This window comes from Natronobacterium texcoconense, from assembly GCF_900104065.1.
Taxonomy (GTDB): domain Archaea; phylum Halobacteriota; class Halobacteria; order Halobacteriales; family Natrialbaceae; genus Natronobacterium; species Natronobacterium texcoconense.
In genome coordinates, this window is sequence record NZ_FNLC01000002.1 from 274929 (window position 1) to 331840 (window position 56912).

General features: G+C 63.4%; 53 protein-coding genes and 2 pseudogenes (2 of these 55 cut by a window edge). 33 read left to right on the forward strand and 22 right to left on the reverse strand.

Annotated features, from left to right (window positions below; genetic code table 11):
- On the reverse strand, nt 1-87 hold the 5' end (the start) of the coding sequence (locus BLR35_RS08745) for a winged helix-turn-helix domain-containing protein (RefSeq protein ID WP_090380538.1). It extends 246 nt beyond the left edge of the window; the window shows 87 of its 333 coding nt (coding positions 1-87); the start codon lies at nt 85-87; its stop codon lies off the left edge, out of view.
- Nucleotides 88-689: 602 nt separating this feature from the next.
- On the opposite strand from BLR35_RS08745, the gene BLR35_RS20650 reads away from it, so the two are divergent.
- Together BLR35_RS20650 and BLR35_RS08750 are read left to right on the forward strand one after the other, a co-directional pair.
- Complete coding sequence (locus BLR35_RS20650; RefSeq protein ID WP_394328359.1) at nt 690-857, forward strand: DUF7563 family protein; 168 nt, start codon at nt 690-692, stop codon at nt 855-857.
- Between the two features lie 157 nt (nt 858-1014).
- Complete coding sequence (locus tag BLR35_RS08750) at nt 1015-1530, forward strand: DUF7344 domain-containing protein (protein WP_090380541.1); 516 nt, start codon at nt 1015-1017, stop codon at nt 1528-1530.
- Between the two features lie 109 nt (nt 1531-1639).
- On the opposite strand, the gene BLR35_RS08760 is transcribed toward BLR35_RS08750, so the two are convergent.
- From BLR35_RS08760 to BLR35_RS08785, 6 genes are all read right to left on the reverse strand, one after another.
- Nucleotides 1640-3691: a DUF7282 domain-containing protein gene (locus BLR35_RS08760; RefSeq protein ID WP_211704970.1), complete on the reverse strand. Its 2052-nt coding sequence runs from the start codon at nt 3689-3691 to the stop codon at nt 1640-1642.
- 168 nt (nt 3692-3859) lie between these two features.
- Nucleotides 3860-4357 carry a helix-turn-helix transcriptional regulator gene (locus tag BLR35_RS08765; RefSeq protein ID WP_090380544.1) on the reverse strand — a complete coding sequence of 166 codons (498 nt, stop codon included), beginning with the start codon at nt 4355-4357 and terminating at the stop codon, nt 3860-3862.
- A 162-nt stretch (nt 4358-4519) separates the two neighbouring features.
- Complete coding sequence (locus tag BLR35_RS08770; protein ID WP_090380547.1) at nt 4520-4735, reverse strand: hypothetical protein; 216 nt, start codon at nt 4733-4735, stop codon at nt 4520-4522.
- A 142-nt stretch (nt 4736-4877) separates the two neighbouring features.
- Nucleotides 4878-5231 carry a hypothetical protein gene (locus tag BLR35_RS08775; RefSeq protein WP_090380550.1) on the reverse strand — a complete coding sequence of 118 codons (354 nt, stop codon included), beginning with the start codon at nt 5229-5231 and terminating at the stop codon, nt 4878-4880.
- A gap of 228 nt (nt 5232-5459) precedes the next feature.
- On the reverse strand, nt 5460-6776 hold the full coding sequence (locus BLR35_RS08780) for an RNA-guided endonuclease InsQ/TnpB family protein (protein WP_090380553.1): 1317 nt from the start codon (nt 6774-6776) through the stop codon (nt 5460-5462).
- 213 nt (nt 6777-6989) lie between these two features.
- On the reverse strand, nt 6990-7952 hold the full coding sequence (locus tag BLR35_RS08785; RefSeq protein WP_090380556.1) for an NAD-dependent epimerase/dehydratase family protein: 963 nt from the start codon (nt 7950-7952) through the stop codon (nt 6990-6992).
- A 329-nt stretch (nt 7953-8281) separates the two neighbouring features.
- Here BLR35_RS08785 and BLR35_RS08790 point away from each other — a divergent pair, with 329 nt between their 5' ends.
- The 7 genes from BLR35_RS08790 to BLR35_RS08820 all read left to right on the forward strand — a co-directional run bounded on the left by BLR35_RS08790 (nt 8282) and on the right by BLR35_RS08820 (nt 15332).
- A complete protein-coding gene (locus tag BLR35_RS08790; protein WP_090380559.1) occupies nt 8282-9253 on the forward strand; it encodes a substrate-binding domain-containing protein in 972 nt (323 codons plus the stop codon).
- Complete coding sequence (locus BLR35_RS08795) at nt 9253-10041, forward strand: ABC transporter permease (RefSeq protein ID WP_090380562.1); 789 nt, start codon at nt 9253-9255, stop codon at nt 10039-10041. The genes BLR35_RS08790 and BLR35_RS08795 overlap by 1 nt, the downstream gene beginning before the upstream one ends.
- Nucleotides 10025-10792, forward strand: coding sequence for an ABC transporter ATP-binding protein (locus tag BLR35_RS08800; protein WP_090380565.1), 768 nt, complete (start codon nt 10025-10027; stop codon nt 10790-10792). Before BLR35_RS08795 ends, BLR35_RS08800 begins: the two co-directional genes overlap by 17 nt.
- A gap of 65 nt (nt 10793-10857) precedes the next feature.
- Nucleotides 10858-12222, forward strand: a complete 1365-nt coding sequence (gene allB, locus BLR35_RS08805) for an allantoinase AllB (protein WP_090380568.1) — start codon at nt 10858-10860, stop codon at nt 12220-12222.
- Between the two features lie 422 nt (nt 12223-12644).
- The gene (locus BLR35_RS08810; RefSeq protein ID WP_090380571.1) at nt 12645-12830 is read left to right on the forward strand and encodes a hypothetical protein; all 186 of its coding nucleotides are present in this window, start codon (nt 12645-12647) and stop codon (nt 12828-12830) included.
- A gap of 124 nt (nt 12831-12954) precedes the next feature.
- Nucleotides 12955-13722, forward strand: coding sequence for an ABC transporter ATP-binding protein (locus BLR35_RS08815; RefSeq protein WP_090380575.1), 768 nt, complete (start codon nt 12955-12957; stop codon nt 13720-13722).
- Entirely contained in the window at nt 13719-15332 is a 1614-nt protein-coding gene (locus tag BLR35_RS08820; RefSeq protein WP_090380578.1) for a hypothetical protein, read from the forward strand. The genes BLR35_RS08815 and BLR35_RS08820 overlap by 4 nt, the downstream gene beginning before the upstream one ends.
- Before the next feature lie 24 nt (nt 15333-15356).
- Here the strand turns inward: BLR35_RS08820 and BLR35_RS08825 are convergent, their stop codons facing one another.
- Nucleotides 15357-16427: a quinone-dependent dihydroorotate dehydrogenase gene (locus tag BLR35_RS08825; RefSeq protein ID WP_090380581.1), complete on the reverse strand. Its 1071-nt coding sequence runs from the start codon at nt 16425-16427 to the stop codon at nt 15357-15359.
- A 124-nt stretch (nt 16428-16551) separates the two neighbouring features.
- Here BLR35_RS08825 and BLR35_RS08830 point away from each other — a divergent pair, with 124 nt between their 5' ends.
- Nucleotides 16552-16782 (forward strand): Lrp/AsnC ligand binding domain-containing protein, encoded by a 231-nt coding sequence (locus BLR35_RS08830; RefSeq protein WP_090380583.1) that lies wholly within the window; start codon nt 16552-16554, stop codon nt 16780-16782.
- Nucleotides 16783-16803: 21 nt separating this feature from the next.
- Here the strand turns inward: BLR35_RS08830 and BLR35_RS08835 are convergent, their stop codons facing one another.
- Nucleotides 16804-17985, reverse strand: coding sequence for a thiolase family protein (locus BLR35_RS08835; RefSeq protein WP_090380586.1), 1182 nt, complete (start codon nt 17983-17985; stop codon nt 16804-16806).
- A gap of 467 nt (nt 17986-18452) precedes the next feature.
- Between BLR35_RS08835 and BLR35_RS08840 the strand changes: the two genes are divergently transcribed.
- The 10 genes from BLR35_RS08840 to BLR35_RS08885 all read left to right on the forward strand — a co-directional run bounded on the left by BLR35_RS08840 (nt 18453) and on the right by BLR35_RS08885 (nt 27254).
- Nucleotides 18453-19484, forward strand: coding sequence for a monovalent cation/H+ antiporter subunit E (locus BLR35_RS08840; RefSeq protein ID WP_090382877.1), 1032 nt, complete (start codon nt 18453-18455; stop codon nt 19482-19484).
- Nucleotides 19477-19761: a cation:proton antiporter gene (locus BLR35_RS08845; protein WP_090380589.1), complete on the forward strand. Its 285-nt coding sequence runs from the start codon at nt 19477-19479 to the stop codon at nt 19759-19761. Before BLR35_RS08840 ends, BLR35_RS08845 begins: the two co-directional genes overlap by 8 nt.
- Nucleotides 19758-20084, forward strand: a complete 327-nt coding sequence (mnhG, locus tag BLR35_RS08850; RefSeq protein ID WP_090380591.1) for a monovalent cation/H(+) antiporter subunit G — start codon at nt 19758-19760, stop codon at nt 20082-20084. The genes BLR35_RS08845 and mnhG overlap by 4 nt, the downstream gene beginning before the upstream one ends.
- Complete coding sequence (locus BLR35_RS08855; protein WP_090380593.1) at nt 20081-20680, forward strand: DUF4040 domain-containing protein; 600 nt, start codon at nt 20081-20083, stop codon at nt 20678-20680. Before mnhG ends, BLR35_RS08855 begins: the two co-directional genes overlap by 4 nt.
- A complete protein-coding gene (locus BLR35_RS08860; RefSeq protein ID WP_090380596.1) occupies nt 20677-21279 on the forward strand; it encodes an MnhB domain-containing protein in 603 nt (200 codons plus the stop codon). The genes BLR35_RS08855 and BLR35_RS08860 overlap by 4 nt, the downstream gene beginning before the upstream one ends.
- On the forward strand, nt 21276-21665 hold the full coding sequence (locus BLR35_RS08865; RefSeq protein WP_090380599.1) for a sodium:proton antiporter: 390 nt from the start codon (nt 21276-21278) through the stop codon (nt 21663-21665). Before BLR35_RS08860 ends, BLR35_RS08865 begins: the two co-directional genes overlap by 4 nt.
- Nucleotides 21658-23334 (forward strand): cation:proton antiporter, encoded by a 1677-nt coding sequence (locus tag BLR35_RS08870; RefSeq protein ID WP_090380602.1) that lies wholly within the window; start codon nt 21658-21660, stop codon nt 23332-23334. Before BLR35_RS08865 ends, BLR35_RS08870 begins: the two co-directional genes overlap by 8 nt.
- Entirely contained in the window at nt 23334-25166 is a 1833-nt protein-coding gene (locus BLR35_RS08875; protein WP_090380605.1) for a Na(+)/H(+) antiporter subunit D, read from the forward strand. Before BLR35_RS08870 ends, BLR35_RS08875 begins: the two co-directional genes overlap by 1 nt.
- Nucleotides 25167-25284: 118 nt before the next feature.
- Entirely contained in the window at nt 25285-26745 is a 1461-nt protein-coding gene (locus tag BLR35_RS08880) for a monovalent cation/H+ antiporter subunit D family protein (protein ID WP_090380608.1), read from the forward strand.
- 47 nt (nt 26746-26792) lie between these two features.
- Nucleotides 26793-27254, forward strand: a complete 462-nt coding sequence (locus BLR35_RS08885; protein WP_244510211.1) for a hypothetical protein — start codon at nt 26793-26795, stop codon at nt 27252-27254.
- A 65-nt stretch (nt 27255-27319) separates the two neighbouring features.
- Here the strand turns inward: BLR35_RS08885 and BLR35_RS08890 are convergent, their stop codons facing one another.
- The 3 genes from BLR35_RS08890 to BLR35_RS08900 all read right to left on the reverse strand — a co-directional run bounded on the left by BLR35_RS08890 (nt 27320) and on the right by BLR35_RS08900 (nt 30855).
- Complete coding sequence (locus BLR35_RS08890) at nt 27320-28456, reverse strand: tyrosine-type recombinase/integrase (RefSeq protein WP_090380614.1); 1137 nt, start codon at nt 28454-28456, stop codon at nt 27320-27322.
- Nucleotides 28457-28992: 536 nt separating this feature from the next.
- Nucleotides 28993-29163 carry a hypothetical protein gene (locus BLR35_RS20655; RefSeq protein ID WP_170831000.1) on the reverse strand — a complete coding sequence of 57 codons (171 nt, stop codon included), beginning with the start codon at nt 29161-29163 and terminating at the stop codon, nt 28993-28995.
- Nucleotides 29164-29235: 72 nt separating this feature from the next.
- Entirely contained in the window at nt 29236-30855 is a 1620-nt protein-coding gene (locus tag BLR35_RS08900; protein ID WP_090380622.1) for an alkaline phosphatase family protein, read from the reverse strand.
- A gap of 121 nt (nt 30856-30976) precedes the next feature.
- Between BLR35_RS08900 and BLR35_RS08905 the strand changes: the two genes are divergently transcribed.
- The 3 genes from BLR35_RS08905 (at nt 30977) to BLR35_RS08915 (ending at nt 32900) form a co-directional block, all read left to right on the forward strand.
- The gene (locus BLR35_RS08905; RefSeq protein WP_090380625.1) at nt 30977-31417 is read left to right on the forward strand and encodes an RDD family protein; all 441 of its coding nucleotides are present in this window, start codon (nt 30977-30979) and stop codon (nt 31415-31417) included.
- Nucleotides 31418-31593: 176 nt separating this feature from the next.
- Nucleotides 31594-32382: a helix-turn-helix transcriptional regulator gene (locus BLR35_RS08910; RefSeq protein WP_090380628.1), complete on the forward strand. Its 789-nt coding sequence runs from the start codon at nt 31594-31596 to the stop codon at nt 32380-32382.
- 86 nt (nt 32383-32468) lie between these two features.
- Nucleotides 32469-32900: a hypothetical protein gene (locus tag BLR35_RS08915; protein WP_090380630.1), complete on the forward strand. Its 432-nt coding sequence runs from the start codon at nt 32469-32471 to the stop codon at nt 32898-32900.
- Between the two features lie 17 nt (nt 32901-32917).
- On the opposite strand, the gene BLR35_RS08920 is transcribed toward BLR35_RS08915, so the two are convergent.
- Complete coding sequence (locus BLR35_RS08920; RefSeq protein WP_090380634.1) at nt 32918-33928, reverse strand: lipid II:glycine glycyltransferase FemX; 1011 nt, start codon at nt 33926-33928, stop codon at nt 32918-32920.
- 291 nt (nt 33929-34219) lie between these two features.
- Here BLR35_RS08920 and BLR35_RS08925 point away from each other — a divergent pair, with 291 nt between their 5' ends.
- On the forward strand, nt 34220-35245 hold the full coding sequence (locus BLR35_RS08925) for a DUF1616 domain-containing protein (protein WP_090380637.1): 1026 nt from the start codon (nt 34220-34222) through the stop codon (nt 35243-35245).
- 192 nt (nt 35246-35437) lie between these two features.
- Nucleotides 35438-37276, forward strand: coding sequence for a hypothetical protein (locus tag BLR35_RS08930; RefSeq protein ID WP_090380640.1), 1839 nt, complete (start codon nt 35438-35440; stop codon nt 37274-37276).
- A gap of 44 nt (nt 37277-37320) precedes the next feature.
- Here the strand turns inward: BLR35_RS08930 and BLR35_RS08935 are convergent, their stop codons facing one another.
- On the reverse strand, nt 37321-38511 hold the full coding sequence (locus BLR35_RS08935; protein WP_090380643.1) for a glycosyltransferase family 4 protein: 1191 nt from the start codon (nt 38509-38511) through the stop codon (nt 37321-37323).
- Nucleotides 38512-38693: 182 nt separating this feature from the next.
- On the opposite strand from BLR35_RS08935, the gene BLR35_RS08940 reads away from it, so the two are divergent.
- The gene (locus BLR35_RS08940) at nt 38694-40157 is read left to right on the forward strand and encodes a flippase (protein WP_090380646.1); all 1464 of its coding nucleotides are present in this window, start codon (nt 38694-38696) and stop codon (nt 40155-40157) included.
- Nucleotides 40158-40476: 319 nt separating this feature from the next.
- Nucleotides 40477-42465, forward strand: a complete 1989-nt coding sequence (locus tag BLR35_RS08945) for a hypothetical protein (RefSeq protein ID WP_244510212.1) — start codon at nt 40477-40479, stop codon at nt 42463-42465.
- 68 nt (nt 42466-42533) lie between these two features.
- Here BLR35_RS08945 and BLR35_RS08950 read toward each other — a convergent pair whose 3' ends face one another.
- Nucleotides 42534-43775 carry a carboxylate--amine ligase gene (locus BLR35_RS08950; protein WP_090382881.1) on the reverse strand — a complete coding sequence of 414 codons (1242 nt, stop codon included), beginning with the start codon at nt 43773-43775 and terminating at the stop codon, nt 42534-42536.
- Between the two features lie 414 nt (nt 43776-44189).
- On the opposite strand from BLR35_RS08950, the gene BLR35_RS08955 reads away from it, so the two are divergent.
- The 3 genes from BLR35_RS08955 to BLR35_RS08965 all read left to right on the forward strand — a co-directional run bounded on the left by BLR35_RS08955 (nt 44190) and on the right by BLR35_RS08965 (nt 48666).
- Nucleotides 44190-45224 carry a polysaccharide deacetylase family protein gene (locus tag BLR35_RS08955; RefSeq protein ID WP_090380649.1) on the forward strand — a complete coding sequence of 345 codons (1035 nt, stop codon included), beginning with the start codon at nt 44190-44192 and terminating at the stop codon, nt 45222-45224.
- Between the two features lie 253 nt (nt 45225-45477).
- Nucleotides 45478-47085, forward strand: a complete 1608-nt coding sequence (locus BLR35_RS08960; RefSeq protein WP_090380652.1) for an alkaline phosphatase family protein — start codon at nt 45478-45480, stop codon at nt 47083-47085.
- A 93-nt stretch (nt 47086-47178) separates the two neighbouring features.
- Nucleotides 47179-48666 (forward strand): geranylgeranyl reductase family protein, encoded by a 1488-nt coding sequence (locus BLR35_RS08965; protein WP_090380655.1) that lies wholly within the window; start codon nt 47179-47181, stop codon nt 48664-48666.
- 26 nt (nt 48667-48692) lie between these two features.
- Here BLR35_RS08965 and BLR35_RS08970 read toward each other — a convergent pair whose 3' ends face one another.
- Nucleotides 48693-49718, reverse strand: coding sequence for a GNAT family N-acetyltransferase (locus BLR35_RS08970; RefSeq protein WP_090380658.1), 1026 nt, complete (start codon nt 49716-49718; stop codon nt 48693-48695).
- Between the two features lie 152 nt (nt 49719-49870).
- Here BLR35_RS08970 and BLR35_RS08975 point away from each other — a divergent pair, with 152 nt between their 5' ends.
- The gene (locus BLR35_RS08975) at nt 49871-50110 is read left to right on the forward strand and encodes a hypothetical protein (protein WP_090380660.1); all 240 of its coding nucleotides are present in this window, start codon (nt 49871-49873) and stop codon (nt 50108-50110) included.
- A gap of 83 nt (nt 50111-50193) precedes the next feature.
- On the opposite strand, the gene BLR35_RS08980 is transcribed toward BLR35_RS08975, so the two are convergent.
- Together BLR35_RS08980 and BLR35_RS08985 are read right to left on the reverse strand one after the other, a co-directional pair.
- Complete coding sequence (locus tag BLR35_RS08980) at nt 50194-51420, reverse strand: glycosyltransferase family 4 protein (RefSeq protein WP_090380662.1); 1227 nt, start codon at nt 51418-51420, stop codon at nt 50194-50196.
- Nucleotides 51417-52787, reverse strand: a complete 1371-nt coding sequence (locus tag BLR35_RS08985; RefSeq protein WP_090380666.1) for a prenyltransferase/squalene oxidase repeat-containing protein — start codon at nt 52785-52787, stop codon at nt 51417-51419. Before BLR35_RS08985 ends, BLR35_RS08980 begins: the two co-directional genes overlap by 4 nt.
- Nucleotides 52788-52966: 179 nt before the next feature.
- Here BLR35_RS08985 and BLR35_RS08990 point away from each other — a divergent pair, with 179 nt between their 5' ends.
- Complete coding sequence (locus BLR35_RS08990; RefSeq protein ID WP_090380669.1) at nt 52967-54085, forward strand: DUF354 domain-containing protein; 1119 nt, start codon at nt 52967-52969, stop codon at nt 54083-54085.
- A gap of 15 nt (nt 54086-54100) precedes the next feature.
- Here BLR35_RS08990 and BLR35_RS08995 read toward each other — a convergent pair.
- The 3 genes and pseudogenes from BLR35_RS08995 to BLR35_RS09005 all read right to left on the reverse strand — a co-directional run.
- A pseudogene (locus BLR35_RS08995) lies at nt 54101-54574 on the reverse strand (MFS transporter); the annotation flags it as partial.
- A gap of 31 nt (nt 54575-54605) precedes the next feature.
- On the reverse strand, nt 54606-55883 hold the full coding sequence (locus tag BLR35_RS09000; RefSeq protein ID WP_090380673.1) for an RNA-guided endonuclease InsQ/TnpB family protein: 1278 nt from the start codon (nt 55881-55883) through the stop codon (nt 54606-54608).
- Complete coding sequence (locus tag BLR35_RS09005; protein WP_090380676.1) at nt 55880-56035, reverse strand: DUF2080 family transposase-associated protein; 156 nt, start codon at nt 56033-56035, stop codon at nt 55880-55882. Before BLR35_RS09005 ends, BLR35_RS09000 begins: the two co-directional genes overlap by 4 nt.
- Before the next feature lie 53 nt (nt 56036-56088).
- Here BLR35_RS09005 and tnpA point away from each other — a divergent pair.
- Nucleotides 56089-56478 (forward strand): annotated as a pseudogene (gene tnpA / locus BLR35_RS09010) (IS200/IS605 family transposase); the annotation flags it as partial.
- 79 nt (nt 56479-56557) lie between these two features.
- On the opposite strand, the gene BLR35_RS09015 reads toward tnpA, so the two are convergent.
- On the reverse strand, nt 56558-56912 hold the final stretch of the coding sequence (locus BLR35_RS09015) for a hypothetical protein (protein ID WP_090380679.1). It continues 974 nt past the right edge of the window; only the last 355 of its 1329 coding nucleotides appear in the window; its start codon lies off the right edge, out of view; its stop codon occupies nt 56558-56560.

Genomic DNA, 56912 nt, shown 5'->3' on the forward strand with positions numbered 1-56912 from the left:
TCGTGCACATTCGTCGCCGAGGACGTCCAGTTGCGCCGCAGCGTCGGCGGTCGACTCCGATCGTGTGTTACTCGCTCGTGTTGCCATCGTCGTGATCAGTCGCGTCCAGTCGGTCCGTCCGTTCGCTCTCGATCGAGAGAGGGGTCGATACGGGGGTCTCGCAGTCGTCGTGGACTGCTGTCGCGCATACCACCATTACTGTCCAACGATACGAGCGGTAAGCGTTCGGAGTATTTTATAACGATCCTCCTTATTAGGAAAAAGACGATCATTCGCTTCCGAAATATTCTATTTCTATCCGGAAACCCCGCGTTTCTTCCCGCTTAATTGCGGCCAAACTCGGCTCGCGGTGGCCGAAACCGACGCAACCGATCTGAATTCACGTTGAGGTCACGATCGCCACCGGTGGGTCGAACCAACCCACAGTAGCCTGCTCGAGGGGGATCTCGCCCATCAAACACCGAATTTCCCGGGTCCTTGGCCCCTGTTGGAAGTGAACAGTCTCTGCCCTTTATTCGCATCTGCCCCCCTCGGTCGACTGTGTCCGGTGTATCACACAGTCGTTGACCGACCACGTCTGCTGTGTCGGCAGGCGGACCAGCGGCCGACCGCGGTCGCCACCGCGAAACAGGCCGTCTCAACCCACCCCCAATCCAACAATGAATTCGAGACAACACAACTGGAGGCCTATGGAATCGTCGACGGCGGGCGCCCGCTGTCGAAACTGCGGAACCCACGTCACCCAGCAGTTCGCTCGCGTCTTCGGTGACAACGGCGACGTCGTTCACGGCTGTCCGGGGTGTACGACGTATCGAGAGATGCAATCCGGCGGCCATCTCCCGACCGAATCGGAGTGACGAATCCGCCGGTTCGGTACCGAGAACATTAATCCACTCGATTTCTGCGGAAAATAATACCGGAGGTTAAAGTCAGTGGTTCCCAAATAGAGGGACGTGTACGATGGCCGGTGATGGATTGTCCGCAGACGACGCTTTCGCACTCTCTTCTTGATCAATGTCCGTTCAGACGAATCGATCCAGTTCGCTGGCGGAAAGCGAGGTTTTCCACATCCTCGGCAACGATAGACGACGTGCGATCGTACAGTTACTCGCTGAGGAGTCCGGACAGGTCGACGTCTCCGACGTCGCAAACGAGATCGCGGCGACGGAGTCGGAGACCGATACGGACGCCTCGTCAGTTCCGAACAACCTCTACAAGAGCGTCTACGTCTCCCTCCAGCAGACGCATCTCCCCCAGCTCGAGGAAGACGACGTGATCGAGTATGACGCCGACACGAAGACGATCTATCCTGGGCCGAACTTCGAGGACGTCCTCACGTACGTCGACGGACACGACGACGGTGCCCCGGAAATTCTGCAGTTTCACTTCGTCGCCTGTGTCCTCGGACTCGCCGTGATCGCGCTTGCGGGGTTCGACGTCCCGATCCTCTCGTCGGTGGACCCGGTGCTGTGGAGCGTCCTCGTGTTGCTCGTCATCGGCGCGAGCAGCCTGTACCGGATCCTCGAGTGATCGAACGATCCACGGCCCACAGCGTATCGACGGCGTTCTCGAGGACAACAGTTCGACCTGATCGTACGACAGGCGTACGATCAGGCGCGTACTGGCGTTCGGCGGCTATTTAGCTGGCGACTCCGATTGCCGCGACAGGTTCGTCCGCTTCGGTGTCGTCGTCATCGTCGATCGGTTCGTCAGGGTCGTCGATCGGCTCTTCGGGTTCCTCCGGTTCGTCGACCGGTGCGTCCGGCGCATCGACGAGAACGAAGACGGTCGCCTGCTCGATACTGATCTGCAGGGCGTCTTCGATCTGGTCTTCGTCGACGTCGTTCACGGGCGCGTCATCGACGTCCTCGTCCTCGAGTTCTTCGTCTTCGAGTCCGTCATCGTCCATCGGGACGTCAAGGCCCTCAGTCAGGACGAAGACAGTCGCCTGTTCGACGGTCACGCTGAGGGTCGGTTCTTCGACAGTTTCGTCATCGTCGATATCGTTTTCGTCGTCGACAGTTTCGTTATCGTCGATTTCCTCGGCGTCGTCTTCGTTATCTACGTCCCCGATCTCGTCGTCTTCCTCGTCGACACCGTCTTCGTCATCTATCTCCTCGTCGTCCTCGAGTTCGTCCGGCTCTTCCTCGACGGGCTCTTCGAGAGCGTCGTCGAGACCATCGAGGATCACGAAGGCGGTCGCCTGACCGACAGAGATCTCACCGTCGTCAGTCGGCTGAAGGTCCTCGAAAACGACGAAGGCGGTTGCCTCGTCTATGGTGACGTCACGTTCGTCATCGACCTGCTCGTCGATATCTTCGGGTTCGTCCTCGAGTTCGTCCTCATCGTTTTCGACCGGTTCTGCTTCCTCGTCTTCGACTGGCTCCAGCTCATCGTCATCCATCTGGGCCAGGTCCCCGTCACCGAGGTGGACGACGTTTACCTGATCGAGCGACACCTCGAGTCGCTGGTCAGTGAGTTCGATCACTTCGACACCGTCAGCAGGCTCGTCGTCGAGGTCGTTCTCGAGTTCGTCCTCGTTCTCGAGATCGGTTTCGTTCTCAACCGGTAGCTCGCCGTCATCGACCGGCATCTCGTCACCGTCCTCGAGGACAGCGACGACGGTCGCCTGTTCGATGACGATGTTGATCGCCATCTCGTCTATATCTTCGTCGATGGGATCGTCTTCAACCGGGTCTTCGACGGGATCCTCGTCAACCGGATCCTCGACGGGGTCGTCTTCGATCGGATCGACGGGATCTTCCTCAACTGGTTCCTCTACAGGGTCCTCGTCAACTGGAGCCTCCGGGATCTCCTCGGTCGGGATCTCGATTGGGATCTCGATCGGGATTTCAATCGGTTCGATCGTATCGTCGGTCGGGATCTCGATCGGAATCTCGATTGGGATCTCGATCGGGATTTCTATCGGCTCCTCGATGGGGTCATCCTCGACGGGATCGTCAACCGGATCCTCGTCGACTGGGTCCTTCTCTGGGTCTTCATCAACTGGATCCTTCTCTGGGTCTTCATCGACCGGATCCTTCTCTGGGTCTTCATCCACCGGATCCTTCTCTGGGTCTTCATCGACCGGATCCTCGTCTACCGGCTCTTCGTCAGGTTCGACGACAGTGATGACAGCCTCGTCGATTACAGGCTCCCCGTCAGCCGTCAGGTACGGCGGATCCTCCTGGCCCTCGGTCTCGACGAAGTCGAACTCCTGGTTGTCGTTCGTATCCTGATGCGGCATCGCGATCAGCGTCTCGTCGTCCTCGAGTGGTTCCTCGAGCGTCACTTCGACGTTCTCGTGCGTTCCTTCCTCGAGGTACTCCGAGGTGCCGACGATGCTGTCGAAGAGTTCACCGATGTAGAGCGTGCTGTCGTGGATCGCCACGAAGCCACCATCTTCGACGGTGACCTCGTCGACGACGACAGTGTCGCCCTCGGTCTCCTGATCTTCGAACGTTACGAAGGCGGCTTGCTCGTCGACGTCATCGTCCGGTTCGAGTTCGATATCTTCGGTATCGATTTCCTCGTCCTGTGCCGTTGCGTCCGTGTCGTTCTCCTCACCGACGTCGGTATCCTGCTCGTCGACGGTTGCCGACGCTGTAGCAGCGCCTGCAACCATCGCCCCGCTCGAGCAGACCATCATCAATACGGTGAGTAGTACGAGTACCTTGGTGCGTGCGCTCATTATCGTGCCCTACGGGCATCGAAGAATCGTGGGTTACGTCGCATAAACCGACGTAACGATTTCGCCGGGAAACTGGATACTACGGCGGTGTAGCCGCCCAACGCTGGTACTGGTTATCGGTGAAACAGTCCCCTCCAAAAACTGGTAACGTCGAATTGATCACGTGGCTCACTGTTCGTTCTGTGGCTGTTCCGGCGGTTTCGAGGCCGTCGGCTCGTTTCCCGGCAGACAGACGAGATTCTCCCGTCCGAGGCGTAGTTTCGTGATCTGGCCTTCCTCCTCGAGTTCGGTGAGCAATCGACTTACTTTCGCTTTCGACCAGTCGACCGAGTCGACGATCCGGGACTGTTTCATTCGTCCGCCGTTCTCGCGGATGAGTTGGCGAACCGTCTCCCGGTCCGTCATGTATTCGTCGGGCGCCGTTTCCGGTTCGGAGCCGAGCGACCGTCGACCCCGGAACCGGTTTCGAATCGCGAGAATTCCGCCGAGTAACACCAGCCCGATAACGCCAACTAGCGCCGCGAGATGGGGGGCGCCCCCGAGCTGGAGCAACGAGTCTCGCCCTGGCGCCGTGATGATGCTGGAGTCGAGTCCAGCGATCGTCCCGTCGCTCGTCGAAAGAGTGAGCGCGCTGACACTGCACGAATGTCGGAAGTAAGTACTCATGTGATCTCGATTGGGGGGTCGTTCGCTCACTCGTCTCTGTACCGTCGTGACCGTTCCACAAAGTGTTTTTTATAATTCATGTTTTGTTATTTATTCTACTGTATATCATGGGTAACGACAGGTGTGGCTGTCGACAGAGACCGTCCCGCGCGTGCCTGACGATCAGCCCGGATCTGGACCTCCAACGCCCCCGCCACGATCGGCGTCGGTGGCTTCGTTGACGGGCTGGTCGTTCGGGCGGTCATCGTCGACGGGTTCGCCCGGCGGTTGATCGGGCATCTCGTCGTCGTTTTCCTCTTCCGGTGCATCGCCTGGGCCGCCACACCCCGCCAGGAGGGCGACCACTACGAGCGTCGCGACGATGGCCGCCCGCCTCATGCTGGGACGTCAGACGGCCGTTCGCCGAGACGCCGAATAAACTCGGTCGGACGTTCGGAACGATTAGCCCGGATTCGAGCCGCGTTCAGCGAGTAATACTCGTTTTCGATCCACTGTCGGCGTTCGGTACTCACGGCCGATCTCAGACTCCCGGCACGCCGACGGCGTCGAAACCGGTGACGCCGATGACCGCGAGGACGTAGAGAACGACCAGTACCGAGACCCACGCAATGATCGTGATCGCCGCGGCATCGACCCAGCCGCCCGGATACCTGGCGTTGATCACCGCGAGGTACGCGATGAAGACGAGTAGCGGTCCGAGCAGCGGAATCCAACCGAAGAAGAACCCGATGATCGCCCAGACGACCGCTCCGATCAGCGCCGTGATGATCGCGTACGTGTAATCCTCCGCGTCGACGACGACCTTCGCACCGGCGTAAATGCCGAGTGCGCCGATCAGCAGGCTGACTCCGAATACGATGAGGCTGTCGATCATGCATTCGCGTGAGGCTGGCCATACCGATAGTTATCACTCACGTACACGGACCTGAACGAGACGTGAACCGACCCGAAAAACGAGGATAGTCGGATTGCGTCCGATCGCTCTCGCCGAAATACGCCGGTACCTCCCGAACGAATCCCGACTATTTTGACCTCCTCCCCCGCGTTCACGCGGGGGAATCCCACCATGGGATTTCAGGCCCAGCGTTTCGGCCTGTTGGTTTCAAGACGCATACGTTCCACACGTCACCTGCTGGGTTTCAGCATCTGCGTGGCTGTCTTGTGGCCCGGTCAAAGAGTCCCCATCCGTAGCCGAGTCATCGGCACCGGCCTTCTGCCGAGAATCGTCTTCCCGGTCGCTTCGGCGGTGACTCTCTCCACTACGGTAGCGGTCCGCAATGTTTATCGCCCCGTTCACATCGGCTTGGTACTCACCGACCCAGCAGTCGTCGTTCAAGCATTTGAACGTCGCCTGTCGTGGCCGGGAGCCGTGTTCACCGCAGGCGTGGCACGCCTTCGACGTGTTTCGGGGATCCACTGTCTCAACGGGAATCCCCCTCTCGGCGGCTTTGTACCGGATCTGTGCGTGGAGTTTGGCAAACCCCCAGCCGTGTAACCGCCGGTTCATGTACTCACCGTAGTCTATGTTCTCGCGGATGTACGTCAAGTCTTCCAGCACCAACACTGGATTCTCGACTGATTCGGCGTACTCGACGACCTCGTGGGTCACACGGTGGAACACGTCGCCGATCTGGTCCCACAGCGCGTCACCGAACGAGTCTGCAATTCGCTCACTGCCACGCTTCTGAAGACGTTTTGTAGCGGTGAAGTAGGTTTTGCGGAGCCGACGAACGGTTTTACCGTCGTCAGCCCACAATTGGGGGCGAACAGGAGACCCGTTCTCGTCGCGGTGACACACCGTGACGAGACTCGCTTCTCCAATGTCCACGCCGATCGGCGTCCTGTCGAGCCCAGCGAGACAGGGCTCGCCAGACTCCGAGGAGTCTGGCGGCGTCCGCTCGTTGGCGGACGCCTCAGATTGGTCCTCCACGTTGCGAGTGACGGTAACATGAAGATACCACGTTCCGTCTCGCTCGAAGAGCCGACTTTCACCTATCTCGGCGTCGTCTGCGTACAACGCTTCGAGCCACTCGCGATGTTCGGGATTGGCGTGTGCCGGAATCCAGAGGTGGTAATCCTCGTGGTGCGGGATTTTGACGTACCACTCGAGCGCGTTCTGTGGTTGGTGGTCGAGTTGCAGTCCCTCGTTGGTGAACCGCACTGGGTGATCGTCATGTAACTCGTCGGCGTCGTAGCTGTTGTGGAGTTGCGGGACGTACTTCTTGAGAGCGTTTTTTGCGTATCCGCTCAGGTCGTACTCGATAACCACGTCATTGGTTGCTGACTGTGTATCACAGCCAGCGGCGAACGCCTCCTGAAGCGCCTGCTGGTAAGCGTCCCGTGTCTCACGAAGCTTCTGTCGCTTGTGGGCGTTTGGGTCCACGAGCTTCAGTTCAAGTGTCTTCGTGAGCTCACCCATCGTTGCCGTGTGACACCGTTCGATTGTGATCAGTAAATACGTCAGCCAACCAGAGTGGAAGTGAAACTGTGGGGAAATCCAGTCCTGCGATAGAACGGTGGACTGTCACACTCTGGTGTCCGCTCGACCCCCGCCTGTTCGCTCTTCGGTTCCGACAGGGTATCGGAACACTCGTCACTCACGGGAAGACGAGGGTATGCGCTCGTCTCTCTATTAGAGGTCCATCGCGATAGCCGCCGCATCCGTCGGCAACCGTTCACCCTCCGCGACGAGCGAGCGAATCCCCGACTCGAGGCTCACCTGTGGCTCGAACGCGAGGTCGCGACGTGCCTTCGAGACGTCGGCACCGCTGTGGCGAACGTCGCCGGGTCGTGGCTCCTGGTGAACGATCGGCGAGGACGACCCCGTCGCCGACTGGATCGTCTCGGCGAGTTCGAGGATCGACGTGCGCTCGCCCGTCCCGACGTTGTAGGCCTCGCCGACCGCGTCGGTCGTCGCCGCGGCCAGGTTCGCCCGGACGACGTCGGCGACGTGCACGAAGTCCCGGGTCTGCTCTCCGTCACCTTCGACCGTGATCGGTTCGTCCGCGCGGGCCTGCTCGAGAAACGCCGAGATAACGCCGCTGTACGGTCCCTGCTGGCGCGGCCCGTAGACGTTGAAGTACCGCAGTGCGACGGTCGGCAGGTCGTACAGTTCCTCGTACCGGCGGGCGTACTGGTCGAGTGCGAGTTTCTGGATGCCGTACGGCGAGGCCGGTTCCGTGGCTGTCGTTTCCGATACCGGGAGTTCGTCGGGGTGACCGTAGATCGCTGCGCTCGAGGCGACGACGACGCGAGCGTCTTCCTGGCGTGCCTGCTCGAGGACGAGCAGTCCGGCGTCGACGTTCGTCCGGTTGCTCTGTCGCGGGGCATCGACGCTCTCGGTGACGGAGACGACCGCGGCCTGATGAAAGATCAGGTCGACGCCGCGTGCGGCCCGCTGGAGGAGCATCGGGTCGCGAACGTCGCCCTCGTAGACGTCGACGGTCTCGGGGAGGTACTCCCGGTTTCCGCTCGAGAAGTCGTCGAGTACCCGGACCTCGTTGTGTGGTGCCAGGGCCTCAACGAGGTGGCTGCCGATGAAGCCTGCACCGCCGGTTACGAGTATCGTCCTGTCGCGGATCGATGGCGTTCCCATCGGTCGAAGGACGTCGCGCTCGTCGTTTAGTATGGCTCGCTTACCCCAGTGTAGATCGCTCCTACAGCCACGTTGGATCGCGAATCGGTGCCGTCTCCCGCAACGTTGCGTCGCAGGTCGGCGTAAATGATACCGATACCTACCACGCCCGAAAAAACGAGTTCGAACTGCCAGGAAAGCTGTACCGGTGTTGCCCCGCCTCTATCGCCGCTCCGACGCGATGTCAGTGAAATTGGATGCCCAGAAATTACTGTGGGGCATCATAGGGTGTGGTGACTATTTCTCTTACCCATACGGCTTCTTGAACAGGGGTCGAACGACGGGATATCATGAACCGTCGAACGTTCCTCCAGACGACTGGCGGCGTCGCTGCTGGAACACTGGTAGCCGGTTGCATCGGCTCGAGCGGACGAACCGTCACCGTCGATTACGCCTACTACAACCCGGTCAGTCTCGTGATACGCGAACACGGCTGGCTCGAGGAGGCGTTCGCGGACGCCGACGCCGAGGTCGAGTGGGTGTTGAGCCTCGGGAGCAACGAGGCCAACGAGTACTCCCAGAGCGGCGAAGCGGACGTGGCCTCGACCGCCGGCATCGCGGCGCTGATGGCACGATCGAACGGCGTTCCGATCCGCACGCCGTACATCTACTCGGAACCGGAGTGGACTGCACTCGTCACGAACTCCGACTCCGATATCGAGGACGTCGCCGACCTCGAGGACAAATCCGTCGCCGCCACTCGGGGAACCGACCCGTACTTCTTCCTGTTACAGGCGCTCGAGGACGCGGGACTCACCGAGGACGACGTCGAGGTCGTCCACCTCCAGCACCCCGAGGGACAGACCGCGCTGGTTCAGGACGACGTCGACGCCTGGGCGGGGCTCGATCCACACATGGCCGAACTCGAACTCGAGCACGACGTCGACCTGTTCTTCCGCGAACCGGGGTACAACACCTACGGCTTCCTCAACGTCCTCGAATCGTTCCTCGAGGACCACCCGGACGACCTCCAGCGCGTCCTCGAGACCTACGAACGGGGCCGACAGTGGGCGCTCGAGAACCCCGACGAGACCGCCGGCATTCTTGCGTCCGAGTCCGAGATGTCCGAACCGGTCGCGGAACGGGTCTTCGTCGACCGGAACGACCTCGGCCAGCCACGTCCCGGTGACGAACACCGGTCGCTGCTCGAGGATCTCGCGCCGATTCTCACGGGCGAGGGGATGGTAGCCGACGACGCCGATCCAGCCGGGAGTATAGACGAACTGATAGACTCCGAGACTGCGACGACGGTGATCGACTGATGGCGACGGCTCGCGAGAGGGTGTTTCGCTGGCCTGCACTCGATCTGGCCGATTTCCGCTGGCTGCTCGGGCTGATCGTGCCGTCGATTCTGGTCGTCGTCTGGCACGTACTCGTCACCGTCGGCGTCTTCTCGCCACACCAGCTTCCGGAACCGCTGTCGGTCGCGACGACGCTGTACGGGATGGCCGTCGCCGGCGAACTGGGCGGTCACGTCGCGATCACGCTCCAGCGCGTCGCGCTCGGCATCCTCCTCGGGGTGAGCGTCGGCATTGTCTTCGGTGCGGTAACGGGTCTGTACGGTCTCGCTCACGATCTGCTCGATCCGCTGTTCCAGAGCACGAAGAACATCCCGTCGCTGGCGTGGGTGCCCCTCTTCCTGCTGTGGTTCGGCATCGGCGAGGGAGCGAAAGTGACTCTCATCGCGCTCGGCGCCTTCTTCCCCGTCTACCTCAACTTCTCGACTGGGATACGGGAGGTCGACCGGGACCTGCTCGAGGTCGTCGAGGTGTACGACGTCGGCCGACTCGAGTCGCTGCGCCGGGTGGTCGTCCCCGCTGCGTTGCCGAGCCTGCTCGTCGGGATCCGCGGCGGCGTTGGCCTGGCGTGGATGTTCGTCGTCGCCGCTGAGCTCATTGCGGCCAGCCAGGGGATCGGCTTCCTGCTTTCCGACGGCCGGGTGATGTCGCGGCCGGACGTCATCATCGGTTCGATCCTGCTGTTTGCGTTCTTCGGGAACCTGTCCGATCTCGCCGTCAAGGAGGTGCAACGCCGTGTCGTCGACTGGTGAGCACGACGGGCGCGAGTCCGTCGGTCATCCCGACGTTCCTGCGCTGGAAATCTCGGGACTGCGAAAGGCCTACGGGGAGACCGTCGCGCTGACCGACGTCGACCTCACCGTCGACCACGGCGAGTTCGTCACCGTCGTCGGCCCCTCCGGCTGTGGCAAGAGCACGCTGTTGCGCGTGCTCACCGGCCTCGAGGAGTCGTTCGAGGGCTGTGCCGAAGTCAGCGGAACCGACGTCCGTGAGGGTGGCAGCGACGACGTCGGGATGGTGTTTCAGGAACCGCGACTGCTCCCCTGGGCAACCGTCCGAGAGAACGTCGCCGTCGGTCTCGAGGGCGCGGACGACCGTCGCGTCGACGAGCTCGTCTCACAGGTCGGCCTCGACGGGTTCGAGGACGCACGACCCGGCGAACTCTCCGGCGGGATGGCCCAGCGGGTCGCGCTCGCGCGCGGTCTCGCCTACGAACCCGAACTGCTGCTGCTCGACGAGCCCTTCTCCGCGCTCGACGCGCTGACGAAGTACGAACAGCAGGACTTCCTGCTCGAGGTCCGGAAGCGTCTCGAGCCGACGATCGTCCTCGTTACCCACGACGTCGAAGAAGCAGCGTATCTCGCGGATCGCGTGGTCGTCCTCGACGCCCAGCCTGGCTCCGTCGAGCGCGTGATCGACGTCGACGTCCCCCGTCCGCGCGAGCGGACCGACGAAGGGCTCGTTCCTGTACGCGAGGAGATTACTGACGCGCTGGGCGTCTGATCCGGCCGGTCGACCCGAGAGCAGCAACCGAAGCTATATTCCGTCGCCTCGGTAAACGCTCGCCAATGACCGTGGATCTCGTCGTACGCAACTGTACCGTCGTCACTCCCGCGGGTCGAACGCCCGACGCGGGCGTCGCCGTCGAGGACGGGGAGATCGTCGCCGTCGGCCGGAGCGACCGCCTCCCCGACGCCGACCGCGTCGTCGACGCCGAGGGGAACATCCTCGTCCCGGGGATCGTCGACTGTCACATCCACAACCGCGAACCCGGCCTCGAGTACAAGGAAGACTGGGAGTCCGCGACCCGCGCTGCGGCCGCTGGAGGCGTGACGACAGTCGTCGGGATGCCCAACACCGATCCTGTCATCGACCGGCCCGAACACCTCGAGTTGAAGTTCGAACGCGGCGAGGCCTCGGCCCACGTCGACTTCCAGAGTTACGTCGTCGTCACCTCCGAAAACGTCGATCTGATCCCCGACCTCGACGAGGCCGGCGCGCTCGGCTACAAGATCTTCCTCGGATCGACCGTCGGTGACGTCCCGCCGCCGACCGACGGCGAGATCCTCGAGGCGATGGAACGCATTCGGGAGACGGGCAAGCGACTCGGCTTCCACGAGGAGAACGGCGAGATCATCGATTACTACACCGAGAAGTTCCAGGCCGAGGGGAGAAACGACCCGATCGATCACTCTCACTCCCGGCCCGTGATCGCAGAACAGGAGGCCGTCGAACGAATGATCACGTTCGCCGAGGAGACCGGCGTGAAGATCCACATGTTCCACGTCTCGTCAGGGTCGGCTGCGGAAGCGGTCGCCCACGGAAAGGACCAGGGTGTGGACGTGACCGCCGAAACCTGTCCACACTACCTCTGGTTCACCGAGGAAGTCATGCGCGAGAAGGGGAACCCGGCACGGATCCAGCCGCCGATCCGTGACGCCGACGAACACGAGCGACTCTGGGAGGTCGGCATCGACGACGGTGTTATCGACTGTATCGCCACGGATCACGCACCTCACACTCCCGAGGAGAAGAAAGTCGACGACCCGTTCGGCAACACCTGGGACGCGACCTCTGGATTCGTCGGTCTCGAGACCGAGATTCCTGTCATGCTGTCGTTCGTGAACGAGGGTCGACTCACCCTCGAGGAGTGGGTCCGTCGCCACTCCGCTCGCCCGGCCCAGGTCTGGGGCATGTACCCGGAGAAGGGGTCGCTCCAGGTCGGTACCGACGCCGACTTCACGATCGTGGATCCGGAACGGGAGTGGACGCTCGAGGACAGTTCGGAACTGCACTCGAAAAACTGCGTGACGCCGTTCGTCGGCGAGTCCTTCACTGGCAAGGCCGTCACGACCGTGGTTCGTGGTGAGGTGGTGTACGAGGACGGAGACGTAGTCGGTGAGAGCGGGTACGGGACTCGAGTTCGAACGTAAGCCGTCGAAAACGACACGACGAACGTTCTCGAGTTCGTGACGTTCCCAGCAACTGAGAGTAACGAGTGGTTTATATTTTCCAGCGGATCGTCCAGGTTCGGTGAGGGATCGACCCGTGACTGACCTCCTCCCACGACTGAAGTCGTGGGGTTCCCGTCACGGACGGGGGTCCCACAAGTTGGGGAGGTTCGCAAGTCCGTTCGAGTGCTCGAACGACTTGCGTTCTGGGTCGGGTCAGTACGACCCCCGGTCGAGATAGCGGGCTTCATCTACCCCATCGATATATATCCTTACCTCGACCTCGGCACGTGGTAGTATTGTACAAAGTCTGGTTAAAGCTTACGTGCTTCATCCCACGAGTAAACTCGTGGGCTTTCGCGCTGTTACCGTGTAACGCCGAATCTACCCGGAAGACGGAGAAGATGGAACGACTCGAGTCAGTGTACCTCTCGGTCACCGATGGTGACGCCGAACCCCTCGTCGAGCGCCAGCACGAGGATTCGCGCAGCCGAGAGCTTCGAGCGGCCAGAACTGACGAGGCCGTCGGACCGGCGGAACTCCACGGACTCGACGACGCTATCGACGAACCGGATCCGTCGAACGCCTGATTTCGACGATTCGGCAGGGCGGGAACTCGTCGTCTCTGTATGTCGGTCACGTTTCTCCAGCATCTGTATCCACAACGTTGATTAGACGCTCCGACGACAGTTCAATTCAGTAACATAGTATCGCATGTCCTCCACACCACTCGCGATCGAAGCGAACGATCTGACGAAGCGGTTCGGTTCGGCGACCGCCGTCGACGGGGTCGACCTCGCCGTCGAGCCCGGGACTGTCTACGGCTTTCTCGGCCCGAACGGTGCCGGGAAGACGACGACGATGCGCATGCTGGCGACGCTCACCCGGCCGACATCGGGTGAGGCGTACGTCGGCGGCGAGTCCGTCACCGACCGCGACGCCGTCCGCGACTCGATCGGCTACCTCCCCGAAGAGCCACCGGTCTTCGACGAACTCACCGGTCTCGAGCAACTCGAGTACTTCGCGCGCCTGCGAGACGTCCCGGCCGACCGCGCAGGTCAGCGGATCGACGCGTGGCTCTCCCGCTTCGATCTGGCCGACGACGCCGGGAAGCGAATCGACGACTACTCGAAGGGGATGCGCCAGAAGATCGGCCTCGTACAGGCGCTGCTCCACGAACCCGCGGTCGTCTTCCTCGACGAACCGACGAGCGGCCTGGATCCACGGGCTGCCCGGACGGTAATCGACGCTATCGACGAGATGGCCGACGACGGCCACACGGTCTTTCTCTCGACGCACATTCTCTCGGTCGTCGAGGAACTCGCCGACGTCGTCGGCGTCCTCTCGGACGGCCGGATCGTCGCGGAGGGACGCCCCGACGAACTGACCGCCCAGCTCGAGCGCGAGGCGGACTCCTCGCTCGAGGACGTCTTCCTCGCGGTAACGACCGATCACGGGGCCGAACCCGCAGAGCGGCCATGAGCGAGCGCGCTCACGTCAGGGCGATCGCACGAACCGAGTTGCGGCGTCGGTTGCGAGCGATCCAGGAGGAACCGGCGCAACTGATCGCGATTCTCATCGCCGGACTGTTCTTCGTTCCGGTCGCGATGTTCGGACCGATCGGGGCCTACATGTACGGCTCGAGTCTCGCTGCAGGGACGCTCGAGTCACCACTGGAGTCGGGGACGCTCGTCGCCGTGTACGGTTGGGTGTTCGTCGCCGCCTTCGGCGGCTATCGCGCCTACGCGACGGCGCTTCGGCCGGACCGACTCGACGGCTACCTGACGACCGTCTCCCATCGCGAACTGCTCGGCGGACTCCTCCTTGCCGAGGGGGTCCTCTGGGGCGTCCCGATCGTCGCGCTGGGTGGCGCTTCCTCGTTGACGTTCGCCGCAGGGACGGGTTCGATGCTCGCGGCACTCGGGTTCTTCGTCGCAATCTGCTCGACGTTCGCTACGGCACTCGTGGTCGGGTGGGCGCTGGCGCTCGTCGTCATGAACGGTGGCGTTCGGTCGACGCTACTCGCACGCCTGCGGTTCGTCGCGCTCGCAGGAGTTGCTATTGCCTACTTCAGCCTCCTCATGACGGGGAACTTCGGCGCGCTCTTCGACCCGTTGATCCGAGTGCTCGAGCCGACGCCGGTTGCCTGGCTCGGTGATCTGCTGGTCGTCGGCGCGAGCGGTGACGCCTCGCTGATTCGTGCGGGTGGAGCGGTACTCACGAGCGCGTTCGTTCTCCTGGCGAGCCCCGTTGTGCTCTCGAGGCTCGCAGCGTGGCTGTGGTATGCCGACGGTCGATCCGTCGAACGCGAGGTGGCGGTGGCCGACGTCGCTGGGGCCCGGTCGTCCCGTCTCGATCGATTCCTCCCGCGGTCGGTCGTTGGCGTCGTCTCGACGGACTGGAAACGAGCGCGGCGTGAGCCGATCGCGCTCTCGTTCGCCATCTATCCGCTGATCGTGTTGATCAATCCGCTCATCAGGGTTTTCGAGACCGGAACGATCGGCGGGTCGTTCCCGCTGTGGGTGCTCCTCTCGGGAGCGTGGATTACGGGCGCGCTCTTCGCGCTCAACGTCGTCGGAAACGAGGGTGCAGCCCTTCCCGCGACGCTGTTGAGTCGGACGCCCGGACGGGCGCTCGTCGCCGGCCACGTCGTCGCCGGTGTACTCGTCTGCGTTCCGGTGACCGTCGTCGCAACCGTCGGTCTCGGCATCGCGAGTCCACACTCGCCCGCGGCCGTCGTGACGCTCGCGGCAGGCGCGCTGGTGCTTTCCCTCTGTGCCGGACCGATCGCGACCGGCATCGGCGCGATGCTCCCCCGCTTCGAGGCCGTCGACGTCGCCCGCAGTACGAAGGCAATCGTCCCGAGTACGCTGGCGTTTGCCGTGTACTCCGTGGTCGTCGTGATCGTCTCACTTCCGGCGATTCTGGGACACAGCGCGATCGTCGGTCACGCGATTGCCTCGCTGTTGGGCACCGAGCAGATCGTCGTTGCCGTCGGTGGAACCGCGCTGAGTGCCCTCGTCGCCGTCCCGATCGCCGGTCTCTCGGCCCGCTACGCGATTCGGTCAGTCGAAACGTATCACTTCACCTGACGTCGAAGTCGCGCGAAAAGCAGGTTACTCGAGGTCCGCACCGACGGCTTCTTCGACCGACGAGAATCCATCCCGCTCGAGTAACTCGACCACTCCACGATTGATCTGCTTCGCGGTCGAGGGCCCTTCGTAGACGAACCCAGTATACAGTTGTACGAGTGACGCGCCCGCGCGTATCTTCCTGTATGCGCTTTCGGGGGAGTCGACGCCGCCGACGCCGACGATCGGCAGGTCGCCGTCGGTGTGGTCCGCTATCGTCCGGATCACGGCCGTCGAGCGATCCTCGATCGGCTTCCCGCTCAGGCCGCCCCACTCCTCGCGGTCGGGCGACTCGAGGCTTTCACGAGTCGTCGACGTGTTCGTCGCGATGATTCCGTCGACGCCGAGGTCGCGGACGACGTCGACGAGTTCGAGGATCGACTCCTCGGGCGAATCGGGACCGATCTTGACGAGTATCGGTACGTCTCGGTGGTTTTCGGCCTCGAGCGTCTCGAAGATCCGTTCCAGGTGTTCGGGCGAGGTCTCGTCGAACTCCTCGGGCGTGTTCGGACAGGAGACGTTGACGACGACGTAGTCGGCAAACGGCGAGAGCCGATCAAAGACGCGCCGGTAGTCTTCGATGGCCTCGTCCTCGCTCGAGGAGTTCATCTTGCCGACGTTGACGCCGAGGGGAACGTTCGGCGCGCCGTCGACCTGCAGTCGTTCCTTGACGCGTTCCATCCCCTGGCCGTTGAAGCCCATGCGGTTGACCATCGCGTCGTCCTCCCGGAGTCGGAACAGCCGCGGTCGGTCGTTGCCCTCCTGTGGGTAGGGCGTGACGGTTCCGATTTCGACGAAGCCGAAGCCGAGCGCCGCGAGCGCGTGGGTCACTTCGGCGTTCTTGTCGAAGCCGGCGGCCACGCCGACGGGGTTGGAGAAGGTCGAATCGAAGACGTCGACCTCGAGTGCGGGGTGGTCGTACCGGTAGGCGTACGACAGCGCCGCCCGGGACAGCCGGGTCGCCTGGGCCGTCCGGAGCGCCTGCTTGCCGAGGTTGTGGGCCCGCTCTGGCGGGAGTTTGAACGCGAGGGGCCGAACCCGCGAGTACAGCGTCATCGAGCGGTAATCGGGACCGACCGTACGTAAACCTCCCGACACGACGTGTCCGGATCGAAGGGGTCGAAACGGGGCGCTTCCGGCGGCTACGGCTTTTTGATTCCACGCGGTGTGTGACCACTGCATGGTCGAAGCGTACCTGCTGATCACGACCGCCTCGGGAACCGCGAGGGACGTGCTGTCGGACGTCCGCGAAGTCGAAGCGGTCGGTCGGGCGAACGTCATCGCCGGCGAATTCGACCTCATCGCCACCGTCGAAGCCGATGAAACCCAGGAACTGCTGACGCTCGTCACGGACGAGATCCAGTCAATAGAAGCGGTCGGTCGGACGCGTACCTGTATCGTCCTCGGGTAGCGAACCGTAACTCGCCGACGGTCAGGGCGACTCGAGCAGCGCCATGATCGCGCCGCCGCCGCCGACGCTCATGCCGACCATCCCCCTGGTTACGTCGTCGTCGTTCTCGAGTTGGTAGGCGAGACTCGTTGCAAGCATCCCGCCGGAGCCACCGATCGGGTGGCCGAAGGCGACCGCACCGCCGAGGGGATTCACGTTCTCGCGTGGGATACCGAGTCGGTCCATCACGTACACCGACTGTGCGGCGAAGGCCTCGTTGATCCAGAAGGCGTCGACGTCCCCGACCGCGAGATCGTTTTGCTCGAGCAGTTCCTCGACGACGTCGCCGACGGCCTCGTTGAACTCGTCGGGGTCGTGGTAGACGAGGTCGTAGTCGACGAGTTGGGCCATCGGCTCGAGGCCGCGTTCTGCGGCCACGTCCTCGTCGGCGAGCAGGACCGTTCCCGCGCCGTCGCTGAGTTTCGACGCGTTGCCGGGCGTGATGGTCCCGTCCTCGCGGAACGAGGTCGGCAGGTCGGCCAGATCCTCGAGCGTCGAGTTGGGGCGGGGGCCCTCGTCGCGGTCGACCGTTTCTCGGCCGGTTTCGACGGGAACGATCTCTTCGTCGAACGTCCCCGAGTCGATGGCCTCGGCCGCCAGCCGGTGACTCTCGAGGGCGTACTCGTCCTGCTGTTCTCGGGAGATGCCCTCGCGGTCGACCATCCGTTCGGTGATCTCGCCCATGTGGACGTCCATGTTGACGTCCCACAGCGAGTCGAGGATCATCGAGTCCTTGATCTGTACGTCGCCGTGGCGACGTCCCTTGCGGTAGTCCGGCAGAATCCAGGGAGCGTTCGTCATCGACTCGAAGCCGCCAGCGATTGCGAGTTCTGCGCGGCCGGCGTCGATGCGGTCCGCCGCGAGCGTGATCGCGCGGAGGCCGGAGCCGGAGGCCTCGTTGACCGTCGTGACCTGGGTCGCGTTCGGGAGGTCGGACTCGACGACTGCCTGTCGCCCCGGCACCTGGCCGATTCCGGCCTGGATAGCGTTGCCGAGGCTCACCCAGTCGACGTCGTCACCGTCTACCTCGACGCGCTCGAGCAGACCGTCCAGCGCGGTTCGGGCTAACTCGACGGCTTCGACGTCCGCAAGCGAGCCCAGCAACGTACCGTGTGGGGTTCGTGCACCGTCTACCAGGACGACGTTCGTCTCGGATCGTGTCATGAGCGCGCCTACATCGTCAACAAAAATGAACGTTGCCGGTCCGTCGGACGTCCGTCGAGACGTGGTATCGTTCTACGGAATTTACCGCCTCGGCCCAACTGTGGGCTCCGTTCCCTCGATCGCTCGCTCAGAATCGAACGTTTGGGTACTCTTCATGACTCGATTGACAAGCATGGGAAAATATCTTCGGAATGGGGCGATATTTATGGATTGTCAACTCCAACTGGCGGATAACGAAATAGTTTTCCTCCGGGTGACGCTTGACTCGACTAACGAAGAGAGACATGAGTAGCAAACGACGGTCACCAGGAGGGATCCGCGGTGGCGGCTAAACGACTGATCGTACCGCTGTCGGACACGGTGACCGTCCGACAGTCGACTGTCTACAGGTTCGACAGTCGTGTATCCGGGAGGGGAGCGTCCGACGACGCATCGACCGGATCAGCCGCCGATCGGAGGTGGGGAACGTGACTACCGGGAATGGCGTCGCCGTCCCGGTCAGCCCGTCGTCGACGCTCGAAAAGACGGTTTCCTACGCTATCGACGCCGTCCAGAGAGGCGAGGGATCGGGCACGATCCATCTCGTCCTCACGACGCCGGGCCACCACGTCGGCGAACAGGGACTCGAACGCGACAGGCGACTCCTGTCGGAAACCAAAGCCCACGCGTCCAACGTCAGTGACGACGTCTCCGTTCAGACGGCACTGCTCGGGGCGGACGAGTACTTCGCCGATCCGCTCGATCACTTCGAGTTGCTCCTCGAGTACGTCGAGGAACACGACCTCGAGCGCGTGATCATCGATCCGTCCTACTCGGTCGACGCGACGGCACACGCGCTCCAGTCCATCGAAACGGTGCTCGACGACGCGAACGTCCACTACGAACTCGCACCTGTCTCGGGGACTTGGCGTCCCACGCAGGCAGAACTCGTTCGAGGTGGCATCATCGGCGCGGTCGCTTTTGCCTTCTACGTGGCACTTGGCGGCCCGACCTACCCGTTCGCGCTCGCCACAGGTGTCGTCACCGGGCTCATTGCAGCGGTACTGTTGCGAAACGTCGCGTTCGAACGGACGCCACACCTCGTTCCCGCGCTGTCGGTCGTCGCTCGCGGTGTGGTGTTCGTTCCGTACCTGCTGTGGGAGATCACGAAGGCGAACGTCCAGTTCGCCTACGTCGTGTTACATCCTTCGCTGCCGATCGATCCGTGTCTCGACCGGGTCGACGCGGCGGTCGGCGACGGCCTCTCGGTGACGGCCTTCGCCAACAGCATCACGCTGACGCCGGGAACGCTGACCGTCGATACGGTCGGCAACGAACTGCTCGTTCACTCGCTCGCGCCGTCTGCCCGCGACGATCTCGTCGAGGGCGTCCACGAGCGGGCGGTTCGGTACCTCTTCTACGGACGAGAGGGGCTCGAACTGCCCGGTCCGGCAGAGCGGGACGACGTCGAACCGATCGTCGAACCGTCCGAACCGACTGGAGGTGTAAGTGATGACTGACCTGGCAAACGCCGCGCTGGTACTTGCCGCAGCGATCGTCGTTCTGCTCGCTGCTGCCGTTCTCTACCGGGTCGTCGCCGGTCCGACGACTCACGACCGCGTGATCGCGATCAACGTCATTGGTACGAGTATCGTCATCGTCCTGGCGCTCGTCGCCGCTGGACTCGATCGACCGGAGTACCTCGATATCGCGATCGTTTACGCGATCCTCAACTTCGTCCTGAGTCTGGTCGTCGGACGGTTCTCCTACCGTAGCAGGGAGGTGGAGTGGCGATGACGCTCGTCACTGTACTCGTCGTCCTGTTTGCCGCCCTCGGCGTCTTCTTCACGATGGTCGCCGCGGTCGGCGTGCTCCGACTTCCGGACGTCTACACCCGCTCGCACGCAGCGACGAAGGCCGACACGCTCGGGGCCGGGTTCGCGATTCTGGCCGTCGGGATCTACTTCGGCACCGCCGGCGAACTGCTCAGAGTCGGCCTGCTGCTCGTGTTCGTCTACATCACGAACCCGACGGCAGCACACGCAATCACCCGCGCCGCCTACAGTCAGGATATCGAAATCTGGACCACTGACGGAAACGACGAGGAGGGATCACGATGATCTGGCTTGCACTCGAGTTCGCACTGATCGCGTTCGTCGTCGGCGCCGCCGTATTCGTCGCGTTCGCCCGCGACGTCGTTGGCGCAATCGTGACGTACGCCGCGTTCACACTCGGTATCGCGGTGATCTGGGTGTTGCTCGCTGCGCCCGACGTAGCACTGATCGAGGCCGCCGTCGGCGCCGGCGTCACGTCCGTCCTGTTCCTGATCGCCGTGATGAAGACGACGGGTATGTCCGGAGAAAACGAAGACGGCGAGGGAACCGGACCAGACGGTGACGCCAGTCGATTCCGGTCGATCAACCTGCCCGCGCTGACGATGGTGCTCGGGCTGGCGATCCCGCTTGGCTACGTCGTCCTCTCGTTACCGCCGATCGGCGCCCCCGACGCGCCGGCAGTCTCGGCTACCTACACCGGCGGCGATCCGACGCCGTACGGCTACTACATTCAGGAGACGTTGCCGGAGACGGGATTCCCGAACGCGGTCGTCGCCGTCCTGGTCGTCTACCGTGGTCTGGACACGCTCGGTGAACTGATCGTGGCCTTCGCGGCCGCCGTGAGCATCCTCATCGTACTCGAACGGGAGGACATCCTATGAGCGGAGACGACGAAGTTCACGGGTACGTCACCGACGACGACCCCGACGAGAAAGAGGAAATCGTCGAAGGCGACACCCACGGCGACACACAGGACGCAGCCGAAGACGCCACCGCTCGAGAACTCGACGAACTCGAGGGCGACGAGGAAGCCGTTCCGCCGGTCCAGATCCAGAGTCCGGTCGTCAAGACGGTCGCACGGATCGTCACGCCGTTCGTCATCGCCTTCGGGGTCTATCTCACGCTGTTCGGTACCAGTCTCCCCGGCGGCGCGTTCCAGGGTGGCGTCATGATGGCTTCCGCAGTCATCCTGATCGGACTGGCCTTTGGCTTCGAACCGACCCAGCGCTGGCTCGATCCCCGCGGACTGGCCGGACTCTTCGTCCTCGGTGCGTTCCTGTTCGGCGGGATCGCGATCGTTGCGGTCCCCCTCGGCGGAGCGGTCCTCGAGTTGTTCGTCTTCCCGCTGTCGGTCGAGGACATGGTCAAACTCGTCGAAGTGGCCATCGCCGCACTGGTCAGTGGCGTGATCATCGGGCTGGTGATCTGGCTCGCTGCCGGCTACGAGAAAGCCGAAAAAGACGGAGGTGACGACGCGTGATCGACGGAACCTATCACTACTACCTGACGGCGTTCGTGTTGTTCCTAGTCGGAATGTACATGATGATCGACAACCGGAACCTCATCAAGAAGGTCATCGGGCTCAACTTCGCCCAGATCTCGATCTACCTGATGCTGGTAACGATCGGCTACATCGAAGACTCGAACCCGCCGATCGTCGGCGTCGGTCTCGAGGAACCACATTCGAATCCGCTGGTTCACGTGCTCGTGCTGACCGCGATTGTCGTCGGTGTCGCGGTGACGGCGCTTGCGCTCGCGCTCGTTATTCGGCTCTACGCGGAGTTCGGGACGGTCGACGCACGCGAGATCGAGGCGAAGATAGCTGCAAGCGAGGGCGGCGACAAGGGAGGTGGCAGCGATGACTGACGTGATCGTCGCGAGCACGTCCATAGAGCCGTCGATTCGGCCCGCAGCGGTGTTGCTCGTCCCGCTTATCACCGTCGGGCTGATCTTCCTCTCGAAGAACCGGCCGAACCTCCGTGAGGCGTGGTCGATCCTCGCCGCCGTGACGATGTTCGGGATCGTCGCCAGCATGGTCCCGGGCGTCCTCGAGGGTCAGGTCTACGAGACCGATCTCGGGTTCTTCGTCGACGAGATCGAACTCGCCCTGCGTGCCGACGCGCTCGGCATGCTGTTCGCGCTCGTCGCCAGCGGTCTCTACGTCGTTACCGCAATCTACAGCATCGGCTACATGCGCGGCCACCACGAGCCGTTCCAGACGCGCTTCTTCGCGATGCTGTGTGCGAGCGTCGGTGCCGCGCTGGGCGTCGCGTTCGCGTCGAACCTGTTCATGCTGCTGGTCTTCTACGAGGTACTGACGCTCGCAACCTACCCGCTGGTCGCCCACGACGAGTCCGAGGAGGCCCGCGTCTCGGGGTACAAGTACCTCGCGTACGCGCTCTCCGGCGGACTGGCTATCTTCGGCGGGATGATCGCAGTCTTCTGGCTGACCGGCAGTATCACGTTCACTCGAGGCGGCATCGAGGGAATCGCTCAGGTCGCGGCCTCCGATCCGTGGGCCGCACGCGGCGCCTTTGCTCTGCTTGCCGGCGGCTTCTGTGTGAAAGCGGCCGTGATGCCGCTGCACTCCTGGCTGCCGAGTGCGATGGTCGCACCGACGCCAGTCTCGGGACTGCTGCATGCGGTTGCGGTCGTCAAGGCCGGCGCGTTCGGCGTCGCCCGGACCGTGATCGACGTCTTCGGACCGGGGACAGTCGGCGACATCGGCATGGGACTGCCGCTGACGATCGCCGCCGGTGCGACGATCCTCATCGCGAGCCTGTTCGCGCTCCGGCAGGACAACCTGAAGGCGCGGCTGGCGTACTCGACAATCGCCCAGCTATCCTACATCGTGCTCGGGCTCTCCCTGCTGTCCCAGATGGGACTGATGGGCGGATTGCTCCACATCCCGGCACACGCGTTCTCGAAGCTGACGCTGTTCCTCTGTGCCGGTGCGTTGTACGTCCAGCTCGACGTCAAGTACATCAGCGAGATGGCCGGCGTCGGCAAACGGATGCCGATCACGATGAGCGCGTTCGGCCTCGCCAGCTTCAGCATGGCCGGCATCCCGCTGATGGCCGGCTTCGTCAGCAAGTGGCACCTCATCTGGGGTGGCGCCGAAGCGGGCTACCTGCTCGTTACCCCGCTGCTCGTCCTCTCGGGTGCCCTGAACGTCGCGTACTTCTGGCCGATCGTATACACGGCGTTCTTCGAGTCCGAAGACGCCGCCGACCAGAAGCCAGTGCTCGACAACCCCTTCGGCGGCGCGCCCGGCGCACGGGCGTACCGACCGGACGGTGGAACGGAGCCGGACGACGACCACGAGGACCACGACCACCACGGTCATCCCGACCTCCCGCCAGCGGACGGCTGGGACCGCGCCAACTGGCGCGGCGGGGAGACGACACTGCTGATGCTCGTCCCACTGATGACGACCGCGACGCTGATGCTCCTGTTCGGGATGGCTCCGGACTACGTCGTCTTCTTCGACCTCATCGAGGAAATCGTCGAGGGAGCAATGGAGGTGTCTAACTAATGAACGAACTACTCTCGATTCCGCCGGCACTGATCGTCGCCGCTGCAGCCCTGATCGTACCGTTCGCCTCCCGGCGAATCGCCCACGGTGTCAGCGTCGTCTCGCTGCTCGCCGTCGTCGCCTGGGCACTGCTCGTCCCCGACGGCGTGGGTCCGACGTACACGTTCATGGGTCTCGAGATCGTCACCGTCGCGGTCGACGACTTCTCGAGACTGATGGCGATCATCTTCGGCGGGTTCGGTGCCGCCGCGGTCGCGTGGGCGTACTTCGCGGACACGGACAACCGCCACCTGCTGTGGGGACTCGCCTACGTCGCACCGTCGCTGTGGACCGTGATGGTCGGCGACTGGCTCGGACTGGTCGTCGGCTGGGAAGTGATGGCCATCACGAGTACCGTCTTCATCTGGCTCTCCGGCGGCACCGCGGTGCGTGCGGGGTATCGATACGCACTCGCACACGGGATCGGCGGGAGCCTCCTGCTGGCCGGCGTCGTGCTCTACCTCTTCGCGGCCGACCCCAGCCCGACCGCACTGCACTTCGATGGCACGGGAATCAGCGGCGTTCCGATCCCGATCGCCGGGAGCACGGTCTCGCTGGCCGCCGTCCTCGCCGGTGTCGGCATCGGCGTCAACACGGCGATGATCGGCCTGCACAGCTGGCTGCCGGACACCTACCCGCAGCCCCACGTCGCCACGTCGGTCTTCCTCTGTTGTTACACCACGAAGTCGGCCGTCTACGCAGCTTACCGTGCGTTCCCCGACGGGAACGCCGTAATCGCGTTCGTCGGTGCTGGGATGGCAATCTACGGCGCGGCGTTCGCACTGGCCCAGAAGGACATGCGTCGTCTGCTGTCCTACCACATCCAGTCCCAGGTCGGGATCATGCTCGCCGGCATCGGCGTCGGCTCCGCGCTCGGGATCGCTGGCGCGTTCGCCCACCTGTTCAACCACATCCTCTACAAGGGACTGCTGTTCATGGCCGCCGGCATCCTGATCCTTCAGTTGAAGGAGAACCGACTCGACAACTTCGGCGCGATCGGCACCTCCGCGCCGATCGCGCTGGTCGTGTTCCTCGTCGGCGCCATGTCGATTAGCGGCGTCCCCGGCTTCAACGGCTTCATCAGCAAGGGGATGGTGATGGACGCCGCCGACTACGACTTCCCCTCCAACGTCGTCGTCTTCGGCGACTTCTCGATCGACATCCTGTTCTGGATGATCGTGGTCGGCAGCATGGGCACGTTCGCGTCGTTCATCAAGTTCGGCTACTACGCCTTCCTGCAGGGCGATCCGATCGAGACGACCGACGCGAATCTCGGGCACACGATCGTCGCGGGCACGGTCGCTGCCGGCTGTGTCATCTTCGGGGTCTACTACCAGGCCCTGTTCGCCATCCTGCCGGAGATGGGGAACGTCGGGGAACTCGACCCCTACTCGCTGTCGCACCTGCTGAAGGCCGGCTACCTCGCGGCCGGCGGGATCGCAATCTTCGTCCTCGGCAGACCGATCATCGATCGCCTCCACGGTGGCTTCGACGTCGACCAGATCTACGACCCGGCGACGTTCTACGGCGCTCGAGCGATCTCGGGTGGCCTCGGCAACGTCTACAACGCGGTCAACGACCTCGTGGTCGGAACCGGCTGGCGGCTGGTCGGAGCCGTCCACGATCCCAACACCGCCATCCGCGGAGCGATCCCGTCCCAGTGGACGGAGGCGTACGACAGACGATACGAAAGTACTCCCGGGAAGACCGGTGGCAAACTCGGGATCGGCCTGACGATCTACGTCGCGGCCGGCGTGCTCACGCTCGCACTCGCCATCGCACTCTTTATCTAACCATGACGGGGAACGCAACGGAACCGACGAAACGAGGGGGTAGCGACCACGGAACGGTACCGACCTCCGTACAGGGTGGCCAAACCACGACCGCTGCAGCTACGGAGGTGAACTGATCATGGAGTGGATCCTCGCCGCGATCGTCCTCCTGCCGCTGATCTCGGCGGCAGTACCGATCGCCGCGACCGTCCGGTGGAAAGGTGTCGGCTGGTCGTTCGCCAGCCTGATCGTCACCGCCACGCTCGGGCTGTCGGTCGTCCTCGCGTGGATGGTCGCACAGGACGGCCAGCAGAACCACGTACTCGGCGGTATTCCGACGCCGTTCGGTATCGAACTGTTCGCCGACGAGTTCTCGATGGTCGTCATCCTGCTCGTCCTGCTGGTCTGTCTGGGCGTCCTCGTCTACACGCGCGTAGGCGGCCCTCGAGGGAACGCCTTCTACGGCGGCTTCCTCCTGCTGGTCGGCGGGATGCTCGGCATCCTGCTTACCGGCGACCTGTTCAATATGTACGTCTTCCTCGAGATCATGGCGATTTCGTCCTATGCCCTGGTCTCGGCGTCGAAGTACCGGTGGTCGACGTACGCGGCGTTCAAGTACCTGCTCGTCGGGACCGTCGGCGCCGGCTTCTACCTGCTCGGGGTCGCTCTGATCCTCGCGTCGACGGGGACGCTCACTATGCGGCTACTTCCCGAGTTGCTCGCTGAGGTTGGCTACACCGATCCCGTGGTGACCGCTGCGTTCGTCCTGATGGCGGTCGGGCTCGCGATCAAGATCGCGCTGTTCCCGGTCCACACCTGGCTGGCGGACGCCCACGCGTCCGCGCCGGACGGGATCAGTGCCGTCATCTCGGCGCTCGTGCCTGCGGTCGCGATGTACGCGTTCGCTCGCGTGCTGTTTACCGTCTTCACGATGGACTTCCTGGCAGCAAACCCGACGGTCTCGAACCTGCTGCTGGTTGCTGCGCTCTTTAGCCTCTTTGCCGGGAGCTTCTTCGCACTCCTGCAGGATCACATCAAACTCGTGCTGGCGTACTCGACGGTCTCGCAGTTCGGTCTCATCTTCGTCGGGATCGCAATCGCGAACGAGACGGCCGTCTTCGGCTCGATCCTCCAGATCTTCGGCCACGGCGTCGTCAAGGCTTCGCTGTTCGTTCTCGCCGGCATGTTCGCGCTTCGGTTCGGCGGCATCCGGACGCTCGAGGAGTACGCCGGCGTCGCGAAACGCGCACCGGTCATGGCGGGTGCCTTCGCCGTGCTCGGGGTCGCGATGATCGGGCTGCCGCCGACGGTCGGGTTCGTCGGCAAGTGGTACATCGCGCTCGGTGCCTTCGAGGAGGGTATGTGGCTCGTCTCCCTGCTCGTCCTCGGGAGCACGCTCCTGTCGGCAGGGTACATCCTGCCTTTCATCAACCGGATCTACTTCCACCCGTTCGAGGGTGAGGACGTCGATCCGGCCGCGATCACGAAGGGCATGCTGATCGCTATCATCATCGGCGCGACCCTCGGCCTGACGCTCGGCTTCGCCTCCGCCGAGATCCAGGGGGCAGTCAGCGGCGCGGTCGAAGGGCTGGTCGCCTGACGCTACAAAACACCCGCTTTTATTATATTATCATTGAATCTATGAGTGTGTTCTCCTCATCGAACGAGTCGAGTGGCCGTCGGCCGAGAGGCGTCGATACACGACTGTACTTCCTGATCGGGTTGGGAACGATCTTCGGAATCGGGCATCACATCGACCACGTCGTTCGAGGGAATCACGTTGGCTGGCCATTGATCCCGGAAGTTACCGTCTTCACGTACACGCTCATTATTTACCCGATTATTGTGGTTGGGATATACCTGACAGTGACAGAACGGGTCGGGGTACGGTACTGGACGATCGTACTTGGAGGCATACTCTTTGCAGTCGTCATCACACACTTTGGCCCGTGGGCCACGGAACCACCACAGGACGTTATCGAACCCTACGAATCCGTGTACGTTGGATACGTCGCCTTTGGATGGTTACTCACCTTCGTCATCTCGCTGACCGCAGCAACTACCTATTCCATCCATCGATGGATACTCGTTCGAAACACGTCTTCTTGAATCGTCGACCGACACATCGAGAACATTCGTTACCTTCTCGAGACCGGTTTCCAGTAGTCAACGTATTACGTCTCGTCGTCCTCGAGTTCTCGAGCCTCGACGTCGATGATCGAGCCGTCGCCGGCCCGCGATTCGGGTACTGCGATCGCGCGTTCGGGGACGGAGGTTCGTAACGCCGGCGTCGAGGGCGTCGCGTCGCGTCGGTACCGTCCGTCGTCGTCGGTCTCGGCCCGCACGCCGCGTGGCGTCAGGTAGTCGCCGTCGACCTCGACGCCCGCCTCGCGACAGAGCCGTTTGAGCACGGAGCGAGCGCCCTCGGTCGTGATCGCGGGCGGTGCGATCGATCGATCGCGTGCCAGTTCGGTCGCAGTGTTGTCCTCGAGCAGCGTCTCGACTTCTTCCTCGTCGAAGCCGCGCTCACGAAGCTGTTTCCGGACGCGGCTGGCGATCGAAGGGGCGTGTCGTGTCGGGAACAGCGGCCAGTCGTTCGAGGGCGGGTCGAGGACGACACCGTACCGTCGCAGTGGCGTTCTCGCGGGCGCGAGCAACGTCACGTCCTCCTGGCGCTGGGACTTGCCGAGGACGCGAATCGTCCCCGTATAGAAGTCGACGTCGTCCCACGTCGCGCCCGTCCGCCGGTCGTCCTCGGGCACCCGGAACAGTTCGGAGCCACGCACGGCCGAGTGTGCGAGCAGGGCAACCATCGCGTACTCGCGCAGCCGGTTTCGACGCTCGGCGGAATCGACGGGGTCGGCCTCGAGCGCGCGTTCCCGGACGTACCGCTCGAGTCGGCGCCGAGAGTCGGCCGTCCAGCGGTCGTCGTCTCGCTGCGTCGCAGCCGGGAGTTCGGCCTCCGCCTCCCGTTTCGTCGCCGGGTTTTCCGCGAGAATACCGCCGCGAACGCACCACGAGAGAAACGCCCGGACGACCGCGTAGTAGGTGTGGGCGGTCGACGGCGTGTAGGTCCCCTCGTCGGTCCGCGCGCACAGTTCGCGTGCGTACGATCGCATGTGCGTGGCCTCGAGCGCCCGGATCGCGGTCACGCCGTGTTCGTGCTCGATCCACTCGGCGAACCGCCGGAGGATCGATTCGGCGTTTGCCGCGTACGTTCCCGCACCGGAGCCGTCCGGGTCGCCGACGGCTTTCCGCTGGAGGTAGGCGTCGACCGCGTCCGCGATCGCCACGTCGATCGTATCGCTCATCGTCGTCTCACCTCGCCGTCGCTCGAGTCCGGGGTTCGAGTCGGAGACGAAACCGTGATGGGGCCGTCCCGACCCATCACCGTATCGGACTGTCGGAGTGCCAGAAGTCGGTCACCGGAATCGACGCGACGAGTCATTCGTACGGTTGTTACTGTTTCACTCCCGTAAATCTGTGTTTCGTTCTCGGCGACACCGGCCCGACCGCTCGACGGTCTCGAGTCCCGTGAAAACGGCAGTTGTTCGCTCGATTCGGCGGCGTTGAACCCCGAAAAAAGCGGAGACAGTGATAGAGGTCGTAGTAGTCGACGTCCGTTGCAGTGTCGCCGCCGTCGACTGCCGTAAACTCGTATTCTATCGGCGAGCTGATCGAACCGGGGACCGAAAAGACGAATCGGCTCCCACAGTCGGGCATCGTGGACGGTCGAATACTATCGAGAGTGTGCGCATTCGGCTTTCGTACGCTGTTTAGAAGAAGATTCAGTCGCTACGGGTCGACGCTGCTTCTCGAGACGGCGCTCCCTCGACCGGTCGTGTTCTCACACTCGTCCCTCGCCGACGGCGAGGACCGTAAGTGCGACGACCGTTCCGAGCACCACCGCCGCTAGCAAACCACCGAGATCCTGGAGTTCGACCAGTATCACGAACGCGAACACGGCGACGTACGAGAGGAGGATCAACACGAGGTATCGATAGAGTTGTTCGTCCATACGTGACTGTCCGCTAGTCGGACCGAATACGTTTCGATACAGTGACACACGAGGGAGACAGCGCGAAGCCGATCACTCGAGATAGCCCAGATCCGCGAGTCGTTCTTCGACCGCCACGTCGTCCGTCCCGGTCGAGCGGTCGTCGTCCAGTCGGGGATAGCTACGAACGCCGGGCGAGTCGACACAGGGGAGGGGCTGGCCGTCCATCCGGTCGTCAACCGGGACGCCGAGCGTCGCCAGGACGGTCGGTGCGACGTCGAAGAGGTGGGCGTTCCCGACGCCCGCATCGTCGTCGATATCGGGTCCTCTGGCTGCAATGGTCCCCTCGAGTTTGTGATTCCAGGGTTCGGATGGCGGACCGAACTGTTCGTCGCGCAGCGTCGCCGAGAGGAAGTGGTCGAAGTCGGCGGGAACGGTGACCACGTCGACGGCGTCCTCGCTCTCGGGGCCGTGGAAGTACTCCTCACGGGGACGGACTGCCTCGAAGACGGGGTCGCCGTCGGGCGTCTCGACCGATCGGAGCGCGTCGATGATCCGCGTTCGGACGGCCTCGTACTCCTCCTGCGGGACGACGCCGTCGGGCTCTCTGCCCTCGAGGTTGATCCGGACGCCGAGTTCGATCCGCGAACGGACGAACGCTCTCGAGGACGCGAAGTCGACCTGGGTCGCGCCCGCGTTGACGACGCTCGTCGGGGCGTAGTTCGCGACGGTTTCCTCGAGGCCGAATCGCTCGAGGACGGCGCCGATCCGCTGGCTGGTCAGCCCCAGGGTCGCGGCCGTCGCCATCGCCCGTTCGCCGAGGCCGGGTTCGCGGTCGGTGCTCGCGGTGCCGGCCTTGAGCGCGTCGTCGCGAACCGTCGCCCAGGTCGGCATCCCGCTGCCGCCGCGTTCGGTCTCGACGAGTCCCTCCGCACGGAGGTACTCGTTGATCCGGAACTCCCGGCCGTCGTACGGGCCCATCCCGTGGTCGCTGGCGAGGATCACGTTGTCCGGATCGCAGACCTCTATCGTCTCGGCGAGCTGGCGGTCGACCTCGCGGTAGGTCGCACGGATCGCCTCCTCGTTGTCGGGTTCCTTGTGGAAGATCGAGTCGGTCACCTGGAACTCGAGGAAACCGAACTCGGGGTCGACCCGGTCGGCGAGGTAGCGAAACGCCTCGCCGCGCATGCGCGCACAGTCGCTGTAGCTCTCGGCGCGGTCGTCGATCGTTTCGTCGGGGTAGACGCGATAATCACCGATCTCTTCTCGAACGTCTTCGAGCAAGCCTTCGGGATGACAGTCGGGGTTCTCGGGCGCGGTGTAGCCCGGAATCAACGCGCCATCGAACTCCCGCGGCGGGTGGGTGACGGGAACGTTGACGACGACGCTCGAGTAGCCCCGGTCCGAAAGCAGGTCCCACAGCGCCCGCTCGCGGACGTCGGTCGCGTTGACCACGTCCCAGTCGTAGCCGTCGAAGGAGAGGAAGCCGTAGACCCCGTGCTTGCCGGGATTCTTCCCCGTGTACATCGAGGGCCACGCGCTCGCCGTCCACGGCGGGATCTGGGACTCGAGCGGCCCACTCGCCGCGGTCTCGTCCTCGTAGAACGACTCGAGCGTCGGTACCTCGCCGTCGTCGAACAGCGGCTCGAGCACCCGTTCGCAGGCCGCGTCGATACCGACGAGCAGCGTTCGAAGCGAAGATCGATCCTCCATTGGCGGGTGCTCCACGGGAAAGGGACTTGGTTATGGTCGCTGTTACGCGTCGAATTCGTTGCCTTCGGCCGGTCGGTACGAACCACGTGAATTTTTGGTGTAACGATCTATTGGACGCAGTATGGTTGGTCCCCAACGTTCACGGTTACGACACGCAGGATTACTCGAGCGAGGCGCAGCGTGGTTCGTCGACGGCATCGCATCGTTCATCGCCATCTTCGTGCTCATGTTCCCGATAATATTCCTGTTCTCGGCAGGAGGATCGGCCGACGCCGCGGAAGGGATGGGTATGCTCGTCGGACTCGTCGGTCTGATCGCCTACTACGTGGGCTCCGAAGCGAAGTGGGGACAGACGCCGGGCAAGATGCTGCTCGGAATTCGCGTCGTCTACACTGACGGCCGGGAGTGTTCCGGTGCCGGTGCCGTAATCCGTAATATCACGAAATTGATCGGCGGCGCGGCACTGCTCCCGATTATCGTCGCGATCGTCCTCATTCTGGTGACCGACGACAACCAGCGACTCGGCGACATCTTCGGTGATACGACGGTCGTCAAGGTCTAAGCGATACGTTCGACGTGATCTAGCTCTCGGAGCGTGATTCGTGCGAGATCGCTCCCGTCTACGTACGACATGCAGGTGTTGCGTTGCCACGACTCCCGCTATAGTCGGCGTTACGGGCTTCGCTGGGCCCGACGGGACGCTTATGCGATCGGCCTTCGAACGTGTCAAACAGTACGATGAACCGTGAGAAAAACGGGGACGGATTCGAGACGCTCGCCACCCTGACGCGTTCGCCCGTCCGCCTTCGCGTCCTCGAGTACCTGCTCGAACGCGGCCCGGCGACCGCCTCCGACGTCGCTCCCCACGTCGACGCCTCCCGACGAACCGTCTCTCGAGCGCTTTCTGCCCTCGCGGAGCAACGGCTGGCGTCGAGCGAGGGACGAACGTACCGCGCGACGACCTACGCGGAACTGGTCGCCGACGACGTCTTTTCCTTGCTCGAGCGCCTGGAGCAAGGACGTGAGTTCGCGGCGTTTCTCGAGTCCTTCCCGACGGGAGAAACCGACCTCACGGCGGCCGATCTCGCGGACGCGAACGGGACGACGACCTGCCGGCGGTCTGCGGATCCACACGCGCCCGTGTCGCACGTGATCGACGCCCTCGACGGGGCCGGCCAGGTCAGGGTTCTCGCTCCGGTCGCGTCGCCGCTGTACGTTCGGCCACTGGTCGCCTGCGTTCGCGACGGCGCGACGGTCGAGGCTGTCGTCGACGGTGACGCCTACGACTCCTTCTGCTCGAAACTCCGCGGGGGAGTCCGGGTCGCCGCGACGCTGGGGGACGTCTCGCTCGCGGTTCACGACGAGGTTCCGTTCGGACTGCTCGAGTGCGACGAACGGGTCGTTCTCGGAGCCTACGACGACGGCGTCCTGCAGGCGACGTTCGAAACCGACGACGAGCGCGTTCAGGACACGACACAGGACATCTACGACCGATACCGAACGGCCGCGAATCACGTCGTCGACTGACCGGAAGTCGGACGGCGACAGGGAGTGACCACTTTCGCGAAACGGACGGGCGCTGTCATTACGTTCGTGGCCGTTCGAGTTCTGCTATGGTCACCGCTGACAACCTCGGATCCACCAGTCCGAGTGTCCTCCTCGACGTCGGTCGCGGCGTCCGACGCGTCGCCATCAACCGGATCGTTCTCGCGGTCGTCGCCGTCCTCTGGACGCTCGCGCTCGGAACGTGGACTCTCGGATACGTCTTCACCGCCACTGGTATCGACGGCGGAACCGTCTTCGAGGTCGTCCGCACGATCTGGTTCGCCGTCGTCTACCTGCCAGCGTCGCTGTTCTCGATTCTCGTCCTCGATCCGCTGTTCGGAATGGCGTTCTACCAGGTAGTGGAACCGCTTGGCTTCGTCGGGACGGCCGCCGTGTTCGTCGTCTCGCTCACGACGATGTACTACCTGGTCGGACTGGTCGTCTCGGCGCTCGTCGCCGCCGCGCGGACACTCCGGGCCGGAATCGGAGGCCGACCGTAGAACCCGGCCTGGCGAAACTACTTCACCGAATCGTAGATCGACGCAGCCTGGCGCATCCCCCAGCTCCCGTACTCGAGGCTGTAGTAGGTCCGCAGTTCGGGGTTGAACTTCGCCTTGTACCGATTGATGCGGCGGTTGTCCGCCCCGACGAGGTCGTAGCCGGCAAGCCCGCGATCGAGGCCATCCTCCATGATCGTCCAGTCGAGCAGGTCGTTCGTCGGCAGGTCAACCTCCGTATCCGTTCGGACGCCGCCGAGCCACCGACCCGTGGTGTCGCCGTACTCGACCGCCAGGATGCCGCCGACGAACTCGTCGTCGACCCGCAGCGTGTAGGGTCGAATCTCGCCGCCGACGGCCCGTTCGTGGAGGTCGAGGACGAACTCGTCGGGGACACGGAAGTCGACGCCCTGTGATTCGTAGCGATTCCTGACCTGTTCCATGATCAGTTCGATCTCCTTGCGGCCGCCGACCGTGATCTCGTAGGCGTCGTCGTCCGCGTTCCTGACGTTGCTCCGGGCGTCGCTGCTAAAGGACAGCAGGAGATCCTCGCGGTCGCGCTCGAGGTCGACGACGTAGGTGTACTCCGGCGAGGCCTCGTACTCGTTCCACTCGAGCGGCCGTGCGTCCGCGAACCCGGTCGCGGTCCGGACGTGGCTGTACTTCGGCCCCAGTTCCGATCGGATCCACTCCATGCAGTCGTCGACGAACGCCAGCCGGCGTCGCTCGCGCTTGCGCTGTTTCAGCTTCCCCATGTTCAGGAAGGCGGGCCCGAGGTACGGCACCCGCAGGTGTGGCGGCGGCGAGAAGACGGTCGTGACGAACCGCTTGTCGATCTCGAAGACGGGGAAGAGCCCGACCGCTTCCTGGCCCTTGAACCCGATCAGCGGGTGCAGGGTCGCATCGGCGTGGTCTGCCTGTACCTCCAGGGCCTCGCGTTCGTGCCACAGCCGTCCCTGTGGCGATCGTTCGACGTAACCGTTCCAGCGCTCGAGGTCGTCTGCCGTGGCGACGCGAACATCGACGCTCATCGGCGACCACCCTTCGATTTTCGCGGGACCGATCGCTCGCTCCCGTCGCTCGCTCGTCGGTTCATACGGGAAGCGTCGCCGCGAACGGTCTTTGTAAGCGCCCTGTTTCGGGACTCGTCGTCGCGGCGAGGGGTGTTTCGTCGAGTATAGGCCGGCGCTACTCGCGTCCGGTCTCCCTCGAGTCGTTCCTTTCGCATTGCTCGGCAGTATCTCCGATGCGAACGGTCATCGACCCCTGACCGTCGGTTATCCGACTAGTAACAATGGCCGGATCGGTCGAGTCGTCGGTCGATGAAGGAACGTTTGATCCGCCCGTTCGCGACCGGCTCCGGGCAGGAAATGGGAGTATTCGCCCGGATACCGACCGATCTGACCGGTCTCACCGTGTTCGTCCTCGGTGCGGCCACACTGCTTGCAGTCGTCGACGTCACGTCGCCAGTGATCCGCGCTTTCGTCGGCTTTCCGCTCCTGTTTCTCGCACCGGGCTACGCGATCGTTTCGATCCTGTTCCCGCGAGGCGTCCGGGCCGACCGAGACGAGACGCTGCCAGTGGTCGGCCGGACGGAGACCGTGACGGAGACCGAACGCGTGGCGCTGTCCTTCGGGTTGAGTTTCGCCGTCCTGCCGCTGCTCGGCCTGGGAATCGCCGCTACCTCCTGGCAGTACACGACGTCGGTCGTCGTCTGGACCGTCAGCGGTTTCGTCCTGGCCGCGATACTGCTCGCCGCCGTCAGACGGGCACGCGTCTCCCCCGCCGACCGGTACCGGTTCGAACTGCTGCGAAAGCTCGGTGCGCTCCGTGCTGCGATTTTCGACACCCGGTCGTCGACCACGACGGCGATCAACCTGCTACTGGTCGTCAGTATGGTGATCGCGCTTACGAGCGTCGGCTACGCTCTCGCCGCTCCCCAGGACGACGAACAGTACACCGACCTGCGATTGCTTACCGAGACCGACGACGGCGAGTACGTCGCCGGCGACCTCCCCGACAGCGTCGAGTCCGGCGAGTCGATCCCGCTTATCGTCACCGTCGAGAACCAGGAAGGCGAACACCAGGAGTACACAGCCGTCGTTCAGGAGCAGTGGGTCGACGACGGTGAGGTCCTCGAGCGCACCGAGTTACGCCAGATCGACTACACACTCGGCGACGGGACGACGGGCCACGGGGATCGCACGGTCACGCCCGACGCGGACGCCGGCGAGGTCCGGATCGCCGTCATGCTGTTCGACGACGAGGTGCCGGAGACGCCGACGACCGACGACGCCTACCGCTACACTCACTTCTGGATCGAAATCGAGGACGACGACCTCGAGTAGACCGATCTCTTTCTCGCCATTGACGTTTCGGTTTCTCACGTAGCGACGCCCTCGAGTCGCTCGCCTCCGCGCTCTCGAATACGCTGTCTTACGGGTCCGAGGGACCGAATTTTGACGACAGTATTCCGGCGCTTACGGTCATCAGCCGGAGAATAACAAGGACGACTACGGGAAAACGACGGAGCAATCCGAATGTCCGCTCACTCAGCCTCCGCCGCCGAACCGCTCCGAAAGGTCGCCCTCGCGATCGGATTCCTCGCGCTCGCCGGCAGCGTCCTCCTGGCTCACTCGCAGCCGGCGACGGGATACGAACTGTCGCTGTTCACCTCGATCTCGCCGCTCTTCTGGGTGGGACTCCTGCTCGCGGTGGGGATCGCGCTGGCCGTCGCGTTCGTTCCGCCGTCCGGTATCGACGGCCACAGTCGAACGCGCCCCGTCGCCCTCCTGCTAGGTGGGCTCTCGATGGCCGTCTTCGCCGGACTCCCGATCGTGCGCGGCTATCGGTTCTACGGCCAGCACGATGCGCTGACCCACCTCGGCTGGGCGCGAGCGATCAGCGAAGGGACGATGCTCCCGTTCGAACTGTACTATCCAGGGATTCACACCGCGACGACGCTCGTTCACTCGACGCTCGGCACGCCGCTGGAGCAGTCGATGCTGTACGTGGTGTTGCTCGCCGTGCTCGTCTTCTGCGTGTTCGTTCCGCTCGCCGTCGGAGCGATCGTCGAGGATCGACGCGCGATGGTGATCGCGACGTTCGCCGCGTTTCTGCTCCTGCCGATCACGACCATCTCGATGTACATGTCCGCTCACGCGATGTCCCAGGCGGTCATGTTCTCGGCACTGCTGGTCTACCTGCTGGCGAGATACCTCCGGACCGACGGCTCGGCGTCGACGTTCTCGGCGATCGGCGTCGCGCTCTCGGTCGTAGCGATCGCGACCGTCGTCTACCACCCACAGCTGGTTGCCCACCTGATCGTCGTCTTCCTCGCGATCGTCGTCGTCCAGCACCTCGCGAGACGCGTCGCGAGCGACGGACAGATCGCCGGCCAGACGGCGGTGTACGGCCACACACTCCTGCTGGTCGCGGTCTTTCTGGTCTGGACCTCGAACCACGGCTTCTTCGGCGGCATGATCCAGTACTTCCTCAGTTCGGCCATCGAGTTCATCCTCGAGGGGCGAGGCGGCGCTGACACCGTCGCAGCGCAAGGGGCCTCGCTCGCCGCGATTGGCGGCAGCCTGACCGAAATCTTCCTCAAGCTGTTTCTCGTCCAACTGATCTTCACGCTGCTGGCTGTCGCGCTCGCGTTCGGACTCGTCGGGTCACGGTCCACGTTACTCCGGCGCGTTCGCCCCGAAACGACGTACTTCACCGTCTCGCTCGTCGCTCTCGGCCCGATATTCGTGATCTACTTCCTCGCACCGGGGTCGACGATGCACTTCCGCGTGTTCGGCCTGATGATGGTCTTCATTACGATCCTCGGCTCGATCGCAGCGTACGGCGTCTTCGCGTGGCTCTCCGATTCCGACGAGCCACGCTCGAGGGCGCGGCTCCCCGGTAGTCAGCCGCTTTTCGCCGTCGGCTTCGCCTGCTTGCTCGTGCTCTCGCTCGCGGCTGTCTTCCCCTCGCCGTACACCTACCACGCCTCGCCACACGTCAGCGACACGCAGATGGAGGGGTACGAAACGGCGTTCGACGGCCAACTCGAGGACGTCCAGTTCGTCGGGCTGCGAAACGGACCTAACCGGTACGACGACGCCGTGAACGGCAACGCCGAACGGATGGGACTGCACGAGGGGCCACCCGACGAAGGGGTCGGCGTGGGACTCGCCGACTACTACGACGAGGACCGGTACTTCGTCCTCACACAGACCGACTACGAGCGAGAGACGGTCGCCTATCAGGAGCTACGGTACACGGAAGGCGAACTCGAGTCGGTCTCGGACCAGCCTGGCGTCGACCGCATCCAGTCCAATGGCGAGTTCGAACTCTACTACGTGAACGCCGAACCGGAGTTCGCGGAAGCCTGACGGCGGTCACTTCCCGATTCGAGTTTCTGTTTTCGTAAGAGGAATTACCTCGAGAGCGGCTGATCGGGCCCGTCCGACCGAGAACCGCGGTCGTCGCGAACCGCCGACGACGTCCCACTTCGTTCTTCCTCGAGGACCGTCCGACAGAACTCCACGAGCCGTTCGGCCTGTGCCTCCCAGGAGTACTGTCGTGCCGTCCGGCGACCGGCGTCGGAGAGTTCGTCGCGGAGCGTCGGCGACTCGAGCACGCCCTCGAGTGTGCCCGCGAGTTCGTCGACGTCTTTCGGGGGAACGAGCAGGGCGTTTTCCTCGTGGGTGGCGTACTCCCTGATCCCGGGCAGATCGGTTGTGACGACCGGCAGTCCACAGGCCATCGCCTCGAGGTTCACCATTCCGAATCCTTCGTACCGCGTCGGGTTACAGAAGACGTCACAGGCGGCGTAGTAGCCGGGAAGCGCCTCGTGGGGAACCTCGCCGACCAGCGCGACGGAGTCGGTGACACCGAGTCGTTCGGCTCGTTCGCGAACGGCCGTGCAGTCGCCGTCGCCGACGACGTACAGGTCGACGTCTCGCGGGAGGCGAGCGACGGCCTCGAGCAGTTCGTGAACGCCTTTCCCTTCCCGGACGCGACCGACGAAGAGGATCGACGGGCCGTCGGAAGTCAGTTTCGGCGTCGCCTGCGGTGTGAACCGCTCGAGGTCCAGTCCCGGAGAGACGATACCGTCGACCGACCGATCGAGTTTTTCCGAGACCTCGCGGACGATCTGCTCCGAGTTCGCCAGGTGGACGCTCGTCGCACTGTATCGCTCCCGGATCCGTGCGCCGAGTCCGACGCTTGCGACGTTGTGATACTGGTAGACGGTCGGGACGTCGACCAGGTTCGAGAGCACTGTATCCTCGAGAAATCGGTGCGTGAGCAGGACGTCGACGTTCTCGTCGACGTGCGAGCACAGTCCCGACCGGAGCCCGCTCACGAGCGGGAGCACGTCGGTGGCCCCGAGCGGAGTTCGCTGGTGGACGAACCGGCGCACGCGGTCGCTTTCGACTGGCGGAATACGGTAGAGCGAGACGTTCGACTCGAGCAGTGAGTCGGCGACGTCTTCGCGTCGCTCGAACCTCGTGTAGAGGAAGACGTCGTGATCTGCCGCCAGCTTGCGGGCGATCTGTCGGACGAACACCGCCTTTCCGCCGGCGCTTTTCGTCCCCGCGTGAGCGTGGTAGAGCCCGAGTCGCATCGGTACGACCCACCGTTTGCCCGTGGTTTGTTATGCCCCTGCTGTCGCGGGTAGCTGGCTCGTAACAATGCCCTGACTCGTCCAACGGCGTGGCAGTGACGACGAGACCGGCGACCTGCGCTCGAGTAGCGGCTGTATCGATCGAACCCGTTCGAACTGAACCGCGAGGCTGACGCCAGTTAATGTCGACGAAACGAATAATAGAGGGTTTCAAGGCGACGTTCGGAGCACGACTCCTCAACACAGTCTCCAACGGGCTGTTGATCTTCCTGCTTGCCGGCGTCCTGCTGACGCCGGACGAGTACGGCCTGCTCTTTCTGGTGATCTCTATCGTCACGGTCGCCCAGCTCGGGTCGGATCTCGGGCTCGCTCGCTCGGCCGCACGGTACGTCTCCGACCGGAAAGAGACCGATCCCGGGACGGTGCGGTTCGTCCTCCGGACGTCGATCCGGTACCGACTCCTCCTGCTCGGAATCGTCGCCGGAGCACTCCTCGTCGGTCGGGATCTCATCGCGGCGATACTCGAGACGCCGGCACTGACGACGTTACTCGTGGTGGGGGCACTCTATCTGTGTGCGCTGTCGCTGTACTCGTACCACCAGACGCTGTTCCAGGGATTCAACCGGGTCGAACTGAGCGCCCGGATCGAGGTGATCAACTCGGTTGGACGCGTGATCTTCGTCGTCGCGTTTACTGCGCTCGGATTCGGCGTCGTGGGTGCACTGTTCGGCTACGTACTCGGGGCCGGGATCGCGACGGTGATCGGAGCAGTTCTGCTCTATCGGCAGTTCTACACGGCTTACCCCGACGGCAGCGGAAGTCGGTCGCTTCGAAACCGAATCCTCGAGTACAGCGTTCCGCTGACGGCCTCCCAGGGCGCGAACGTCCTCGACCGCCAGATCGACACCGTCCTCGTGGGCTATTTCCTCACGCCCGTCGCGGTTAGCTACTATGTGCTCGGGAAACAGATTTCGGAGTTCGTCACCGTCATCTCCGGCTCGTTGGGGTTCTCGATATCGCCTTCCTTCGGCGAGCAGAAAGCGACGGAATCGCTCGAGCGTGCCGCCCGGATCTACGAGACGTCGCTCCAGTACGTCCTCTTGCTGTACATGCCTGCTGCGGTCGGCATCTTCCTCGTCGCTGATCCCGCCGTCACGCTCGTCTTCGGCAGCGAGTACGCCGGTGCTGCCCCAGTCTTGCAGGTGCTTGGCATCTATATCGTGTTCCAGTCGATCACCGACATCACGACGAACAGCCTCGACTACCTCGGGCGGGCGAAAGCGCGCGCGATCGCGAAAGGTGTGACCTCCGTCGCGAACGTCGGTTTGAACGTCGTTTTGATTCCGATCTACGGCGTGGTCGGTGCCGCCGTCGCCACCGTCGTCACCTTCGGGATCTACACGCTCGTGAACGTCTACGTGATGCACCTCGAGCTCTCGCTGGATCTCCGCCGGATCGTGCGAGCGTTCGGGGCCGCGGGCGGTATCGCGGCTGCGATGGGCGTCGCCGTCCTCTCACTGATGCCGTACGCGTCGACGCTGCCGACGCTCGTCGGCGTAATCGCCGCCGGCGTCGTCGTCTGGGCCGGGTTGGTCGTCCTGAGCGGACTCGTCGATCCTCGAGAAACGGTTGCCCAGTTGACCTGATCGGTGCAATCGATCTGCCGAAAACGGGTATCGACGACCACCGGTCTGGGACCCGGATCGTCACTATTCCGTGCTCTTTCCGGCCTGAAAGTCCGAATCCGGGACTCGTCCGTTTGCCGACGGTAGTACGCTCTTACCGGTAGGATTTCCGAGGTAATCCGTTTTTACCACCGTCACGTACGACGATTCTGCGTTCGTGACTACTGCATGAATGTATAAAAATTCGTGGCTTAATACCCATCACTTTTTGATATTCAGGATATTTTACTTCATTTGTACGAGAAGGTTTATATCGATAGAATTTCGTTAGTCGCAATGCATGGCACGCGATCCAAAGAAGCTGGATGACGGTAGACATGACGATAGAGGAGCCGAGAGCGACGATACTCCCGGTAATAACACGTTAATCGACCGCCGATCGTACCTGAAAGCGGCCGGCGTAACGTCGATGGTCGGTGCGGGACTCGCTGCGGGTGCCGGATCCGCAGCTGCGTCCGAAGACTACGACGTGATCGAGGTCGGGCCAGGAGAGTTCTGGCAGCACCGACTCAGCGAAGGAGAAACGTTCGAGAACGTCCTGATCGACATCACGGCACGTGGTGCCCAGGCGAAAATTTGGGCGACCGGGATCAGCGACTTCGAGATCCGGAACGTCGGCTGGCTCGGCCGGTGGGATACGCGAGAACGCCACGCGTTCATCCACGCCGCCTGCAGCGGCCACGGCGTGATCGAGAACGTCTACATGGGCGACGGTGCGGCCTCGACGAACTACCCGAACAGTCCGACTGGTGTCTTCGTGAACCGACGCCACTCCGGGCACATCGACATCAACAACCTCCACGTTCAACACGTGGCCGACAACGCGGTGTACGCCTCCGAACCCACGCGGACGGGTGGCGGTACCGTCGACATTCGCAACTCCTACGCCCGCGATATGCAACCCGCAGCGTGGCGCGTTCCCGGCGGCTCGACCGTCGAGAACTGTGTCGCGATCAACTGTCACCGCGGCGTCTGGGTCCGTTACGGCGAGATCGACGTGATCGACTGTGACCTCCAGGGCAACCGCGTCGGCGACATGGTCGCTCACGCGAGCGGAATCGGCGGTCACGCCCCACCAGTCATCAACGCCCAGAATACGGCGTGGCGAACCGACGTCGTCCAGTCCAACGGCGCTATCAACGGCTCTTCCGTCGGGTCCGCCCGACGCACCCAACCCGAAGAAGTCGAGGGCGTCCCACTGAGTGCGGAAGAAGCGGCATCCGGACAGTCCGGGGACTCCGACCCAAATCCGCCTTCTGACCCGGGAAACGGTGACGACGGAGACGACGACGGCCAGGACGACCCCGACATCGAGGACGTCTGGAACGACGACGAATCCAACCACCTCGTCCTCGAGGATCGTTCCAGCGGCGTCTCCGAGTACCAGCTGACGGGTCACGGCAACGCAGAGACGGGCGACGACGCCGACACCGGGTCGGACGACCCCTATCGGGACACGGTGACGACCGACGGCGACGAGTTCGTCGTCGAAGGCTACCTCGGCGGCTACCGCGACGACTTCCACGTCGAGGGTCGCATCGACTCGGTATCCGCCGATTCGGACGTCGTCGCAGTCGTCAACGGTGAAACGTTCGACGTCGCCGAGCTCGAGGGCGTCGGCTCGTGGGACAGCGACGACGATGACGAAGACGACTCGGGTATCGAGGACGTCTGGAACGACGACGAACCCAACCACCTCGTCTTCGAGGACGACTCTAGCGGCGTTTCCGAGTACCAGTTGACGGGACAGGGCAACGCAGAGACGGGCGACGACGCCGATACAGGCTCGGACGATCCCTACCGAGACACCGTCTCGACCGACGGCGACGAGTTCGTCATCGAGGGCTACCTCGGCGGCTACCGCGACGACTTCTACGTCGAGGGCCGCATCGACTCCGTGACGGCCGACTCGGACGTCACTGCCGTCGTCAACGGCGAACCGTTCGATCCCGCCGAGCTCGAGGGCGTCGGCTCGTGGGACGGCGACGACGATGACGACGAAGACGACGCGCCAGCGGAACTACCCCACGTGCTCGAGTTCGACGGATCGGAGACGAGCGAACCGACCTCGTACTCGTTCACCGTCGAGGGTGACGTCGCCAGAGCCGCCAGTGACGATTCGGTCCACGACGACGACGTCATCGACGGCTCGACCGTCCGCGGCGTCGTCGGGGACGGCCGCGACACGTACCGCTTCAGCGGCGACATCACCGACTTCCGACTCGTCGGCAAAGCAGCCGTTAACCTCGAGTACAACGTCGCCGAGTAGACGGTGGCGTCTCGAGGCCGATCGACGGCTCTTGACTGCGGCACTGACGAGTAACGACGTTTTTGCGATCAGACGCGTCCGTTGTAGTGATTGTACGCTTCTCGCATGTCCCACAGGAACGGACGGACGTCGTCGACGCTTGCACAGTCGAACCGGGGGTGCTCGACCATCGATGTGACGATCTCCGACACTGCCGTCGTGAACGACGGTTTCTCGGCGAGATCGACGTCCTCGAACAGGATCGAACGGAGATAGAGCAGTTCTCCCCGGATCAGGTGTCCCGCGAGTCCTGCTTCGTACTCGTGGTCGATCCGATCCTTCCGGCCGTTCGCAAGCTGCCAGTAGTAGTAGGGGAAGTCGGCACCAGCCTGAACCGAAAACGGCAGCGACGACCAGAACCGGGGGTTGATCTCCATGAGTTTGAACTCGCCTGTCTCGTCGTCCCGCAGGAACTCGACCATCGCCAGGCCGTGCCACTCGAGGTGATCGAGCAGGTCCCGGCCTGCTTCCTCGAGGGCTGGAATCCGGACCGATTCGCGGAACGAACTCGCGCCGCCGGCGTAGCTGTAGCCGCGACGTTGTCGGTGCTGGAAGGTCGCGACCGGTTCGCCGTGGTCGTACAGCGCGAAGAAGCCGTACTCCTCGGTGGTTGGGACGTACTCCTGTAACAGGGGGTCGTGGTCCATCTCCCGCCGGAATCGGTCGACGTCGGGCTCGGCACCCGGTCGGAGATACTCCGTCTTGGGCGGGTCGAGAAACTCCGCGGGCGAGTAGCGGTCGACGTACTCGTCGACGAGAATCGAGTACCGTGCCTTGACGATCCACTGGCGATCCCAGTCGTCGTTCGAATCGCCGAGCAACCTCGTCTCGGGGACGGCGACGCCGGCCGATTCCGCGGCGTCGAACAGCCGTACCCGGTCCTGGACGGATCGAAGCGTCTCGATGTCGGGCCACGGCGTGCTCACGTACTCGTCGAACTCGTCTCTGTACTTCGCGAGCACGTAGACGTCGACGTCCCGGACGGGGATGATCGTCCGTACGTCGGGGCGCATCGCGATCGACAGTAGAGCGTCCTTGTACGCGACCAGATCCTCGTGTGGGGACGGCACCGGAACCGACTCGTCGCAGTACTTCGACCGGGTCGCCGGAACACCGTCGCGATCCGCGAGCGCGATGGTTCGGATTCGCTCTCCGTTCCGGCGGCCGAGCGATCTGAAACACGCGAGCGTACTCGGTGCCGTGATCGCGGGAACGGCGACCGAGCCGTCCGTCCAGGCGGCGTCTTCGGCCGTAGTCCCGCCACTACCCATCGATACCACCTTCGGAAAGCGATTGCTCGAGCCGATCGATCCCGAAGCGGTTTCGACCGGTCGACGGCCGACCGGCTCGCCGTCCGATACGGGAAACCCCGTGTACTCGAGGGTGGTTCGGCCCCACTTCGACGTCAGCCATGCCATCCAGTATCGGATTCCGAACGTTAGTTAAGAACGAAATAACGCGTCCTCTCGGCGTGATAACAGGACGCCGTCCGGGATCGACGCCCACAGGTCCTCGTTACTGTCCCGGGGTAGACGCCGCCTACCGATACCGCTCGAGATAACAGTGCCCATACTTAATAATTCAATTTAGATAACATAGTGTGTGGCAATCGGGGGCCAGCCCCCGTGCCCGATCGAACGCATGAGCAGGAGCACGAACCACCGAGCGGGACACCGAAGGTACCGATGGGACGCGTAGTCGTTTCGATCGACGCCGAGCTCGCGTGGGGATTCCACGACCTCGAGCAGCCCCCTGAACGTCGAATCCGACGGGCTCGCCGGGGGTGGCGACGGCTGGTCGAGTGGCTGGACGCCTACGAAATTCCGGCGACGTGGGCGATCGTCGGCCACCTCTTCCTGGAGGAGTGTGACGGGCGACACGCGTCCCATCCTGCGGCCGACGCCGACTGGTTCGAACGCGATCCGGGCGGTCGTGCCAGCGAGAACGACCGCTGGTTCGGCCCCGACCTGATCGAACGGGTCCAGGAGGCCGACGTCGACCACGAGATCGGCTGTCACTCGTTCTCACATGCCCTGTTCGATCCGGCGACCACCGACCGCGAGGTCGTCGAGGCCGAACTCGAGGCCTGTCGCGCGGCCGCACGCGAGTGGGGGATCTCCCTCGAGTCGTTCGTCTTCCCCCGTAACGTCGTCGGTTACCGTGACGTCCTCGCCGAGTACGACTTCACCTGCTACCGGGGCGTGGAGCCGTCGCGATGGTACGACGGCTCCTGGTGGTATCCGGTCGGCAAGTTCGCGAGCTATTCCGCGGGCAAGACGGCACCACCGCTCGTTTCGCCGACGGTCGACGAATACGGGCTGGTCGCCGTTCCCGGCTCGCTGTGTCTGTTCTCCTTCGAGGGGCTCGCTCGAACGGTCGTCGAACCGATCGCGGGCGATCCAGTCCTCCGAAAGGCGAAACTCGGCATCGACGCGGCAGCGCAGAGCGACGGGATCTGTCACCTCTGGCTGCACCCGAACGACCTCACGACCGCACGGAACGTTCGACGACTGCGTCGCATCCTCGAGTACGTCGACGAGCAACGCCGCACGACCGACCTGCAGGTCGAGACGATGGCCGAGGTCGCGACGGGAGCACTCGAGGAGCCGGCAGGAACGGAACTGGAGTCGTCCGAACCCGAACTCGAGGCCGGACTCGAGGAACTCGAACACGAGACCGACGTCGATACGCCGGTCGCACCGGAACTACAGAATCAGTAGTACCGCCCCACGAGAGTTCATGTGTTCTGAATTTCCTGCCGACAAGAGCGTCACGCATCCTGAATTTCCTTCGCTGTCGACGCGTACCGGTACACAACGAGCCCAGAAACGTCCGGATAGCGGTCTACTGACGTCGTAACTCGTCGTCGAATCAGTGTCTCGAGCAGTCGTCTCCGGTTACCGGGGCGCTGCAATCGGTAACCCCGGCCATAACAAACAGTGGGCCCGGTGAGGGGGTGAACGAACTCTCTCTATGACCAGAGCCAGCGACACCGACCGCGCGTTCGTGCTCGGCATCGACGGCGTCCCCTGGAACCTCCTGCGGAAGTGGATCGATGCCGGCGAACTACCCTCTTTCCGACGGCTTCGTGACGAAGGCGTCGCCGCGCCGCTCGAGAGTACGATCCCACCGACCACGCCGACGGCCTGGCCGACGATCGCGACCGGGGCGCGGCCGGACAATCACGGGATCTACGGGTTTCAGAAGCTCCAGACGGACTACACTCAGGAGATGAACACGAGCGCCGACCGGACGTGCCCGGCGCTGTGGAACCTGTTCTCGCCGGCCGTCGTCGGCAACGTCCCGATGACCTATCCCGCGAGCGATATCGACGGGGCGATGGTTTCGGGAATGATCTCGCCGTCGACGAACGAACGGTTCGCCCATCCCACGGAACTCGCAGACGAGATCACCGAGGAGATTCCCGACTACCGGATCGGGCTGAACTGGTACGACTACGCCGGCGAAGAAGACCGGTTCCAGAAGGACCTGAACTCGCTGGTCGCCGCGCGCCGGGCCCTTATGAACCGACTTATGGAGATCGACGACTGGCGGCTGTTCTTCTTCGTCTTCACCGCACCCGACCGCCTTCAGCACCTCATCTGGGAGGAAGACGTCATCTTAGAGCACTACAAACAGCTCGACGACATCCTGGCCGACGTTTTCGAGTACGTCGACGAGCGCGACGCCAACCTCTTCGTCGCTTCCGATCACGGCTTCGGACCGATCTCGAAGTTCGTCCACCTGAACGCAGTGCTCGAGCAGGAGGGCTTTCTCTCTCGGAAGGACCGCAACGCGGCGGGAAGCTCGCTGGCCCAGCTCGGCGTGACGAAGTCGAACGTCCTCGGGACGCTGAAACGCGTTGGAATCGACGAGAAGCGATTCATCCAGTCGCTCCCCAAAGGGCTGGTCGACGGCATCGCCGAGCAGGTGCCGGGCGACCACGGGCTGTACGACGTCGACTTCGAGGACACTATCGCGTTCGCTCACGGGCCGAGCTACGTCTACGTCAACGACATCGACCGATTCGAGGAGGGGGCTGTGGCTCCCGCCAACGTCGACGCGGTCAAGCGCGAACTCAGATCCGCGTTCGAGGACGTCACTGATCCCGACACCGGCGACCGGGCGCTGTCGGTCTACGACGGCGACGAGGTGTTCCCCGACGACGACGCCTCACCGGACCTGATCGTCGTCGGAAAGGACGGCTACGAGGAGAAGACGAAGCTCGGCGACGACGTCTTCGCCCCCGCCGGAACGAAAGCTGCCAGCCACCGCAGCGAGGGCGTGTTCTTCGCTCACGGGCCGGCAATCGACGGCTCGAGCGGGGAAGGCGAACCCGACGACCTCTCGGTGGTCGACGTCGCACCCACGCTGTTGCACAGCATCGGCGAGCCGATCCCGGACGAGATGGACGGCGAGGTACGGACGGAACTGCTCGAGGCCGACGTAGATCCGACGGTCCGGCGCGTGGAGCCACAAGCGACCGCCGGTTCCAGCGAGGAATCGAGCACGGACGGCGACGTCGACGAGGACTTCGACGGCGTCGAGGAGCGGCTGAAGGGGCTCGGCTACATGGAGTGATGGCGAGACGCCCGGCCGGACGAACTACCCCTGCTGTCTCACCCCAAAAGCAAGAGTTACGGTTCTCATTTCCGAACGAAGGGCCAGTACCCAATGGTGTGCAACCAGTACGACGTGATCGTCGTCGGGGGCGGAATAGCGGGCTGCTTCGCGGCGGCGACGGCAGCGGACGAGGGGATCGACGTCGTCCAGCTCGAGCGCAAGCCGCGCGAGCGGGGCGGGTTCATCGCCTGCGGCGACGCGATCAAGAGTCCTCGAGATCCGAGCAACTACCCGGGCCCGATCGACATGGACGCGATCGCCGACGACGAGTCCGTCCTCGTCGACAACAGCATCGACCGGATCGAATACTGGGACGAGGAACTCGGCGTACGGAAGGTGTTGCCGTACGAGAACGGTAGCAACGTCGTCGACCGTTACGAGTTCGGCCAGCGCCTGCTCGAGCAGGCTGCCGACCTGGGTGTCGATCAACACTACGACACGGTGGTGAACGACGTCGTCCAGGACGGTCGCGTCACGGGCGTCGAGGCGGTTCGGGACGGCGAGCCGGTCACCTACGAGTGTGACGTGCTGATCGATGCCGCAGGAGCGCAGTCGATCCTGCAGGATATGGTCGACTTCGAGAGCCTCGACACGCCCGGCAGTCCGACGTTCGAGATTCCTCACTACACCCACTTCGGTTCGGCCTACCGCGAGATCATCGAGACCGAGGAGCCGGTAGCGTACCACGACGCCATCGTCGGGAAGCCCCTGGAAGAACTGGGCTACATCTGGTACTTCCCGCGCACGCCGACGCAGATCAACGTCGGACTGGGGTTCCAGATGAACAAGGAGCCGATTCCGCTCAACGACCGCCTGCGCCGTGACGTCGAGGACCGCCCCGAGTACCAGGGTGCGGCCGTCGCCGAGAAGTTCGACGGAAAGAACAAACTCGGGTCGGCGATCGCGCTCCGGCGTCCGCTAGATTCGATGGTCGCTCCCGGCTACCTTGCCGTGGGCGGGGCGGCGGGGACGACGCATCCGATCACGGGCAAAGGCATCCGTGGGGCGGCGTACTCCGGCTACTCCGCCGGGCGTGCCGCTGTCCAGGCGATCGAGGACGGAGACGTCTCCGAGCACGGACTCTGGGAGCACAACCGCTGGCTGTACCGCGAACACGGTGAGGCGGCGAAACTCGCCTCGTGGGACGCGTACAACGTCGCCGCGAGTTCGATCGATGTGAACGTCCTTCGTGCGCTCACCGCCTTGCTTCCAGAAAAAGAGCTCCGGGAAATCGTCGGCACGTCGACGGAGGTCGACGATCTCAAGAGCAAACTCCTCGTCGGTGCCGGCGTCGTCAGGAACTTCGTCGCGGAGTACCGCGAGGATACCTTCGATACGCTCGACGTGAGCAAGACCGAACTGTACGAGGCCATCCGCACCCTCAAGAAGACGCGCGACCACGTCGCTGCGTACGAACGACAGTACGAGGCCTACCCCACAGACCGGTCGGGATTCGAAAGCTGGCTCTCCGAGCGCGACCGCATCGATCGGGAATTCTACGACGACCTCGGCCTATCATCCGACGAACAGAAGTACTGAAAGCCGGTCGGATCTCGAGAGATGCGTTACTTCAGTGAGCCGCTGACCCGCTGGTAGGCCTTCTTCGCCATCTGCATCTCGAGCCCCGACGACTCGATCACGTAGTAGGGTCGCAACTCGCCGTTGAACTTCCCCTTGTACTCACAGAGCCGTTCCGTGTTCGCACCGACGAGGTCGTACCCCGTGATCGACTCGAGTTCGGGATCGGTGACGATGTCCTCGAGAATCCGGCGGTGCAGGAGGTTGTTGACGCTGACGTGCTCGTAGGAGGCGGTCACACCGCCTTGCCAGTAGTAGGCCAGGTCGTTCGAGAATAGCGTGAGGATGCCACTCTGGTACGTCCCGTCCGGACTCCGCGCCACGTACGTCCGCCACCGGTCGTCCTCGAGCGACGCGAGCAGATCCCGCAGAAACTGTCGGGTCATCGGTGCCTCGTCGTCGTACTCGGCGTACTGGTCGACGACGTCCTCGTAGATCCGGAGCGCGGCGTCGATCCCCTCGGTTTCGATCCGCAGGTCGAGGTCGTCGTACCGGCGCATCTCGTTTCGCAGGCTCTTGCTGAAGCCACTCATCGCATCCTCGACGTCGGTACAGCCCTCGAGGTCGACGACGTACGTGAACTCCGGTTCGACCGAGAGGTCGTTCCAGCCGTACGGTCGCGGATCGTCGTAGCCGACGGGACAGGTCATCCGGAACAGCGTCGACCGCCGATCGGCATCGACGTCCTCGAGGACGCCCGCCGCGAGTTCCGCGTTGATCCGCTCCCACTTGCGACGTTTCGGGCTGTTCGGGTTGATGATCGGTCCGAGTCGCGGCACGCCCATCGAGACGGGTGGCGAGAAGACGGTTCGTCCGACGGGCCTGTCCTCGACGAAGACGGGGAGGAGTCCGACGGCCTGCTGTCCCTTGAACGCGCCGTACAGCCGCATTTCAGCGTCGGTGTGGGCGTCGAGTACGGCCAGCGCGTCCGGATCGTGGAACGTCTCGACGCCCGCGCCGGAGGACGGCAGCGCCGAGTCCCACTCCTCGAGATCCAGTCGTTCGATGTCCATGTAGGTCGTCGTACAGTGAGTGTTCGTTTTGTTATCGCGTCGCTACTGGCGATAATCCGTGACCTTCGGTTCGATCGACTGTTGGACGGAGTCGATACGTCCCGCGTCGTCGACCGAGCGGCTTATCAAATCGACTGCCGAAACTGTCACCGATGGAAAACGAACGGGTGGCGGCCCCGGCAGGCCCCAGTGAACGAGTGTACATCGTGCTCGGGATCGTCTGTGCAGTAGCGGCAGTGTACTTCCAAACGGCCGTGTTCGGACCGCTCGCGCTTTACTTCGCCTTCCGTCTGTACAGGCTCGACGCAACGTCGACCGGCGTGGCAGTCGCGTTGCTCGGCCTCCTGAGTATTGGGCTCGGATTCCTGTATCCAGCCTATAGTAACAACTGAAACTGTTTGCACACCGATCGCACCGCTGTCGTGCGATCGGGTGCGTACTGACTTTCAGTGGCTACTATAGAACAGAAGACGAATCACTGCCTCGAGTCCCCAGCGACGGCCGTCGTCAGAATCCGTCTCCAGTCCCGTTCGGCCTGCTCGTAGGAGAACGCCGACCGAATTTCCGTCGCGTTCGCGCCGAGCGTTCGTCGCCGGTCGGAGTCGTCCAGACAGCGAGCCATCGCTGTAGCGAAGCCGTCGGGATCGCGGCCTGGAACGACGATCCCGTTTTCACCGTCCGTGACGACGTCGGGAATCGAGCCGACCGGCGGCACGATCGGTGGCAGTCCGATCGCCATCGCCTCAAGCATCACCAGTGGCAGGGCGTCCCGTCTCGAGGTGAGCACGACCGTCGCCGACCGCCGGTAGTACTCGAGCGGGTCGTCGACCCAGCCCGGGAGGTCGACCCGGTCGCGGAGGCCGTGGGCCTCGAGTTTCGCTTCGACCTCTTCCCGGAGGGGACCATCGCCGACCATGACTGCCCGAAACTCGCGGCTCTCGTCACGGTTCTCGAGCGCGATCAGCGCGTCGGCGAACCGTACGGGATCTTTCTCCTCGCTGAACCGGCCGACCCAGACGAAGTCGTACTCGCGGTCGGCGTCCGTTTGCTCGTCACACTCGAGTGTGTCCGGCCGATACCGTTCGACCTCGATTGCGTTCGCCAGGATTTCGATCCGGTTACGGGACACGCCACACGCCTCGAGGTCGTCGACGTGGGAGGGCCCAGGCACCGAAACCGCGTCGAATCGCCTGAACGCCCACCGTGGAGCCGCGCCGTACCACTGTCTGGCGTGATGATCGAGGTCGATTCCGATGATTCCGAGTGACGCAGGGTAGCCGTAGATAGCCTTCAACGCGAGGGCGTAGAGTCCGTAGGGCAGCAGCGAGATGGAGGCGACCGCGTCGTAGTCGTTCCTGTACCCCTCGAGTAGCGCGAGGAAGAAGAGGACGACGATCCGCAGCGGCCGAGGGCCAACGTCGGGCACCTCGAGATAGTCCGCGTCGTCGACGTCGTACCGGGGCTCGAGACAGACGAGCGTCGTCTTCTCCGCAACGGCAGCGAGCGGTCCGTAGTGGCGCTCGTTCTTGTGTGCGAGCCCGGAGACGACGAGTACTCGCAGCTCCTCGGGAACTGGGTCGATGTCGACCGGACTCGAGCGTTCGGACTCGAAGGGGTCTCGGCTCGCTGTCTCGCCGTCTGTGGAGTCACTTTCTCCCGGCCTCGAATCCGACGCTCCGCTCTCGGTAGCGGTTCGGCTCATACCTCGGTCGAGAGTTCTCGCTGTCGCCGATCGCGTTCCTGTGATTCCTCGGACGCCGATTCGCGCTCCCGTTCTCGTTCGCTACACGAACGCAGGAACTCCGAGGTCGCGTACGACATCCACGCCTGGCACCACCGCATCAGGGTGACGCGTTTCGTGTGGTGGCGGTACGTCCGGTAGTAGAACCGTCCCTGCTCGCCGTCGACCTGCATGTTCGCCAGCGTCCACCGGAGGATCCGCTCGGCGAACTCGAGGTCGCCCTCGCGGGTGAAGACCAGGATTCCCTGCGTGCTCGCGTGAATGTCCCGGGGATAGGCGTTTTCCTCGTCGAAGTTCGGCGCGCCGTCGAGCTGGAAGAGCTCGGTTCGGTAGAACTCGAGGCCGTCCTCTAAGGTCTCGTCGTAGCGGTCGGGGTCGACGACGTCGCGGTACCGCTGGAACGCCTCGACGACGAACCCGTTGTGGTGGTTGTCCATCGAGAGGTGGGAGGCGTCGGCCGGGAGGCGATACGGCCAGCCGCCGCGGTCGGTCTGGCAGGCCGCAACGTGATCGAGGATCTTCGTCGCTCGCTCGCGGAGTTCGTCGTCGCCGAAGTAGTCGTAGAGATCGACGAGCATCGCCGCGCCGAGCGCCGCCGCGTTGATCGTGTAGGAGTCGTCGGGGTGGTTCAGGTGGTAGTCGATCTTCGCGCCCTCCTCGACCTCGCGGTAGTTCAGGTCCTCGACGAGGAAGTCGGTCGCCGTTCGTGCGAGGTCGGCGTAGGAGGCGTACTTTTCGCGGGTCTCCGCGTCGAGGTCGACGTCTTCGCGTTCGGCGAATTTGGCGGTCCGAAGCAACGCTTTGACCGCGAACGACGTCGAGACGATGTCCGGATCGCTCGGGACGCCCTTCGTGTGGAGGTGCTGGATCGGATGGCGGTGGCCGCCACAGAAGCCGCTGTAGTCCGTGAGCCGTTCTTCGACCAGCCAGTCGGCGAGCCGGTCGGCCTCGAGCAGCGGGTCGAACGCGGCGAGAGAGGGGGCCGTGTCGGTCCGATCCGCGACCAGGTCGTAGTAGTTCAGGTTCGCCATCGTAAACAGTGCGGTCCCCTTGTAATTTCGCCGCTCTTCGACCCGGAAGAGCGGTCTGACGTCGATCGGGGCTCGCTTGACCGTCTCCTGAACGGCCAGATTGAGAAGCCTGTTCTCGACCGGCAGCGCCTGCAGCAACTGGCTACTCAACCCGTCGCCGTAGTCCGGGCCGACGTAATCCCGGCGGCGAGCGTAGGCGAGCGTCGCGTCGAGCACGGGGAGATACGCGTCGTGCTCGGGCGCACTGGAGACCGGCTGCACGTCGTCGTCTGACTCGAGAAGTCCCTGTGACTGCATCTACGGACACCTGGCAACGTATTCCTATTATTATACACTCGCTACCGTCGACCGAGCCGGTCGCCGTCGAATCGCAGGAAGGGACTTGCCTCGCGTCCGCCGGCCGTTACGATCGGTACGAGCCTGATAACAAACCCCCTCGACGGCTCACCGTTCGATCAGGAGACGATACCGTCAGCATGAGATACCTGTTCTTCACGAACACGCCGGCCCACGTCCATCTGTACAAACACGCGATCGGGCGACTCGCGGATCGCGGGGACGAGGTCCTCGTCCTGGCCCGGGACTACACCTGTACGGTCGACCTGCTCGAGTGGTACGACCTCCCCTTCGAGGTCTACGGCTCGTGTGACACCTCCAAGGGGTCGCTGCTGAGTCGGCTGCCGGCCCACTACGCGCGAGCGATCCGGCTCGCCCGGCGCTACGATCCCGATCTGATCTTCGGGATGGGTGGCTACGCGGCTCACACCGGTGCCGTCGTCCGGACGCCGACGGTGTTGTTGATCGATTCCGAGCCAGCCTCGTTCGATCACACCATCTCGACGCCCTTTGCCAGGGCCGTCCTCACCCCCAACACATTCCGGAAAGACCTCGGCGAACATCACTACGTCTTCCCCGGATTCAAGGAGTGTGCGTACCTCTACCCCGAGACGTACGAGCCAAATCCCGAGATCCGCGACCAGCTCGGCCTCGAGACCGACGAGCCCTACGCCATCCTCCGGCTCAACGCCTTCGGCTCCCAGCACGACGTCGGCAAACGCGGGCTGACTGGCCCGGATCGCCGCCGAATCGTCGAACGACTCGCCGAGGACGTCACAGTGTTGATCTCCGACGAGAGCGGCGAGGCCGACCTCGAGGATCTTCCAGCACGCCGGTTCGATCTCCATCCGGCGCTGATGCACGACGCGCTCGCCGAGGCGAGTCTGCTCGTGGCCGACACGCAGACGATGGTCACGGAGGCTGCCCTGCTCGGAACCCCCGCGATCCGCTCGAACTCTTTCGTCGGCGACGACGACATGGGGAACTTCGTCGCACTCGAGAACCAGGGATTGATCCACAACGTCGCCAACGCGGAGGGGATCGTAGAGCGCGTCGACGACCTGCTCGAGGACGAGACCGTCGACGAGACCTGGCAGCGGCGTCGCGACGAGTTCCTCGCGGACAAGGCGAACCTCACGGAGATCATCGTCGACGTGGCGACGGTTCGCGGAGCGGTCGAAGAACTGGAATCGGTACGCCAGTTCGGACGACGACCAGAACGCGACCCAGTCCAGTCGGTCGGCGTGGGTGGCGACTGACGCGGCAATCCGAGTTCAGGTTCGAGGCATCCGTAGCGTCAACAGTATTGCGACGGCCATGATCGCGGCCAGAGCGAAATACCCCTGATCGAAGAAACCGTACTCGGCGACCACGCCGAATATCACCGGTCCGCCGGCACCGAGCGTCGCTGTCGCCGTTCGAATGACGCCCAGGCCTGTTCCCTGCATCTCCGCCGAGAACGAGTCAGCCAGGTACGACTGCGTGATTGCACCCGAGCCGAGCATCGTGCTGATGAGAGCGGTAACACCGACGAGGGCCCAGAGATTCTCGACCATCGGAAGCAGGCCGAATCCGACGACCGGCGGGATCAGGATACTCACCAGCGAGCCGCGCATCCCGATTCGGTCGTATGCGGCTCCAGCGACCGGTTTGACGACGACGCCGACGGCGAAGAACAGTCCGAACAGGACACTCGCCACCGCCGGCGAGAGCTCCTTAACGCTCGTCAGGTACGTCGGGTGAACCGCCTCGGGGTCAAGCCCCGAGGCTTCCCATGGATTAATCAGACACTCCCATCCGACCATCGGCTTGATAACCTCGGGTAGTCGGGTGGGTCACGGTCGGGGCGTCCACGGCCCCCGATGCCTGCCGTCGCACCTTCCGAACAACGGGAAGGCTGTTGAGAGCAGGCACATTCCAATCTTGGTGTTTCTCGATGCCTTTCACAGCGATGTTGACGCTTGCACCACGGTCACTGTGGTCTTGATGCCCACAGTCTCGGCACTTAAACCGCTTCTTGTTGCGGTTTGCACGCTCTGTATGTCCACACATCGGACACCGTTGGCTGGTATATTCAGGATTAATCCAACCAGTCGGGATGCCCTCGAACGAGGCCTTGTACGACGTGTAGTATTGGAGCGCACGGAACGGCAGGTGGTGCAAGCGGCGGTTCATCCGTGTGCCGTAGTCGATACTGTCGCGCATCTCTTTGAGGTCTTCAAAGACGATGCACGGTTTCTCGAACTGACGGCTCCACTCCACGATATGCCGTGACACCTTGTGGAGCCGATCACAGACGAACCGTTCCTCCCGTCCTTCGAGCGTGTCGTGAATGCTGTCCTTCCCCGTGTTCTGGACACGCTTTCGCATTGTGAAATAGCGGTGGCGCTCAAATTTGATTTCGGGGAAGTCGATGACCAGCGTGTCCTCAACTCCATCTTCGGAGAGAGCGGTAACAGCCACGTTGTCCTCGTTCACGTCCACACCGACGACTGTCCGTGAGTCCTGCTTGTCTCGAACTGTCTTTTCGGTGTTGGTGACGTTGATGTGCAGCTCGGCGGTGTCGTTATGGAACAGGGCTTCTGCCGTCCCGATGTTCCACTCGTCACTTTCGAGTGCAATCTTGAGAATGTCGAGGTGGGTGTCACTCCCTTGGAGAACGCCCTTGACGTGCTTGTACGGCTTCGCGCTAATGCGAAACGCCACGTCGCCGTCGTCAGTGAGTGACAGGTTGTACCCCTCCTCGTAGTTCGCACGAAGTGGGTACGTGCCGTCCTTCGTGTGACTCGGAAGTCCGAAGTCGTCGTACTCGTGGTAGTTCTCCATCGCGCCGAGTGCTTTGGCGACGACTCGCTGAGTCGTGTTCTTCACGAGATCGGCGTCGTCGGCCACTCGGTCAGGGATCGCATTCCAGTCTACGCCTTCTTTTGCCAGTCGGATCGTCTCGTTGTACACCGACCGGGCTTCAAGCGTGGCGTCGTACAACAGACCCTCGTTGTCACTGTGGGTGTCGAGTTGGAAGTCCAGCGTCTTGACGAGGGGCTGTGAGTCGGTCATTCGTCGTCTTTTTCAGTGGGTTCTGAGGTGCGGACGACTTTCACGTCAGCCCCACGCCAGCGTTTGGGAACGGTGACGTGGGCACTGTTCCCGAACGGTTTGACCTCACCATCGAGAACTTCCTCACCGTCGATTTGAAATCGATTCGCCATACCTACGTATATCCTTTGGATATACTTAACTGTGTCGGTGGAGTGGGTTCGATATGGGCGAGAAGCGGTCGAATCACACGGTGTACAACGTCAACTACCATTTCGTGTGGTGTCCGAAGTATCGCCACGCGATTCTCGAACCAATCGAGGACTCGCTGGAAGCGAGTTTCCGCGACGTGTGCGACGAGTACGGTTACGAGATACTGTCGTTACATATCTCACCCGACCACGTACACCTGTTCCTCTCCGCTCACCCGAAACACGCACCGAGCGACATAGTACGGGCGATCAAGAGTATCACGGCACGAAAGATGTGGAAACAACACGAACCGTACTTGGAGGAGTATCTGTGGGGTGGTGGGTTCTGGGAACAGTCATACTACATTGGAACGGCAGGACAGGTTTCAAGCAAGACTATTGAACGCTATATCGAACGAACAGACACGTTTGAGTGTCGGCTTCACCCTCGGGGTCAAGCCCCGAGGCACTCGCCTTGTTCTTCTGTAGAACGAACGATCCGGGCTACGTAGACTGCGAGCGCGCTCTCGCCGCCCACGCAGCGGTCAGAAGCAAGAGAACGCCCGCAGCGACGCCGAGTTCGAACCCGGGAACCGACGAGGCATAGCCCTCGGCCGTGGATCGGGGCTCCTGGGTTTCCGCGACGGTCAGCCCCTCGAGCGAAGACACCTCCGCGGTGAAGTGGTAGGCTGCACCCGTCTCGTCGGTCAGGGCCGTCTCGGATTCGTTCCACTCGCCGCCGTCGTTCTCGTAGAGTGCGACGTGGTCGGGCTCGAGGTCGTGTTCGTCGAGCGTGGCGGCGTCGACGCTGAACGTGACCGTCGCCGTGACGTCCTCCGGACCGGAGCTCGCGAGCGAA

Bases quoted from the DNA above. Each gene is read 5' to 3' on its own strand.
- BLR35_RS08950 (WP_090382881.1), bottom strand. From the start codon at position 43,775: ATGGGTAGTGGCGGGACTACGGCCGAAGACGCCGCCTGGACGGACGGC.
- BLR35_RS08750 (WP_090380541.1), top strand. From the start codon at position 1,015: ATGTCCGTTCAGACGAATCGATCCAGTTCGCTGGCGGAAAGCGAGGTT.
- BLR35_RS08915 (WP_090380630.1), top strand. From the start codon at position 32,469: ATGGTCACCGCTGACAACCTCGGATCCACCAGTCCGAGTGTCCTCCTC.
- BLR35_RS08820 (WP_090380578.1), top strand. From the start codon at position 13,719: ATGAGCGAGCGCGCTCACGTCAGGGCGATCGCACGAACCGAGTTGCGG.
- BLR35_RS08955 (WP_090380649.1), top strand. From the start codon at position 44,190: ATGGGACGCGTAGTCGTTTCGATCGACGCCGAGCTCGCGTGGGGATTC.
- BLR35_RS08980 (WP_090380662.1), bottom strand. From the start codon at position 51,420: ATGAGCCGAACCGCTACCGAGAGCGGAGCGTCGGATTCGAGGCCGGGA.
- BLR35_RS08910 (WP_090380628.1), top strand. From the start codon at position 31,594: ATGAACCGTGAGAAAAACGGGGACGGATTCGAGACGCTCGCCACCCTG.
- BLR35_RS09000 (WP_090380673.1), bottom strand. From the start codon at position 55,883: ATGACCGACTCACAGCCCCTCGTCAAGACGCTGGACTTCCAACTCGAC.
- BLR35_RS08860 (WP_090380596.1), top strand. From the start codon at position 20,677: ATGAGCGGAGACGACGAAGTTCACGGGTACGTCACCGACGACGACCCC.
- BLR35_RS08945 (WP_244510212.1), top strand. From the start codon at position 40,477: ATGGCACGCGATCCAAAGAAGCTGGATGACGGTAGACATGACGATAGA.
- BLR35_RS08905 (WP_090380625.1), top strand. From the start codon at position 30,977: ATGGTTGGTCCCCAACGTTCACGGTTACGACACGCAGGATTACTCGAG.
- BLR35_RS08985 (WP_090380666.1), bottom strand. From the start codon at position 52,787: ATGCAGTCACAGGGACTTCTCGAGTCAGACGACGACGTGCAGCCGGTC.
- BLR35_RS08815 (WP_090380575.1), top strand. From the start codon at position 12,955: ATGTCCTCCACACCACTCGCGATCGAAGCGAACGATCTGACGAAGCGG.
- BLR35_RS08765 (WP_090380544.1), bottom strand. From the start codon at position 4,357: ATGAGTACTTACTTCCGACATTCGTGCAGTGTCAGCGCGCTCACTCTT.
- allB (WP_090380568.1), top strand. From the start codon at position 10,858: ATGACCGTGGATCTCGTCGTACGCAACTGTACCGTCGTCACTCCCGCG.
- BLR35_RS08790 (WP_090380559.1), top strand. From the start codon at position 8,282: ATGAACCGTCGAACGTTCCTCCAGACGACTGGCGGCGTCGCTGCTGGA.
- BLR35_RS08940 (WP_090380646.1), top strand. From the start codon at position 38,694: ATGTCGACGAAACGAATAATAGAGGGTTTCAAGGCGACGTTCGGAGCA.
- BLR35_RS08890 (WP_090380614.1), bottom strand. From the start codon at position 28,456: ATGAGCGATACGATCGACGTGGCGATCGCGGACGCGGTCGACGCCTAC.
- BLR35_RS20655 (WP_170831000.1), bottom strand. From the start codon at position 29,163: ATGGACGAACAACTCTATCGATACCTCGTGTTGATCCTCCTCTCGTAC.
- BLR35_RS08760 (WP_211704970.1), bottom strand. From the start codon at position 3,691: ATGAGCGCACGCACCAAGGTACTCGTACTACTCACCGTATTGATGATG.
- BLR35_RS08795 (WP_090380562.1), top strand. From the start codon at position 9,253: ATGGCGACGGCTCGCGAGAGGGTGTTTCGCTGGCCTGCACTCGATCTG.
- BLR35_RS08825 (WP_090380581.1), bottom strand. From the start codon at position 16,427: ATGACGCTGTACTCGCGGGTTCGGCCCCTCGCGTTCAAACTCCCGCCA.
- BLR35_RS08930 (WP_090380640.1), top strand. From the start codon at position 35,438: ATGTCCGCTCACTCAGCCTCCGCCGCCGAACCGCTCCGAAAGGTCGCC.
- BLR35_RS08785 (WP_090380556.1), bottom strand. From the start codon at position 7,952: ATGGGAACGCCATCGATCCGCGACAGGACGATACTCGTAACCGGCGGT.
- BLR35_RS08900 (WP_090380622.1), bottom strand. From the start codon at position 30,855: ATGGAGGATCGATCTTCGCTTCGAACGCTGCTCGTCGGTATCGACGCG.
- BLR35_RS08925 (WP_090380637.1), top strand. From the start codon at position 34,220: ATGAAGGAACGTTTGATCCGCCCGTTCGCGACCGGCTCCGGGCAGGAA.
- BLR35_RS08870 (WP_090380602.1), top strand. From the start codon at position 21,658: ATGACTGACGTGATCGTCGCGAGCACGTCCATAGAGCCGTCGATTCGG.
- BLR35_RS08965 (WP_090380655.1), top strand. From the start codon at position 47,179: ATGGTGTGCAACCAGTACGACGTGATCGTCGTCGGGGGCGGAATAGCG.
- BLR35_RS08845 (WP_090380589.1), top strand. From the start codon at position 19,477: ATGACTGACCTGGCAAACGCCGCGCTGGTACTTGCCGCAGCGATCGTC.
- BLR35_RS08855 (WP_090380593.1), top strand. From the start codon at position 20,081: ATGATCTGGCTTGCACTCGAGTTCGCACTGATCGCGTTCGTCGTCGGC.
- BLR35_RS08780 (WP_090380553.1), bottom strand. From the start codon at position 6,776: ATGGGTGAGCTCACGAAGACACTTGAACTGAAGCTCGTGGACCCAAAC.
- BLR35_RS08990 (WP_090380669.1), top strand. From the start codon at position 52,967: ATGAGATACCTGTTCTTCACGAACACGCCGGCCCACGTCCATCTGTAC.
- BLR35_RS08775 (WP_090380550.1), bottom strand. From the start codon at position 5,231: ATGATCGACAGCCTCATCGTATTCGGAGTCAGCCTGCTGATCGGCGCA.
- BLR35_RS08880 (WP_090380608.1), top strand. From the start codon at position 25,285: ATGGAGTGGATCCTCGCCGCGATCGTCCTCCTGCCGCTGATCTCGGCG.
- BLR35_RS09005 (WP_090380676.1), bottom strand. From the start codon at position 56,035: ATGGCGAATCGATTTCAAATCGACGGTGAGGAAGTTCTCGATGGTGAG.
- BLR35_RS08970 (WP_090380658.1), bottom strand. From the start codon at position 49,718: ATGGACATCGAACGACTGGATCTCGAGGAGTGGGACTCGGCGCTGCCG.
- BLR35_RS08830 (WP_090380583.1), top strand. From the start codon at position 16,552: ATGGTCGAAGCGTACCTGCTGATCACGACCGCCTCGGGAACCGCGAGG.
- BLR35_RS08835 (WP_090380586.1), bottom strand. From the start codon at position 17,985: ATGACACGATCCGAGACGAACGTCGTCCTGGTAGACGGTGCACGAACC.
- BLR35_RS08770 (WP_090380547.1), bottom strand. From the start codon at position 4,735: ATGAGGCGGGCGGCCATCGTCGCGACGCTCGTAGTGGTCGCCCTCCTG.
- BLR35_RS08875 (WP_090380605.1), top strand. From the start codon at position 23,334: ATGAACGAACTACTCTCGATTCCGCCGGCACTGATCGTCGCCGCTGCA.
- BLR35_RS08920 (WP_090380634.1), bottom strand. From the start codon at position 33,928: ATGAGCGTCGATGTTCGCGTCGCCACGGCAGACGACCTCGAGCGCTGG.
- mnhG (WP_090380591.1), top strand. From the start codon at position 19,758: ATGACGCTCGTCACTGTACTCGTCGTCCTGTTTGCCGCCCTCGGCGTC.
- BLR35_RS08935 (WP_090380643.1), bottom strand. From the start codon at position 38,511: ATGCGACTCGGGCTCTACCACGCTCACGCGGGGACGAAAAGCGCCGGC.
- BLR35_RS20650 (WP_394328359.1), top strand. From the start codon at position 690: ATGGAATCGTCGACGGCGGGCGCCCGCTGTCGAAACTGCGGAACCCAC.
- BLR35_RS08810 (WP_090380571.1), top strand. From the start codon at position 12,645: ATGGAACGACTCGAGTCAGTGTACCTCTCGGTCACCGATGGTGACGCC.
- BLR35_RS08975 (WP_090380660.1), top strand. From the start codon at position 49,871: ATGGAAAACGAACGGGTGGCGGCCCCGGCAGGCCCCAGTGAACGAGTG.
- BLR35_RS08960 (WP_090380652.1), top strand. From the start codon at position 45,478: ATGACCAGAGCCAGCGACACCGACCGCGCGTTCGTGCTCGGCATCGAC.